At 73.2% G+C, this 56,507-nt stretch carries 52 protein-coding genes, 1 pseudogene and 1 riboswitch (1 of these 54 only partly in view); of the genes and pseudogenes, 25 read left to right on the top strand and 28 right to left on the bottom strand.

The genetic code is table 11. From position 1 onward, the window contains the following. The 3 genes from ABZ842_RS18390 to ABZ842_RS18380 all read right to left on the bottom strand — a co-directional run. A protein-coding gene (locus ABZ842_RS18390; RefSeq protein WP_361537821.1) for a response regulator transcription factor crosses the window boundary here: on the bottom strand, positions 1-51 show its 5' portion. The gene continues 597 nt to the left of window position 1, outside the view; the window shows 51 of its 648 coding nt (coding positions 1-51); the start codon lies at positions 49-51; its stop codon lies beyond the left edge, outside the window. Between the two features lie 5 nt (positions 52-56). Beyond that, complete coding sequence (locus ABZ842_RS18385; RefSeq protein WP_361537736.1) at positions 57-1,418, bottom strand: histidine kinase; 1,362 nt, start codon at positions 1,416-1,418, stop codon at positions 57-59. 126 nt (positions 1,419-1,544) lie between these two features. Then, a complete protein-coding gene (locus ABZ842_RS18380) occupies positions 1,545-2,324 on the bottom strand; it encodes an IclR family transcriptional regulator (RefSeq protein WP_361537735.1) in 780 nt (259 codons plus the stop codon). Positions 2,325-2,572: 248 nt separating this feature from the next. Between ABZ842_RS18380 and ABZ842_RS18375 the strand changes: the two genes are divergently transcribed. The 3 genes from ABZ842_RS18375 to ABZ842_RS18365 all read left to right on the top strand — a co-directional run bounded on the left by ABZ842_RS18375 (position 2,573) and on the right by ABZ842_RS18365 (position 6,175). Continuing rightward, positions 2,573-4,111, top strand: a complete 1,539-nt coding sequence (locus ABZ842_RS18375; RefSeq protein ID WP_361537734.1) for an aldehyde dehydrogenase (NADP(+)) — start codon at positions 2,573-2,575, stop codon at positions 4,109-4,111. Between the two features lie 139 nt (positions 4,112-4,250). Further along, positions 4,251-4,910 carry a DsbA family oxidoreductase gene (locus tag ABZ842_RS18370; RefSeq protein ID WP_361537820.1) on the top strand — a complete coding sequence of 220 codons (660 nt, stop codon included), beginning with the start codon at positions 4,251-4,253 and terminating at the stop codon, positions 4,908-4,910. Between the two features lie 227 nt (positions 4,911-5,137). Continuing rightward, positions 5,138-6,175, top strand: coding sequence for an aminotransferase class V-fold PLP-dependent enzyme (locus ABZ842_RS18365; protein ID WP_361537733.1), 1,038 nt, complete (start codon positions 5,138-5,140; stop codon positions 6,173-6,175). Positions 6,176-6,261: 86 nt separating this feature from the next. On the opposite strand, the gene ABZ842_RS18360 is transcribed toward ABZ842_RS18365, so the two are convergent. Further along, the gene (locus tag ABZ842_RS18360) at positions 6,262-6,798 is read right to left on the bottom strand and encodes a MarR family winged helix-turn-helix transcriptional regulator (RefSeq protein WP_361537732.1); all 537 of its coding nucleotides are present in this window, start codon (positions 6,796-6,798) and stop codon (positions 6,262-6,264) included. A 191-nt stretch (positions 6,799-6,989) separates the two neighbouring features. Here ABZ842_RS18360 and ABZ842_RS18355 point away from each other — a divergent pair, with 191 nt between their 5' ends. After that, the gene (locus ABZ842_RS18355; protein ID WP_361537731.1) at positions 6,990-8,069 is read left to right on the top strand and encodes an alkene reductase; all 1,080 of its coding nucleotides are present in this window, start codon (positions 6,990-6,992) and stop codon (positions 8,067-8,069) included. Between the two features lie 56 nt (positions 8,070-8,125). On the opposite strand, the gene thpD is transcribed toward ABZ842_RS18355, so the two are convergent. The 5 genes from thpD to ABZ842_RS18330 form a co-directional block, all read right to left on the bottom strand. Beyond that, positions 8,126-9,031, bottom strand: a complete 906-nt coding sequence (gene thpD / locus ABZ842_RS18350) for an ectoine hydroxylase (protein ID WP_361537730.1) — start codon at positions 9,029-9,031, stop codon at positions 8,126-8,128. A 4-nt stretch (positions 9,032-9,035) separates the two neighbouring features. Then, on the bottom strand, positions 9,036-9,434 hold the full coding sequence (locus ABZ842_RS18345) for an ectoine synthase (protein ID WP_361537729.1): 399 nt from the start codon (positions 9,432-9,434) through the stop codon (positions 9,036-9,038). A gap of 65 nt (positions 9,435-9,499) precedes the next feature. Further along, complete coding sequence (gene ectB, locus ABZ842_RS18340) at positions 9,500-10,768, bottom strand: diaminobutyrate--2-oxoglutarate transaminase (protein ID WP_361537728.1); 1,269 nt, start codon at positions 10,766-10,768, stop codon at positions 9,500-9,502. A gap of 175 nt (positions 10,769-10,943) precedes the next feature. Continuing rightward, positions 10,944-11,519: a diaminobutyrate acetyltransferase gene (gene ectA, locus ABZ842_RS18335; RefSeq protein WP_361537727.1), complete on the bottom strand. Its 576-nt coding sequence runs from the start codon at positions 11,517-11,519 to the stop codon at positions 10,944-10,946. A gap of 308 nt (positions 11,520-11,827) precedes the next feature. Then, positions 11,828-12,934: an aminotransferase class V-fold PLP-dependent enzyme gene (locus tag ABZ842_RS18330; protein WP_361537726.1), complete on the bottom strand. Its 1,107-nt coding sequence runs from the start codon at positions 12,932-12,934 to the stop codon at positions 11,828-11,830. 162 nt (positions 12,935-13,096) lie between these two features. Between ABZ842_RS18330 and ABZ842_RS18325 the strand changes: the two genes are divergently transcribed. After that, a complete protein-coding gene (locus ABZ842_RS18325) occupies positions 13,097-14,182 on the top strand; it encodes an amidohydrolase family protein (protein ID WP_361537725.1) in 1,086 nt (361 codons plus the stop codon). Positions 14,183-14,550: 368 nt separating this feature from the next. Further along, positions 14,551-15,489: an SCO1860 family LAETG-anchored protein gene (locus ABZ842_RS18320; protein WP_361537724.1), complete on the top strand. Its 939-nt coding sequence runs from the start codon at positions 14,551-14,553 to the stop codon at positions 15,487-15,489. 30 nt (positions 15,490-15,519) lie between these two features. Here the strand turns inward: ABZ842_RS18320 and ABZ842_RS18315 are convergent, their stop codons facing one another. After that, the gene (locus tag ABZ842_RS18315; protein WP_361537723.1) at positions 15,520-17,223 is read right to left on the bottom strand and encodes a hypothetical protein; all 1,704 of its coding nucleotides are present in this window, start codon (positions 17,221-17,223) and stop codon (positions 15,520-15,522) included. 399 nt (positions 17,224-17,622) lie between these two features. Between ABZ842_RS18315 and ABZ842_RS18310 the strand changes: the two genes are divergently transcribed. The 3 genes from ABZ842_RS18310 to ABZ842_RS18300 all read left to right on the top strand — a co-directional run bounded on the left by ABZ842_RS18310 (position 17,623) and on the right by ABZ842_RS18300 (position 20,209). Further along, positions 17,623-18,642, top strand: a complete 1,020-nt coding sequence (locus ABZ842_RS18310; protein WP_361537722.1) for an NAD-dependent epimerase/dehydratase family protein — start codon at positions 17,623-17,625, stop codon at positions 18,640-18,642. Between the two features lie 86 nt (positions 18,643-18,728). Next, complete coding sequence (locus ABZ842_RS18305; RefSeq protein ID WP_361537721.1) at positions 18,729-19,223, top strand: NUDIX domain-containing protein; 495 nt, start codon at positions 18,729-18,731, stop codon at positions 19,221-19,223. Beyond that, positions 19,220-20,209 (top strand): galactokinase, encoded by a 990-nt coding sequence (locus ABZ842_RS18300; RefSeq protein WP_361537720.1) that lies wholly within the window; start codon positions 19,220-19,222, stop codon positions 20,207-20,209. The genes ABZ842_RS18305 and ABZ842_RS18300 overlap by 4 nt, the downstream gene beginning before the upstream one ends. Before the next feature lie 92 nt (positions 20,210-20,301). On the opposite strand, the gene ABZ842_RS18295 is transcribed toward ABZ842_RS18300, so the two are convergent. From ABZ842_RS18295 to ABZ842_RS18280, 4 genes are all read right to left on the bottom strand, one after another. Continuing rightward, on the bottom strand, positions 20,302-21,399 hold the full coding sequence (locus tag ABZ842_RS18295) for a radical SAM protein (protein ID WP_361537719.1): 1,098 nt from the start codon (positions 21,397-21,399) through the stop codon (positions 20,302-20,304). A 341-nt stretch (positions 21,400-21,740) separates the two neighbouring features. Next, positions 21,741-22,508: a carbohydrate ABC transporter permease gene (locus ABZ842_RS18290; RefSeq protein WP_361537819.1), complete on the bottom strand. Its 768-nt coding sequence runs from the start codon at positions 22,506-22,508 to the stop codon at positions 21,741-21,743. Between the two features lie 74 nt (positions 22,509-22,582). Continuing rightward, a complete protein-coding gene (locus ABZ842_RS18285) occupies positions 22,583-23,581 on the bottom strand; it encodes a sugar ABC transporter permease (RefSeq protein WP_361537718.1) in 999 nt (332 codons plus the stop codon). 302 nt (positions 23,582-23,883) lie between these two features. Next, positions 23,884-25,188: an extracellular solute-binding protein gene (locus tag ABZ842_RS18280; protein WP_361537717.1), complete on the bottom strand. Its 1,305-nt coding sequence runs from the start codon at positions 25,186-25,188 to the stop codon at positions 23,884-23,886. A 332-nt stretch (positions 25,189-25,520) separates the two neighbouring features. On the opposite strand from ABZ842_RS18280, the gene ABZ842_RS18275 reads away from it, so the two are divergent. Both ABZ842_RS18275 and ABZ842_RS18270 read left to right on the top strand, forming a co-directional pair. After that, positions 25,521-26,684, top strand: a complete 1,164-nt coding sequence (locus ABZ842_RS18275; RefSeq protein ID WP_361537716.1) for a serine/threonine protein kinase — start codon at positions 25,521-25,523, stop codon at positions 26,682-26,684. Between the two features lie 4 nt (positions 26,685-26,688). After that, positions 26,689-27,438 carry an HAD family hydrolase gene (locus tag ABZ842_RS18270; protein ID WP_361537715.1) on the top strand — a complete coding sequence of 250 codons (750 nt, stop codon included), beginning with the start codon at positions 26,689-26,691 and terminating at the stop codon, positions 27,436-27,438. On the opposite strand, the gene ABZ842_RS18265 is transcribed toward ABZ842_RS18270, so the two are convergent. After that, complete coding sequence (locus ABZ842_RS18265) at positions 27,422-28,972, bottom strand: N,N-dimethylformamidase beta subunit family domain-containing protein (protein WP_361537714.1); 1,551 nt, start codon at positions 28,970-28,972, stop codon at positions 27,422-27,424. The two genes, ABZ842_RS18270 and ABZ842_RS18265, sit on opposite strands and share 17 nt — an antisense overlap. A gap of 205 nt (positions 28,973-29,177) precedes the next feature. Between ABZ842_RS18265 and ABZ842_RS18260 the strand changes: the two genes are divergently transcribed. Both ABZ842_RS18260 and ABZ842_RS18255 read left to right on the top strand, forming a co-directional pair. Beyond that, positions 29,178-30,059: a methyltransferase domain-containing protein gene (locus tag ABZ842_RS18260; RefSeq protein WP_361537713.1), complete on the top strand. Its 882-nt coding sequence runs from the start codon at positions 29,178-29,180 to the stop codon at positions 30,057-30,059. After that, a complete protein-coding gene (locus ABZ842_RS18255) occupies positions 30,056-30,829 on the top strand; it encodes a GNAT family N-acetyltransferase (protein WP_361537712.1) in 774 nt (257 codons plus the stop codon). The genes ABZ842_RS18260 and ABZ842_RS18255 overlap by 4 nt, the downstream gene beginning before the upstream one ends. A 484-nt stretch (positions 30,830-31,313) precedes the next feature. Here ABZ842_RS18255 and ABZ842_RS18250 read toward each other — a convergent pair whose 3' ends face one another. From ABZ842_RS18250 to ABZ842_RS18230, 5 genes and pseudogenes are all read right to left on the bottom strand, one after another. Further along, on the bottom strand, positions 31,314-32,426 hold the full coding sequence (locus tag ABZ842_RS18250) for a hypothetical protein (protein WP_361537711.1): 1,113 nt from the start codon (positions 32,424-32,426) through the stop codon (positions 31,314-31,316). Between the two features lie 169 nt (positions 32,427-32,595). Then, positions 32,596-32,877, bottom strand: a complete 282-nt coding sequence (locus ABZ842_RS18245) for a hypothetical protein (protein WP_361537710.1) — start codon at positions 32,875-32,877, stop codon at positions 32,596-32,598. A 426-nt stretch (positions 32,878-33,303) separates the two neighbouring features. Next, a complete protein-coding gene (cobC, locus tag ABZ842_RS18240) occupies positions 33,304-34,368 on the bottom strand; it encodes an Rv2231c family pyridoxal phosphate-dependent protein CobC (protein ID WP_361537709.1) in 1,065 nt (354 codons plus the stop codon). Continuing rightward, complete coding sequence (locus ABZ842_RS18235) at positions 34,352-34,813, bottom strand: hypothetical protein (protein WP_361537708.1); 462 nt, start codon at positions 34,811-34,813, stop codon at positions 34,352-34,354. The genes cobC and ABZ842_RS18235 overlap by 17 nt, the downstream gene beginning before the upstream one ends. 533 nt (positions 34,814-35,346) lie before the next feature. After that, positions 35,347-36,087, bottom strand: a pseudogene (locus tag ABZ842_RS18230) (cobalamin biosynthesis protein); the annotation flags it as partial. A gap of 197 nt (positions 36,088-36,284) precedes the next feature. On the opposite strand from ABZ842_RS18230, the gene ABZ842_RS18225 reads away from it, so the two are divergent. Continuing rightward, complete coding sequence (locus tag ABZ842_RS18225; protein ID WP_361537707.1) at positions 36,285-37,022, top strand: ZIP family metal transporter; 738 nt, start codon at positions 36,285-36,287, stop codon at positions 37,020-37,022. Between the two features lie 79 nt (positions 37,023-37,101). Here the strand turns inward: ABZ842_RS18225 and ABZ842_RS18220 are convergent, their stop codons facing one another. The 7 genes from ABZ842_RS18220 to ABZ842_RS18190 all read right to left on the bottom strand — a co-directional run bounded on the left by ABZ842_RS18220 (position 37,102) and on the right by ABZ842_RS18190 (position 46,024). After that, a complete protein-coding gene (locus ABZ842_RS18220; protein WP_361537706.1) occupies positions 37,102-38,592 on the bottom strand; it encodes a cobyrinate a,c-diamide synthase in 1,491 nt (496 codons plus the stop codon). Further along, positions 38,586-39,185, bottom strand: a complete 600-nt coding sequence (gene cobO, locus ABZ842_RS18215) for a cob(I)yrinic acid a,c-diamide adenosyltransferase (protein ID WP_361537818.1) — start codon at positions 39,183-39,185, stop codon at positions 38,586-38,588. The genes ABZ842_RS18220 and cobO overlap by 7 nt, the downstream gene beginning before the upstream one ends. Before the next feature lie 4 nt (positions 39,186-39,189). After that, on the bottom strand, positions 39,190-41,259 hold the full coding sequence (locus ABZ842_RS18210) for a putative cobaltochelatase (RefSeq protein WP_361537705.1): 2,070 nt from the start codon (positions 41,257-41,259) through the stop codon (positions 39,190-39,192). Positions 41,260-41,521: 262 nt separating this feature from the next. Beyond that, positions 41,522-43,084 (bottom strand): cobyric acid synthase, encoded by a 1,563-nt coding sequence (locus tag ABZ842_RS18205; protein ID WP_361537704.1) that lies wholly within the window; start codon positions 43,082-43,084, stop codon positions 41,522-41,524. Further along, a complete protein-coding gene (locus tag ABZ842_RS18200; RefSeq protein WP_361537703.1) occupies positions 43,081-44,061 on the bottom strand; it encodes a cobalamin biosynthesis protein in 981 nt (326 codons plus the stop codon). Before ABZ842_RS18200 ends, ABZ842_RS18205 begins: the two co-directional genes overlap by 4 nt. Positions 44,062-44,222: 161 nt before the next feature. Continuing rightward, a riboswitch (cobalamin riboswitch) is annotated at positions 44,223-44,354 on the bottom strand. Positions 44,355-44,482: 128 nt separating this feature from the next. Further along, positions 44,483-44,707: a hypothetical protein gene (locus ABZ842_RS18195; protein WP_361537702.1), complete on the bottom strand. Its 225-nt coding sequence runs from the start codon at positions 44,705-44,707 to the stop codon at positions 44,483-44,485. A gap of 12 nt (positions 44,708-44,719) precedes the next feature. Beyond that, complete coding sequence (locus ABZ842_RS18190; protein ID WP_361537701.1) at positions 44,720-46,024, bottom strand: inorganic phosphate transporter; 1,305 nt, start codon at positions 46,022-46,024, stop codon at positions 44,720-44,722. 304 nt (positions 46,025-46,328) lie between these two features. Here ABZ842_RS18190 and ABZ842_RS18185 point away from each other — a divergent pair, with 304 nt between their 5' ends. The 6 genes from ABZ842_RS18185 to ABZ842_RS18160 all read left to right on the top strand — a co-directional run bounded on the left by ABZ842_RS18185 (position 46,329) and on the right by ABZ842_RS18160 (position 53,148). After that, positions 46,329-46,991: a class II aldolase/adducin family protein gene (locus ABZ842_RS18185; protein ID WP_361537700.1), complete on the top strand. Its 663-nt coding sequence runs from the start codon at positions 46,329-46,331 to the stop codon at positions 46,989-46,991. Between the two features lie 81 nt (positions 46,992-47,072). Beyond that, positions 47,073-48,200: a hypothetical protein gene (locus tag ABZ842_RS18180; RefSeq protein ID WP_361537699.1), complete on the top strand. Its 1,128-nt coding sequence runs from the start codon at positions 47,073-47,075 to the stop codon at positions 48,198-48,200. Between the two features lie 252 nt (positions 48,201-48,452). Further along, on the top strand, positions 48,453-49,751 hold the full coding sequence (locus ABZ842_RS18175) for a hypothetical protein (RefSeq protein ID WP_361537698.1): 1,299 nt from the start codon (positions 48,453-48,455) through the stop codon (positions 49,749-49,751). Positions 49,752-49,981: 230 nt separating this feature from the next. Then, on the top strand, positions 49,982-51,580 hold the full coding sequence (locus ABZ842_RS18170; RefSeq protein WP_361537697.1) for an ABC-F family ATP-binding cassette domain-containing protein: 1,599 nt from the start codon (positions 49,982-49,984) through the stop codon (positions 51,578-51,580). Positions 51,581-51,966: 386 nt separating this feature from the next. Then, entirely contained in the window at positions 51,967-52,188 is a 222-nt protein-coding gene (locus ABZ842_RS18165; protein ID WP_006123601.1) for a helix-turn-helix domain-containing protein, read from the top strand. Positions 52,189-52,344: 156 nt separating this feature from the next. After that, positions 52,345-53,148 (top strand): enoyl-CoA hydratase/isomerase family protein, encoded by an 804-nt coding sequence (locus ABZ842_RS18160; protein ID WP_361537696.1) that lies wholly within the window; start codon positions 52,345-52,347, stop codon positions 53,146-53,148. On the opposite strand, the gene ABZ842_RS18155 is transcribed toward ABZ842_RS18160, so the two are convergent. Next, positions 53,145-53,837, bottom strand: a complete 693-nt coding sequence (locus tag ABZ842_RS18155) for a hypothetical protein (RefSeq protein ID WP_361537695.1) — start codon at positions 53,835-53,837, stop codon at positions 53,145-53,147. The genes ABZ842_RS18160 and ABZ842_RS18155 overlap by 4 nt on opposite strands. A 164-nt stretch (positions 53,838-54,001) precedes the next feature. Between ABZ842_RS18155 and ABZ842_RS18150 the strand changes: the two genes are divergently transcribed. The 5 genes from ABZ842_RS18150 to amaP are packed head-to-tail and all read left to right on the top strand — an operon-like array spanning position 54,002 to position 56,321. Beyond that, positions 54,002-54,472 carry an Asp23/Gls24 family envelope stress response protein gene (locus ABZ842_RS18150; protein ID WP_361537694.1) on the top strand — a complete coding sequence of 157 codons (471 nt, stop codon included), beginning with the start codon at positions 54,002-54,004 and terminating at the stop codon, positions 54,470-54,472. Positions 54,473-54,504: 32 nt separating this feature from the next. Continuing rightward, the gene (locus ABZ842_RS18145) at positions 54,505-54,696 is read left to right on the top strand and encodes a hypothetical protein (protein ID WP_361537693.1); all 192 of its coding nucleotides are present in this window, start codon (positions 54,505-54,507) and stop codon (positions 54,694-54,696) included. A gap of 5 nt (positions 54,697-54,701) precedes the next feature. Further along, on the top strand, positions 54,702-55,085 hold the full coding sequence (locus ABZ842_RS18140) for a hypothetical protein (protein WP_361537692.1): 384 nt from the start codon (positions 54,702-54,704) through the stop codon (positions 55,083-55,085). Further along, positions 55,082-55,735 (top strand): DUF6286 domain-containing protein, encoded by a 654-nt coding sequence (locus ABZ842_RS18135; protein WP_361537691.1) that lies wholly within the window; start codon positions 55,082-55,084, stop codon positions 55,733-55,735. The genes ABZ842_RS18140 and ABZ842_RS18135 overlap by 4 nt, the downstream gene beginning before the upstream one ends. A gap of 7 nt (positions 55,736-55,742) precedes the next feature. After that, positions 55,743-56,321, top strand: a complete 579-nt coding sequence (gene amaP, locus ABZ842_RS18130; RefSeq protein ID WP_361537690.1) for an alkaline shock response membrane anchor protein AmaP — start codon at positions 55,743-55,745, stop codon at positions 56,319-56,321. The last annotated feature ends 186 nt before the right edge of the window (positions 56,322-56,507 follow it).

The raw sequence follows: 56,507 nt of genomic DNA, 5'->3' as shown, positions 1-56,507 counted from the left end.
GCGCAGCGCAGTGCGCACCATCCGCTCGTCGTCGGCGATCACGACCCGCACCGCGCTCACCGATCGAATCCCAGCGTGCCACCCGAACGGTCGTTCAGGGGGAGTTTGGCGTACAGTCGCCACACCCCGTCCGCGGGGCCCGCCTCGACGACGCCCCCGAGGGCCGCCGCCCGCTCGACCATCCCCGCCACCCCGCGCCCGCCACCCGGGCGGACCACCGGCGCCCTGGCCGGCAGTGGGTTCTCCATCGTGATCTCCAATTCCTCGCCGCGCCGGGCGATTCCCTCGCCGTGCCGGCCGATCTTCTCGCCGCGACGGGCGACTTCCGCGCCGCGCCGGGCGATCCGCAAGGACACCGGGACCGCCCCGGCATGCCGCAGGGCGTTGCTCAGCCCCTCCTGGACGATGCGGTACGCCGCACGGGACACCGGCGCCGGCACCCCCTTCAGCTCCGAGCCCCCGGCCCCCTCCACCGCCGAGTCCACCACCGAATCCACCGGCACCCCGCTGCGCGCCAGGAGTCCGTCCAGCTCCGCCAGCGTGGGGCCGTCGGCCACCGCTTCGTCGGCCCCCGCCGCGCCGTCGTCCCGTAGCAGCCCGAGGACCGTGTCCAACTCGTCGACCGTGCGCCGGGCGGTCTCCTCGATCGCCTCCAGCGCCTGCCGCACGAACTCCGGGTCGCGGTCGACCACCCGGCGCGCGGCGCCCGCCTGGAGCGTGACCGCGCTCAGCGCGTGCCCCACCGAGTCGTGCAGCTCCCGGGCGAGCCGATTGCGCTCGGCCAGTTCGTTCGCGCGCCGCTCGGCCGCCGCCAGCCGATCCGCGGGCGTCGGCCCCAGCAGCGCCTGTGCCGCGCGTGCCAGCAGCGCCCCGGCCGCCGCCGAGACCCCCGCCAGCGCCAGCAGCATGGCGACGCCCGCGACGGGGAAGAGCGCGAGTACCCAGAACGGAAAGTCCGGCACCCGCAGCCACGTGCGCATCGGCGGGACGAACGGCACCAGGGCCGTACTCGCCGCGAACGGCGGCAGCGCCAACGACGCCCCGCTGACCAGCGCGCCCACCCCGGTGTGGAGCGTGAACCAGGCCGCGGCCCGCGTCCGGGTCGCCCGCGACCGCGCCGGCCCGTCGGCCAGCGCCCCGTCCGGCAGCGAGCACAGCGCCCGCGCCGCCGCCACCGACAACGGCCGCAACTGCGACACCAGCGCCGTCGCCGCGGCCAACGGAAGGGCGACCGCGTACGCCAGCAACTGGTCCCCGAGGTACGACGACACGAAGACGCGCGAGCGGGTGAACGGGCCGAGGACGACGCCGGCCAGGATCCAGAACGGCATCAACAGGGCGCCGCCCAGCACCAGGTGGAACCAGCGGCCCCGCGCCCGCCGGTCGAACAGCGCGCGCAGCGCCGCCCGGATCCTCACCCGTGCCGTGGAAGGTGCCCCCACCTGCCCCCGCTCCCGTCCCGTTCCCCCGTGGATCTCAGCCGCCGGCCCCCGGCGATGTCAGCGACATCGCCGACATCGCCGGCATCAGTCACACCGGCGACGTCACAGCCGCCGGGTGGCGAGGGTGAGCCGGTCCCGCGCGTCGAACAGGGCGTCCTTGATCAGCTGTTCGTGCCCCGGGGTCAGCCGCGCCACCGGCACCGAGCAGCTGATGGCGTCCCGCGCCGGCGTGCGGTACGGGATCGCCACGCCGAAGCAGCGCAGGCCCAGGGTGTTCTCCTCGCGGTCCACCGCGTACCCCTGCTCGCGCACCGCGTGCAGCTCCTCGATGAGCTTCTCCCGGTCCGTGATGGTGTGTTCCGTCAGCGACGAGAGCGTCTTCGGCAGCATTTTGCGCACCTGTTCGTCGCTGTACGTCGCGAGCAGGGCCTTGCCGAGCGAGGTGGAGTGCGCCGGCAGCCGGCGCCCGACCCGGGTGAAGGGCCGCAGGTAGTGCTGGGACTGGCGGGTCGCCAGGTACACCACGTTGGTGCCGTCGAGACGCGCCAGGTGAATCGTCTCGGTGGTGTCGTCGGAGAGCCGGTCGAGCGTGGGGCGGGCCGCGGCCACGACCTCGTCGCCGTCGATGTAGGAGGTGCCGACCAGCAGGGCGCGCACCCCGATCCCGTACCGGGTGCCGGTCGCGTCCGTCTCCACCCAACCGAGCTCGACCAGCGTCCGCAACAGCATGTACAGGCTGGACTTGGGGTAGCCGACCGCTTCTTGGACCGCGGCGAGCGAGTGCATGCCGGGGCGCCCGGCGAAGTACTCCAACAACTCCACCGTCCGCACCGCGGACTTGACCTGTGCCCCGCCCGAACCACCCGAATCGGCCGCCGCCATCGGCTCCACGCCCCTTCTTGACCGTGCGGAACAGCCGGAAATAGAGTCCGAAGACCCCCGTGCCATTCATCAACAGGAACATCGTTCACGATACCGAACAAACCCTGAAGAACGTCCGGCCCTGCGCGAGGCCGCGCATCCACGACGCGAGCCGTGAACGGCTCCGACGGGCCCGGCGACCCTGGCACTGGCGACACGACGCAGACGACGCGGGCGGCACGCCCACGACGACCGGAGAGGAAGCCGCGGTGACAGCAGCACCAGTCTGGAGTGTCGACCCCCGAACCGGGAAGCCGCGGGAGCAGGTCGCGGTGGAGTCCACGGCCGCGGAGGTCGACCGCGCGGTGCGCGCCGCGCACGCGTCCCGCGCCGCACTCGCCGACCGGGCCGCCCGCGCGGCCCTGTTGCGCGCCGCGGCCGACCTGCTCGACGAAGCCCGGGACCCGGTCATCGAGGCCGCCGACGCGGAGACCGCCCTCGGCCCCACCCGGCTGGCCGGCGAACTCGCCCGCACCACCGCCCAACTGCGCGCCTTCGCCGACGTCGTCGACGACGGCGGCTACCTGGACGTGCGCATCGACCACGCCGACGCCGACCGCACCCCGCCCTGGCCCGACCTGCGCCGCTACAAGATCCCGCTCGGGGTCGTCGCCGTGTACGCCGCCAGCAACTTCCCGCTCGCCTTCTCCGTACCCGGCGGCGACACCGCCAGCGCGCTCGCCGCCGGCTGCCCCGTCGTCGTCAAGGCCCACCCGGACCACCCCGCCACCTCCGAACTCTGCGCGACCCTGCTGCGCCGCGCGGCGGCCCGGGCCGGGCTGCCGGAGGACGTCGTCGCCGTCGTCCACGGCTTCGACGCCGGCGTGACGCTGGTGGCGCACCCGACGGTGGCCGCGGCCGGCTTCACCGGTTCCGTACGCGGCGGGCGCGCCCTCTTCGACGCGGCGGCGGCCCGCCCCGTCCCCATCCCCTTCCACGGCGAACTCGGCTCCCTGAACCCCGTCGTCGTCACCGAGGAGGCGGCGGCCGAGCGCGCCGCTCAGATCGGCGCCGGACTCGCCGGCTCCATGACCCTCGGCGAGGGCCAGTTCTGCACCAAGCCCGGCTTCGTCCTGGTCCCGCAGTCGGCGGCGGGCGACCAGGTCGTGACGGCCCTGACGAACGCGCTCGGCAACACCGAGCCAGGGGTGATGCTCGACCACCGGATGCGCTCCGCCTTCGTCGACGGCGTACGGGAACGGGCCGGGCTGCCGTCCGTCGAGACCCCGCTGACCCCCGGCGCCGGCGGCGAGCACACCGTCAGCGCCGGCTTCCTGACCGTCCCGGCGTCCCTGCTCACCGCCGACGGCCCGCACGACCTGCTGCTGGAGGAGTGCTTCGGCCCCGTCACGGTCGTCGCCCGGTACGCCAGCGACGACGACGTCACCGAGGTGCTCGGCCGGCTGCCCGGCAACCTCACCGCGACCGTGCACCTGTCCGGCGCCGAGGCGGAGGGGCGGGGGCGGGGCGCGGCACTGCTCGCCGCGCTGACGCCGCTCGCCGGCCGGATCCTCGTCGACGGCTGGCCCACCGGCGTGGCCGTCGCCCCGGCCCAGCACCACGGCGGGCCCTACCCGGCGACCACCTCCACCTCCACGTCCGTCGGCGCCACCGCCATCGAGCGCTGGCTGCGCCCGGTCACGTACCAGGGCACCCCGGCGGCGCTGCTGCCGCCGGAACTCGCGGAGGCCAACCCCCTCGGGCTGCCGCGCCGGGTGGACGGCCGGCTGGAGACCCCCCAGTCCTGACGTCGGCGCCCGGGGAGGAATGTCCCGATCACGACGCGCGTTGTCGCCCCCAAAGGGCGCGCCCTCAGGGCGCGCCCGCGCCGGCTTACCCGGCGACGACTGCGGAAGAGGACGACACATGGGGACGGGACGGGACGGCATGCGCGTCGAGATCTGGGGCGACATCGTCTGCCCCTGGTGCTACGTGGGCAAGGCACGCTTCGAGAAGGGCCTCGCCGCCTTCGACCACGCCGACCGGGTCGAGGTGGTGTACCGCTCCTACGAGCTGGACGCCGACCGCCCCCGGGGCGAGACGTCGTCCGTCATCGACGTGCTGACGAAGGTGTACGGCAGCACGCGCGAGGAGGCGCAGGCGATGGAGGAGCGCGTCGCGGAGGGCGCCCGTGGCGACGGCCTGCCGTACCTCACCGAGGGCCGGGACCACGGCAACACCTTCGACGTGCACCGACTGCTGCACCTGGCGAAGGCCCGCGGCCGACAGCGCGAACTCCTCGACGTCGTCTACCGGACCAACTTCGCCGAGGAGCGCTCCGTCTTCGACCACGAGGCCCTCGTCGCGCTCGCCGTCGAGGCCGGACTGGACGGCGAGCAGGCGCGCGCGGTGCTCGCGGACGGGGATGCGTACGCCGCGGACGTCCGCGCGGACGAGCGGGAGGCGGTCGAGCTGGGCGCGAAGGGCGTGCCGTTCTTCGTCGTCGACCGGCGCTACGGCCTCTCCGGCGCCCAGCCGCCCGAGCTCTTCACCGAGGTGCTGGAGAAGGCGTGGCAGAGCCGGGCGGCGGACGCGGCGGGTGCGTAGGTTGTGTCCGTAAAGTCGCGGGTGGCTCTTCCGCCCTGGTGCTGGTAGACGCGGTAGCGCCGTGGCACATGAGCGGTCATGGCGTCTGCGGCCCGTCTGTGGCTGTTCGCGCAGTTCCCCGCGCCCCTCATTCGCTTCCCCCGGCACTTGCCTGCGGGCTGGAGGCGGAGGGGTGCCCCTGCTGCGCTGGGGTTGACCCCTCCCCGGGGGCGACCCAGGATGATCGTATGGAGAGCCTGGGCGGGTCCGAGTTCGCGCTGACCTCGACGTACCTCAACACGGCGAGCTGCGGGGTGCTGCCGCGCCGGGCCGTCGCCGCGATCACGTCGCTGGTCGACGAGTTGGCCGCGGGCCGACCGGGGGGCGCCGGTGACTACGCCGCGCTGGGCGTCGCCCGCGCCTCCTTCGCCCGGCTGTGCGGGGTGGGGGAGGACCGGGTCGCCGCCGGCAGCTCGTTGGCCGGGCAGGTCGCGCTGGTGGCCGCGGCCCTGCCGCCCGGGGCCGAAGTGCTCTTCCCGGAGGGCGACTTCACCTCCCTCATCACCCCCTTCGCGATCCGCGGTGACCTCGTCCTGCGGTACGCGCCGCTCAAGGCCCTCGCGGACTCGGTGCGCCCCGGGACCGCGCTGGTCGCGTTCTCGGCGGTGCAGTCCGCCGACGGGCGCATCGCCGACTTCGCCGCCGTACGCGAGGCGGCGGCCGTCCACGGGGCGCGCACACTGGTCGACACGAGCCAGTCGGCGGGCTGGCTGCCGCTGGACGCCGGCACCTTCGACGCCACGGTGACCTGCGGTTACAAGTTCCTGATGGGCCTGCGCGGGGTGTGCTTCCTGACCGTCACCGAGGATGCGCAGCGCACCTTGCGGCCCCTGAACGCCGGAAACTTCGCCTCCGTCGACTGGCCCATGTACGGGCCCGTCGAGCACCTGGCACCCGACGCCCGGCGCTTCGACGAGTCACCGGCGTACGCCGCCTATCACGGCGCGGTCGCGTCGCTCGCGCTGCTGGAGGAGGTCGGGGTGGCGGCCGTGCACCGGCACGTGACCGGGCTGGCCCGGCGCTTCACGGCGGGGCTGGACGCGCTCGGCCTGCCGGCGGTGGCCACGGACTCGGCGATCGTGGCCGTGCCGGGGGCCGGCGACCGGGTGGAGCGGCTGGCGCGGGCCGGGGTCGTGGCCTCGGCCCGGGCGGGGAACCTGCGGTTCTCCTTCCACCTCTACAACACGCCCGAGCACGTGGACCGGGCGCTCGACGCGCTCGCCTGACAGCCCCCGTACCCCTGCCCGTACCCCGCACCTCTACGTGATCGTGTACGCGTACGCCTTCCGGCCGTCCGCGGGCCGGGCGGGGATCACTCCTGCTCTTCGCACTCGCCGGTCTGCGCGCACAGATTGCGCTCCGCCTTCTTCAGCAGCCGCAGCAGCTCGGTGCGCTCGTCCTCGTCGAGCCCGGTGAGCATCTGCTCCTCCAGGGTGTTCAGCGACTCCTCCACCGCGCGGCGCAGGGCACAGCTCTGCGCCGTGGCCTCGACGAGCACCGCCCGCCGGTCGGCCGGGTCGGGCCGGCGGCGTACGTGGCCGGCCTGCTCCAGGCGCTGGAGCATCTTCGTGACGGTGGACGGGTCCAGGTCCGCGAACTTGATCAGGTCCGACTGGCGCAGCGGGCCGGACTTCCACAGGTGGAGCATCACGAACTCCTGCCCGGGGTAGAGGCCGAGCCCGCGCAGCACCTTGCCCCCGGCCATCCGGTGCAGCCGGGCCACGTGCCCCACGGCGTAGCCCACGGGGCCGCCCGCCTTGCACGCCGGCTCCGCCTCCACGCACGCAGGTTCCGCGTCGTCCGGCGCGCTTCGGACAGCCACGCCCTCCGCCTCGACCTCGGTCGTCATCGGGACTCCTCCACTCCGCCAGTCACGCTCGCCGCCGGTCCTCCGGCTGTGGGATCCCAGTGTCTCGCGGACTTCTCCCCGAAATTTTACATTGGTCGACCAAGTTTTACTCTTGGCTGGCCAAGTAATGCGTTACGGTGGCTTCCGGCGCCAATGCTTGGTCGGCCACACATTCTTCTTTGGGAGCGTTCATGACCACCGCCTTCGACCCCCTCCACCTCGCCGGACGCACGCTGACGAACCGCATCGCCATGGCGCCCATGACCCGGTCCCGCGCGTACGGCCCCGGCCTGTCGCCCACCGACGCCATGGCCACGTACTACGCGCAGCGCGCCTCCGCCGGGCTGATCATCACCGAGGGCGTGCAGCCGTCCGCGGTCGGCCAGGGGTACCCCGACACCCCGGGGCTGCACAGCGAGGAGCAGGTCGCGGGGTGGCGCAAGGTCACCGACGCCGTGCACGCGGAGGGCGGCACGATCTTCGCCCAGCTGATGCACAGCGGTCGGATCGGCCACCCGGACCTGCTGCCGGGCGACCTCCACCCGGTCGGCCCCTCCGCCGTCGCCGCGGCCGGCCAGCTCTACACGCACGAGGGCATGAAGGACTTCCCGGTCCCGCACGAGCTGTCCGACGCGGCCGTACGCGCCACCATCGAGGACTTCGCCTCCGCCGCCCGCAACGCGGTGGCCGCCGGCTTCGACGGCGTCGAGCTGCACGGCGCCAACGGCTATCTGATCCACCAGTTCCTCGGCCAGAACACCAACGTCCGCACGGACGAGTGGGGCGCCGGCAGCGTCGAGGACCGCATCCGGTTCGCGGTGGAGGCCGTCCGCGCCGCGGTCGACGCGATCGGCGCGGACCGGGTGGGCCTGCGCATCTCGCCCTGCAACCCGATGACCGACGTCCACGAGCCGGAGCCGGACGAGGTGTACCTCGCGCTGGTCCGCGCGCTGGAGCCGCTGGGGCTCGCGTACCTGCACGTGCTGCAGTGCGGGCCGGAGCGGCGGGAGCTGGTGGAGGCGGTGCGCAAGGAGTTCTCCGGAACGCTGATCCTCAACGACGGCACCCCGACCCCCTCCGACCACAGCCAGCTCGCCGCGATCGAGGACGGCACCGCCGACATGATCTCCTTCGGCGCGCTCTTCCTCGCCAACCCCGACCTCCCGGAGCGGCTGCGGTCCGAGGGCCCGTACAACACCCCGGACTCCGCCACCTTCTTCGGCGGCGACGAGCGCGGCTACACGGACTACCCGACGCTCAGCCGCGTCTGACGCACACACGGCGAGGGGCCCCGCGCTTGCGGGGCCCCTCGCCGTTCCCGCCCGTCCTACCGCACCGGGGTGAAGTCCCGGGCCCCGATGAACTCCGGCCGGCGCACCGGCGCGGCGAACGGCTCCACCGCCGCGTTCTCCACGCTGTTGAAGACGACGAAGACGTTGCTGCGGGGATACGGGCTGATGTTGTCGCCCGAGCCGTGCATGCAGTTGCAGTCGAACCAGGTCGCCGAGCCGGCCCGGCCGGTGAACAGCCGGATGCCGTGCTCGTCGGCGAACCGGGTCAGCGCGCCGTCGGACGGCGTGCCCGCGTCCTGCATCTGCAGGGACTTCTTGTAGTTGTCGTCGGGCGTGGCACCCGCGCAGCCCAGGAACGTGCGGTGCGAGCCGGGCATGATCATCAGCCCGCCGTTGGTGTCCCGGTTCTCCGTCAGCGCGATGGAGACCGAGACCGCCCGCATGTTCGGCAGCCCGTCCTCGGCGTGCCAGGTCTCGAAGTCCGAGTGCCAGTAGAAGCCCGAAGCGCCGAACCCGGGCTTCACGTTGATCCGGGACTGGTGGACGTACACGTCCGAGCCGAGGATCTGCCGCGCCCGGCCCACCACGCGCTCGTCGCGCACCAGCGCCGCGAAGACCTCGCTGAGCCGGTGCACCTCGAAGATCGAGCGCACCTTCTGGGACCGCGGCTCCACGATGGCCCGCTCGTCGGCGCGCACGGCGGGATCGGCGATCAGCCGCTCCATCTCGGTGCGGTACAGGCGCACCTCGTCGTCGGTGATCTGGTCCTCGACGCCGAGGAAGCCGTCGCGCTCGTACGAGGCGAGGTCACCGGAGGTGATGGGACCGGGCGCGCCGGGCGCGGACCACACGACCGGGTCCTGACGCGGCGTCACCACCTCGGCGGGGCCGCGGCTCGGATAGAGGTCCTCGACGACGGGGGTGCGGGTGGCGGTGGTCATGCTTTCAGCCCTCCTCGGTGAGCAGCGGATAGACGCCGTTCTCGTCGTGGTCCTCACGGCCGGTGACCGGCGGGTTGAAGACGCAGACGCAACGGAAGTCGGTGACGGGGCGCAGGGTGTGGCGCTCGTGGCCGTCGAGCAGGTACATCGTGCCCGGCTCGATCCAGTGGACCTCGCCGGTCTCGTCGTCGGTCAGCTCGGCGGTGCCCTCCACGCAGAGCACGGCCTCGACGTGGTTCGCGTACCACATGGACGTCTCCGTACCGGCGTACAGCACGGTCTCGTGGAGCGAGAACCCGACCTTCTCCCGGGCGAGGATCAGGCGCTTGCTCTCCCAGGTCCCCGAGGCCGCTCTCACGTGGCGCTCGGTGTCCTGGATCTCCTTGAGCGAACGTACGATCACAGTGGTGGTGCCTTTCTGAACTCGGTGGTGACGAGGGGCGTCGGGTGGTTCGGGGGCGCCGGGCGTCAGGCGGTCTCGCGCACGGCCCGGGCGAGGATCCGCAGGCCCTCGTCCAACTCCGCGGCGGTGACGGTCAGCGCGGGCAGCAGCTTCACGACCTCGCCGCGCGGCCCGGAGGTCTCCAGCAGCAGCCCCAACTCGAAGGCGCGGGCGCAGATCGCCCCGGCGCGCTCGCCGTCGGCGAACTCCAGCCCCCACACCAGGCCCCGGCCGCGGAAGCTGAAGTCAGGCCGGGCGCTCTCCGCGGCGAGTGCGAGCAGCCCCTGCTCGACCTGCTCGCCGCGCACCCGGGTCTGCTTCTCCATCTCGCGGTCGGTCCAGTACGTCTCCAGCGCCGCCGTGGCCGTGACGAACGCCGGGTTGTTGCCGCGGAAGGTGCCGTTGTGCTCGCCCGGCTCCCACAGGTCGAGCTCCGGCAGGAACAGGCACAGCGACATGGGCAGTCCGTAGCCGCTGATCGACTTGGACAGGGTGACGATGTCCGGGGTGATGCCCGCTTCCTCGAAGGAGAAGAAGTCCCCGGTGCGCCCGCAGCCCATCTGGATGTCGTCGACGATCAGCAGCATGTCCTGCCGTTCGCACAGGGCCTTGAGGGAGCGCAGCCACTCGGGGCGGGCCACGTTCACGCCGCCCTCGCCCTGCACGGTCTCCACGATCACGGCCGCGGGCTTGTCCAGGCCGGAGCCCTGGTCCTGCAACAGCCGCTCGAACCAGAGGAAGTCCGGCACGGTGCCGTCGAAGTAGTTGTCGAACGGCATGGGGGTGCCGTGCACCAGCGGGATGCCGGCGCCGGCGCGCTTGAAGGCGTTGCCGGTGACCGCGAGGGACCCCAGCGACATGCCGTGGAAGGCGTTGGTGAACGAGACGACGGGCTCGCGGCCCTTCGCCTTGCGGGCCAGCTTGAGCGCCGCTTCCACCGCGTTGGTGCCGGTCGGTCCGGGGAACATGACCTTGTACGGCAGGTCGCGCGGGCTCAGCACGATGTTCTGGAAGGCTTCCAGGAAGGTCCGTTTCGCCGTGGTCGCCATGTCCAGGCCGTGGGTGATGCCGTCCCGTTCGAGGTAGTCGAGCAGGGCGCGCTTGAGGACCGGGTTGTTGTGGCCGTAGTTGAGCGAGCCGGCGCCGGCGAAGAAGTCGAGGTAGCTGTGGCCGTCCTCGTCGGTCAGTCGGCTGCCCTGCGCCCGGTCGAAGACGGCGGGCCACCCCCGGCAGTAGGAGCGGACTTCGGACTCCAGGGTTTCGAAGACGCTCAGGGCGGGCGGGGTGATGGTCATGGGGCTCTGCCTCCAACAGGGGGGTGGTCGCCGGACGGGGCGGTGGGCGGAGGTGAACGGCGGTCGACGTCTCTTGCACGTCGTGCACGTCTGCGTGTCATGCACTTCGTGTGCGTCTCGTGCGTCTTGTGCGTGCGGCGCCGTTCGTCGGTGCGCTTCGGTGTTCGGCTGCTGGTCAGGCGGCCAACGGACCGATGCGGTAGAGGATCTCGGGCTCGTGGTCCGCGGTCGGCGCACCCGTGCGGTCCGCCTCCCCGTGCGGGAAGACGGCCTCGGAGAACAGCACTTCGCGCTCCAGCCGGGCGCCCTGGCGTCGGGCGTACGCGGTGAACAGACGGTCCGACGCGGTGTTGCCGGGGGTGACGGTGGTCTCCACCTCGCGCACGCCCCGTCCCTGGGTGACGCGGGAGGTCAGCGCGTCCAGCAGGGTGCCCGCGAGCCCGCGCCCCCGGTGGTCCCGGTCCACCGCGACCTGCCAGACGACCAGCGCCTCGGGTCGGTCCGGGCGCAGATAGCCCGTGACGAAGGCGATCGGCTCACCGGTGCCGTCCCGGGCCACCAGCGAGGTGGCGGCGAAGTCACGACACCACAGCAGATAGCTGTACGGGGAGTTGAGGTCCAGGACCTCGGAGTCGCGGGCGATGCGCCAGATCGCGGCTCCGTCTTCGACCCGTGGGGTTTCGATGACGGTGAATTCGCTCGGGGTGGTGGAGGATGAGGCTCGTACAAGGTCGTCTTGCGCGGCGGTCATGTCCAGGCAATTTACCGATTGAATTCGATATATGCATGGCGGCTGAGGGTTGGGTGATTCGAAGTGATGTGTTATCGCGCGGGCGCGACCTGGCCGAAGAAGAGGCAGGATTATGTCCCACTTTGTCCGGTAAATAAGCCGCTAAACGGGCATGGTGTGGAGTCGGTCACATCTCAAAGTCGGCCGGATTTCCCTGTCGGAACTTTAGCGTTTAGGGCCGGGAAACCCGGGCAGAAGAAAACGGGGAGCTGCCTAGGTAAAGGCGGCTCCCCGTCATTTGGGATTTGTGCGGGATTCTCTTTGAATTATTAAGACCAGCTGTCGGAGACGGCGCGGCCGGCCCCCTCAAGGTCCACGGTGGTGCCCGGGGCGAGTTCGACCAGCGCCGCGCCGAGCGCCGCCAGCGAGGAGCGCACCGCGCCGCGGGTCGCGTCCACCCCGTAGTGGTTGACCCGGATCATCTCCTTGGCCAGCGCCCCGCCACCGGCGACCAGCGGCAGCGACGGATCGGCCGCCAGCGCCCGGGCGACCAGCTCGGCGGCGTTCACCCCGGGCGGGGTGCGCAGCGTGGTGGCCACCGGCGCCGCGTCCCGGGCGTCGTGCACGTACGGCGTCAGACCGCCCCCGAGCGCCACCACGCCCGCGCGCGTGGCCGCCGCCGCCGAGGCGTGCCGGGCCGTCACGGCGTCCAGCCCCGCCGACTCGACGCGCTCCACGCACGCCTCCAGCGCCAACATCTCCAGCTGCGCCGGCGCGTGCAGCAGTGCCCGCCGTCCGCCGTCGATCCAGCGCTCCTTCCAGTCCAGCAGCGAGAGGTACGAGCGGCGCGGCGCGGCCGGGTTCGCCGCGAAGCGCTCCCAGGCGCGCCCGCTCACGGACACCGCCGAGACCCCCGCCGGTCCGCCCATCGCCTTCTGCGCCCCGATCACGCACAGGTCCACGCCCCAGGCGTCCGGCAGCAGCGGCTCGGCGGCCACCGACGCCACCGCGTCCAGCATGAACAGCGCGCCGTGCGCCCGGACGACCTCGCCGATCTCGGCCACCGGGTTGGTGTTGCCGGTCGCCGCCTCCGCGTGCACCAGGGAGACGAAGTCGATCTCCGGGTGCGCGGCCAGCGCCTGCGCCACCTGCTCGGCGGTGACCGCGGTGTGGAACGGCACCTCCAGGTCCACGACCGCGGCGCCGCAGTCCCGCAGCCAGTTGCCGAAGGTCTGCCCGTACGGGCCGGTGACCACGTTCAGCGCGGTCGACCCCGGCCGGGCGCCGGAGCGGATGCAGCCCTCCAGCGGCAGCAGCGCCTCGCCCTGCGTGATCACGACGTCCTGCTCGGTGTCGAGCAGCGCGGCCACCCGACGCTCGATCGCCGCGAAGCGCTCGGCGGTCAACGGGGGCAGGTCCAGGAACGGATGGGTCACGGTGGGTGCCTTCTTCGGATCGTCGAGCGGATGGCGCCGAGCCGGTGCGGCCCTGGGGCGCTTTCGATGGGTTTCGGCCAGTGTGATCCGGCCGCTCAACGAGGGTACCCAGGCCGCGGCGGCCCCTCGTACGGTGCGGCGGTGCCCTCGTACAGTGCAGACATGAGCGATCACGCGGTGCTGCATGTGAAGGGGCGGGTGCTCGTCGGCCCGGAGGACGTCCGGGACGAGTTGTGGGTGGTCGACGGGCGCGTCACCTACGACCGGCCGGCCGCGGAGGCGGTGACCGTGACGGGCTGGGCGCTGCCCGGGCTGGTGGACGCCCACTGCCACGTCGGGCTCGACCGGCACGGCGCGGTGGACGACGCCACCAGCGAGAAGCAGGCGCTCACCGACCGGGACGCCGGCGCCCTGCTGATCAGGGACGCCGGCTCGGCCGCCGACACCCGCTGGATCGACGACCGCGAGGACCTGCCGAAGATCATCAGGGCGGGCCGGCACATCGCCCGCACCCGTCGCTACATCCGCAACTACGCCCATGAGATCGAGCCGGCCGATCTGGTCGCCTACGTCGCCCGGGAGGCGCGCCGCGGCGACGGCTGGGTGAAGCTGGTCGGCGACTGGATCGACCGCGACGCCGGCGACCTGACCGCCTGCTGGCCGCGCGCAGAGGTCGAAGCGGCCATCGCAGAGGCGCACCGACTGGGCGCGCGGGTCACCGCGCACTGCTTCGCCGAGGACTCGCTGCGCGACCTCGTCGAGGCCGGAATCGACTGCGTCGAGCACGCCACCGGGCTCACCGACGACACCATTCCGCTCTTCGCCGAACGCGGCGTCGCCATCGTGCCGACCCTGGTCAACATCGCCACCTTCCCCTCGCTCGCGGACGGCGGCGAGGCCAAGTTCCCCGACTGGGCGGCGCACATGCGACGCCTGCACGCGCGCCGGTACGACACGGTCCGCAACGCCTACGACGCCGGTATCCCCGTCTTCGTCGGCACCGACGCGGGCGGCTCGCTGCCGCACGGCCTGGTCGCCGCCGAAGTCGCCGAGTTGGCGAAGGCAGGCATCCCGCCGCTGGAGGCGCTGGCGGCCACCACCTGGAAGGCGCGGGCGTGGCTTGGCCGCCCGGCGCTGGAGGAGGGCGCACCGGCCGACCTGGTGGTGTACGGGAGCGATCCGCGCGCGGACGTCCGGGTGTTGGCCGATCCGCTGAGGGTGGTCCTGAACGGGCGGATCGTCGGCTGAACCACCACCGGCCCGCCGAAGCGAGCCGTTGGCGGGCGAGCTGTTGGCGGGCGAGTCGTTGACGGGCGCGCTGTTGACACGGCGTGACGTTTGACGACGGGCCGTCGTTGAGCCTTTTTCAGCCGAAGTCCCGATCGTCGTCACGGCAGTGGCGCACGTACCCCGTGGGGTGTGAAAACAGGGGTCAGAAGGAACGCACGTGCCTCAGGAATCGAAAGCACGGCCGGAAACCCCCCTTTGGAGTGAACTGACGCCCGGTAGCCGTCGGTTCACTCTCAGTGCGTAAAGATGAGGCGTCTCGGTCGTCACCGACCACGTGTCCCCGTGGTCGACGGACGACGTCATTCCTCTTGTGGGGGTTCCACACCTTGAACAGCAATGCCATGCGCGTGCCCGCCCGCCGCTGCGCCGCCGTCACCGCGGCCGTCGCCCTGGTCGCGGCACCCGTTGCGCTCGCCGGCCCGGCCCACGCCGCGGGGGGCGGCGAAGAGGGGCGGGCGAGCGCGGTCGTCCTGCGCACCGGGCTGGACGTCTCCCTGCTCAACAAGACCGTCCACCTTCCCCTCAGCGCGTCCCTGAACGAGGTGAAGGCGCCCGCCAGCGCCGAGAAGACCGGGCTCAGCGTGCGGTTGGACGGGGTCGACGAGGGCCGGCCCTTCGAGGTCCTGCGGGCCGACGTCGCCACCTCCCGGGCCACCGCGGACAAGAAGCGCGCCGAGGGGTACGTGAACCTGGCCCGCGCCAAGGTGCACGTGCCCGGCCTCCCTCTGCTCTCCCTGATCGAGGTCGAGCAGGTCACCTCCAAGGCCGTGTGCGAGGCCGGCAAGAAGCCGATCGCCGAGTCGAACCTCCTCGGTCACGTGAAGGTGCTCGGCCAGAAGGTCACCCTCACCGCGGGCGGTCGCACCCAGGTCACGGTGCCCGGCGTCGGCGAGGTCACGCTGGACCTGTCCAAGCGCGAGACCACCTCCCGCACGGCCGCCGCCACCGCGCTCGAACTCAACGTCAACGTCAACCCGCTCAAGCTGAACGTGGCCGAGGTGAACGGCAACGTCACCCTGGTCAAGGCGACGTGCGAGGCGCCGAAGGCCGCGCCGGCCCCCAAGCCCGAGCAGCCCGAGGAGCCGAAGACGGAGACGCCGCCCGCCCCGGGCCCGAAGGAGCAGGGCGGCTCGACCCCCTCGGACGAGAACCTCGCCGAGACCGGCGGCAGCGCCACCACGATGTACGTCGCCGGTGGCGCCGCCGTGCTGCTCGGCCTCGGCGGCGGCGCGCTGGTGCTGGCCCGGGCCCGCAAGCGCGCCTAGCGCAATCCGTGAGACAGGCCCGGACACGACCTAGTCGGGCGCGTGCCGGATTCCCTCGTACGCCAACCACTGCGCGAAGGTGTGCAGTCCGTGGCGCAGCTCCCGGGTCGGCTTCCACCCCTCAAGGGTCGGCAGGCCCGGCAGACCCAGCCCGTCCAGCCGGTCGCCGCGGTCCTGGCGACCACGTCGACCCTGCCGGTCCGCTGCGGCGACGGCCTCCAGCGGAACCGGACGTACGGCCTCCAGGACCGCGTCGGCCACCTCCCGCACCCCGAGCGGACTCCCGACGGGCAGCAGCACCGCACGCTCCCGGACGGGGGCGGTCACCGCGTGGGCGACGGCGTCGACGAGGTCGGCGGTGTGCAGCGGACGCAGGTCCGGGCCCGGCGGCTCGGTGACGACGACCGGTTGGTAGCGCAGCGCGCTCCACACCATCCGCCCGATCGCCGAGTCGCGCGAGCACCCGGGGCCGTACAGGTCGCCGGTGTGCAGCGTGTGCGTGCTGCGGACCGTGCCGTCGGCGCGGTCCAGCAACCGTACGACCACGCTCGCCGGGGCCCGTTCGCCGTGGTGGTGCAGCGGCCCGAGGTCGACCACCGCGTCGAGCCCCGGCGTCCGGCCTCCCGGCGCCGGGTGACCGCCCTCTGTCCCCAGGGCGGTCACCCGGCACCCGCGGTCGGCCAGACCGCGGGCCAGGTGTTCGCCCAGCGGACTCGCCCCGCCGACCAGTCCCACGGCGTGCGCGGGGCCGGTCCGCGCGGCCCGCGGTCCCCGGCCCGCCGGGGTGCGGCGCTCCCCGGCGGTCAACCCCGCCTCAAGTCCCGCCCGGGCGACGCGCGCGAGGCCGTCGCGCACCTCGGCGATCTGCTCCTCGCTCCTGCGGTGGCTGATCCCGCCCGGACCGATCGTCGCCAGCGCCTCGGCGAGCACCGGATCGGCGTCGGGGTCGAGCGCACCGCCCCGGCCGTCCCGCCGATGCACGAGCCCGAGGGCGAACGCGGTCAGCCACGTGCCGCGGACCGCCTCCCGGTCCCGCACTTCGGTCAATCCGAGCATGGCCGAATCCAGTCTCTGCACACGGATGCCGGATCCCTCCAGGAACGACTCGCACTCCAGGTGGAGCCAGCGTTCCGGACCCGGGCCGTCCTGTCGGACCGCGCACTGGGCCACCCCGTGCTTGAAGAACGGCACGACGCCCAGCCCCGTGAGCCGCGCCCCCTCGTTCCCGGGGCGGTCGTCGGGCAGGAAGCACACCGAGCGGCGCGGCCCGCGGAACGCGTTGCCGGAAATGCTTCCCCGGTCCTCGTGTTCGGCCAGGCTCGGCACCGAAACGTAGGACGGAATCCCGCGGTCGCGCAGGTACCGGTACATCAGGATGTCATCCGGCCAGGCGTCCAGGCGCTGCCGGCCGTATTCCACGAAACCCGTGGCGACCCGGCGCGGCAGCACGATCGCGACACAGGGAAAGTACTCGTTGACCGAACCCACCCAACGCGCCCCCGACATCGCCGCCAAACGCACCGCGGCGCCGTTGCGGGCGTCCCAGAGGGCGAACAGCGCGAGGGCCGCTTCGGGCATTTCCCGCACCGCGGCCCGGGCCCGTTCGAAGAAGGTCTCCGACAACAACATGTCGTCCTGCACCACCAGGTGGTGGGTGGCGTCCTCCTCGATCGCCGACCAGGCCGCCAGGGCCGTGCGCAGGACGGACGGCCGACCGCCCGGATCGGGGTCCATGACGACCCGTAAGGCCCCCGGGGGTGCCGATTCGGCCAGTGCCTCAGCCGCCGCCAATCGCTTTGGATGGGTCATCACCGCGCCACTCAGGCGATAACGCGTCACGCATTCCTCCGTGCTCCGATGTGCTTCACCCTGCTCTGAAGTGCTGTGCTGTGCAGAACCTCGATTTCTCGCCGTTGGCCGAATGTGGATAGTCAAAGAGCTTCGGCCCCATACGGATCCGGACAGTACGACGTGGCTTTCGGGGGCCGCAAGAGTGCCAAAAAGGCGCCCTGGTTAGGCCAGTTGAAGATCGTCATGCTTGCTTTGCACGATTCACCTGCCTATCGGTCAAGCGGAGGAGTTGTTATGGGTGTGACTGCTGGAACGGGTGAGGAAACGGGAGCGGGGAATTCCGTGACTGCCCGACTGGAGAAGCTGGCGGGCGCCAGGGTCGTGGTCACGGGCGGCGCCGGACTCGTCGGCAGCAGGCTCACCGCGCTGCTGCGCGGCGTCGAAGCGGACGTCACCGTACTGGACCGGATGGACGCGTACCCCGAGTCCACCCACGAGATGTTCGGCGCCCACCAGTCGGGCACGGACCTGGTCGTGGGCGACGTCCGGGACCGGGAAGCGGTGCGCCGGGTGCTGGCCGGGGCGGAGTACCTGGTGCACGCCGCCGCCTTCGCCGACGTCGCCGCCTGCACCCGACGCCCCGACATCGCCTTCGCGGCCAACGTCGAGGGCACCGAGGTCGTCCTGGAGGAGGCGGCCACGGCCGGCGTGCGCCGGATGGTCTTCGTCTCGTCGGCGGCCGTCTACGGAAACGGGACGTCTCCCACCGACGGGATCCAGTGCTTCAGCGAGGAGCAGGCGCCGCACCCGCTGTCGGTGTACGCCAACTCCAAGTTGTGGGCCGAGCACCAGACCCGGCTGCTGCTCGCCGGCACCGGCACCGACTACGCCATCCTGCGGTACTTCTCCGTCTACGGAGACCCCCAGGTCCCCAAGCCCGGCAGCCACTCCTGGATGGTCGCCTGGCTCGCCATGCACGCCCGGGTCGGCCTGCCCATGCACCTCAACGGCGGTGGCGTCCAGGTCCGCGACCTCGTCCACGTCGACGACATCGCCGCGGCCACCGCGCTCGCGCTCGTCGAGGACGGCGTCGTCGGCGAGACCGTGAACGTCGGCACCGGCATACCGACGTCCGTGCGCGAGGTCGGCGAACTGATCGCCCCCCACTTCCCCGGCTCGCGCTTCGTCACCACCCCGCGCCCCGCGGACGACCCGCTGGGCGGCTATGCGGCCACCGACCGGCTGCGCGAACTGCTGCGCTGGACCCCGGAGATCACCGTGCGGGAGGGCGTCGAGCGCTACGTGCGCTGGCTGAACGCCACACCGGCCGCCGTTCCCGGCTGGCTCACGGAGCAGGCGTGAGACTGGGCACACCGACGGCCGGGCACCGGCCGGGGCGTGAACCGACGGCCGGACACCGGCCGGGGCGTGGAAGGAGATCCGCACACGTGGGATACATCGGCTCCTACATCTGGTCACTGCGGCAGCACGTGGGCCACCGAAGGCTCCTCGTGCCGGGCGCACAGGTCCTGTTGGTCGACGACACCGGCCGCGCGCTGTTCCAACAGCGCGCCGACAACGGGCTCTGGGAGATCCCGGCCGGGGCGTGCGAGGAGGGCGGCGACTTCGCGGACGCCGCCGTGCGGGAGGTGAAGGAGGAGACCGGACTCGTGGTCCGCCGCGAGGACCTAGTCCCCTTCGCCGCCCTGTCCGACCCCGAGATCCACACCATCACCTACCCCAACGGGGACGTCACCCACTGCTTCGGCCTCTGCTTCACGGCCCGCACCTGGTCCGGCGAGCTCTCGCCGGGCCCCGACGAGGTGCGCCAGGCCGACTTCCGCCCCCTCGACCGGGCGCCGCAGCCGCTGCTGCCGTCCACGGCCGTCGTGCTGGAGATGTACCGCGAGTTCACCGCCACCGGAAGGTTCCAGGCCCGATGAACGACCAGGAACGCATACGCGTCAGCGTGCCCTGCCGGGCGTGCCTGTCCGGGGAGGACCTGGACTGGCTCGGAGGCCGCAGCGTCAGCCTCGCGCTGGCCCTGCCGACCACGGTGACCTGCGTACCGGGCGACGCACCCGCGCCCCGCGGCGACTGGGCCGACCAGGTCTGGGACTTCCTGCGCGCCCGCACGCCCGGGCTCGGCCCCCGCCCGCCCGCGGTCGCCGTGCACAGCGAGGCCCCGGCAGCCAGCGGACTGTCGTCCTCGACCGCGCTGATCGTCGCGCTGTTCCGGGCCTACACCGACCACACGGCCGCCGCCGACCCGGCCGGGACGCCACCGCCGTCGCCCGGCACCCTCGCCCGATGGGCGTACGAGTTCGAGTTCGCCCACTTCAACGGCGGCGGGATGGACCACCTCGCCGTCATCGAGGGGGACGCCCTGCTCCTGGACGGCCGGCCCACCGGGCTGCCCGCGGTCCTGGAGCGCACCGCCTTCCCCGCCGAGTGGTCCGTGGTCGTGGTGGACTCCGCGTCCCGCAAGGACACCAGCGACCACATCCGCGTCGTCCGCGCCCAACTCGCCCGCAAGGACACCGCACTCGCCGCCTATCTGAAGGAGGCGGACCAGGCGTCGGCCGACGCCTGGTGGGCGATCGGCGCCCGCGACCTGGAAGGGCTCGGGGCGGCGATGGACCGGGCGCACACCGCCATGCGGGACCACCAGGGCATGTCGACGCCGCTGTTGGAGGAGTTGCGCGAGACGGCCCGCGCCGCGACCGGGCTGCGGCTGAAACTCAGCGGTGCCGGCGGCGGGGGCGCCCTCGTCGGGGTGTGCCCGGCAACGGCGCTCGACGACGAGGTCGACGCGCTGCGCGAAGCCCTGCGCACCGTACGGCCGAAGGCCCGGGTGATCCCCACCCGGGCCTCGGCCGGACTCGCCGTCGGAGCGGGCGCACCCGCCCCGACAGCCGACGCCTCCTGAGCGGACGCGCCCCCTAGGCCGTGTCTGGCAAATCCCGTCTGGGCCGCGGCCCCCGCCCTCAGGGGCGGACGACGCTATTTGTCAGACACGACCTAGATAAAGGGGTCGTAGTCCACGGACGGCTCGGACGCCGTCGCTCCGGCCCCGATCTGGTGCAGTTCGAGGTTGGAGCGATGGCGGGCGCAGTGGAACCGGCAGTCCCGGCTGGGGTCGACGATCCCGCGGTCGGATGCGGCCCAGATGTCCGGGAGCGGTTCGGTCACCGCGTCACCTATCTTGGCCAGCGGATTGCCGCGGTGGTAGGAGCAGACGTACACCCCGGACGGGGTGACCAGGGTGCGCAACTCGGCCACCGGGCAGCGCTGGTAGTCCTTGGGCTGCACCGGTCCGACCCGGTTGCGCAGCGAGGTGAGCGTGGAGGAGTTCACGATCTCGAACGAGTCGTCCGTCAGCTCCCGCGCCCGGCGCAGCTGCTCGTCGACGGAGCCGAGGATGTCCTCGGGCACCTGGATGACGTGGTGCTCGTCGTCGAACATCGCCTTGGTCTCGAAGTAGTCGCAGCCGATGTCCCTCGCCAGCTCGGCGGCCGTGAGGACCTCGTGGTGGTTGCTCACCACGGTCCCGTCCGGCTGCCGCCTGGTCATGACCAGGAACGAGTAGCCGAGGGCGCCCTTCTTGGCCCCGGCCAGCAGCCGCATGTTGGCGATCACCTTGTCGAAGACGCTGCGGTTCTTGCGGTCCGGCCGGAAGATGCCGTACGTCTCGCTGGTGCCGGCGTCCATGGACACCCGCACCCAGGAGGCGTACTGCGCCAGCTCGTCGAGGTTCTGCCGGATCATGGTCCCGTTGGTGACCACGCCGATGGCTATGCCGGCCTCGCCGAGTATCTGGAGCACCTTGCGGGTGCCGCGGTGGGCCAGCGGCTCGCCGCCGCCGATGAGGACCACGCCGCGGACGGACATGTCGATGAGTTCGTGGGCCAGTTCAGCGAGTCGTTCGGGGGTGAAGCGGCCCTGGTTCAGCAGCTTGCCGCTGATGCACTCGGGGCAGGCGAGATCGCAGAACGTGGTGGGGTCGAGGTCCACCACGAGCGGTCCGGTGGAGCGTTGTCCCGCGGCCACCTCCAGGACGCGGGGCCAGCCGGACGGCTGGTAGAGCTTGGACACCAGGTCAAGACGGTCGAACGTCACAGGTGATCTCCTGCTGGGTGTCGTGCGGACCGCGGGCGATGCGCCCGGGTCCGGTGTTGGTCCGTCGGGGGCCGGCGATGCACGCCGGGGCGTACCCCCTCCGGGGTCGCGCGTCGGGTGGGTGGGCTGAGGGAGTGTCTTGTGGGTCTGGCCGGGCTCGCGTGCCCTGGTGCCGCGCCTCCCTGCGTTGTCGTCAGTCGCCGACGGCCCCCTGTGCCCTGCGGGCACGGTGGTACCCCCACCGCGTCGACTTCTTCCTCTGCCTTGCGATGCACGGCACCAGACCCCGCTCACTCATCCAGCCCGACCCACAAGACACTCCCTAGGCGGCCCCCGTGCGGTCATCCCTTGACGGCTCCCGCGGCGAGGCCCGCGGCCACCCGCCGCTGGACGATCAGGAAGAACACCACGACGGGCAGGGCGGTGAGGGTGGCGCCCGCCATCATCGCGCCGTAGTCGGTGCCGAAGCTGGTCTGGAAGGTCACCAGCCAGATGGACACGGTCTGCTTGTCGTTGCTGGACAGCAGCACGTAGGCGAGGACGTACTCGTTCCACGCCTGGACCAGGGAGTACAGGGAGGTGGCGACGAGGCCGGGGGCGAGCAGCGGCAGCAGCACCCGGCGGAAGGCGCCCGCCCGGGTGCAGCCGTCCACCATGGCCGCCTCCTCCAACTCCGCGGGGATGGAGACGATGAAGCCCCGCAGCAGCCAGACCGTGAAGGGCAGCATGAAGACCAGGTAGGTGAGGACCACCCCGACCAGGCTGTCGGTCAGCCCCGCCTCGCTCAGCAGCAGGTAGATCGGGATGATCAGCCCCGCCAGCGGGACCATCTGCACCGAGAGGATGGCGAGGACGAAGACCCGCCGGCCCAGGAAGGCGAAGCGGGCCACGGCGTACGCCGCCAGCACCCCGATGACCAGGGAGACCACCACGGTGCCCAAGCCGACCAGGGCGCTGGCGCGCACGCTGGACCAGAACGTCTCCGACTCCATGGCCCGTCGGAAGTGGTCCAGTGTCAGCCCGGTGGGCCAGAGCTTGGGCGGAGTGGCGCGGACGTCGGCCGGGGGCCGCAGCGCGGTGAGCAGCATCCAGTAGACGGGGAAGGCCATCACGGCGCAGAAGAGCAGCCCGAGCACGTCGGCCCGCAGCCTGCGGCCCCGCCCGGGGCCCCGACGAACGCGGCTCACTCGGCCTCTCCCATCTTGATCAGCTGGCGCACGTAGACCACCGCTCCGACGAGCAGCAGCAGCACGGTGACGACCGCGATGGCGGCCCCCGCGCTGTAGCGGTTGACCGCGAAGGACTCGATGAACGAGTGGACGCCGAGGAGGTAGTACTCCTTCTCCGGCGTCCCCGAGCGCATCAGCCAGATCTGGTTGAAGACGCCGAAGTTCCAGATCGCGGTCAGCGAGATCACCATCACGTACGCCGGTTTGATCACCGGGAAGGTGACGTGGCGAAAGAGCCGCAGCCCCTCGGCGCCGTCCACCCGGGCGGCCTCTTCAAGCTCCGGCGGCACCTGGGTGAGCGCGGCCTGGAGGGTGACGACGGCGAACGGCAGCGAGCCCCAGACGACGACCGCGGCGATCACGGCGAACCCCTGCCAGGGGTCCTCGAACCAGTTGTGCCCGTCCAGGGAGACCCCCGGCAGCAGGCCGAGGAGCCAGTTGGCGACGCCGAAGTCCGGGTCGGCCAGCCAGCGGAAGACGGCGGCGGCCACCATCACCGGCATGGCCCACACCATGATCAGGACCGTGCCCGTGGTGATCCGCACCCAGCGGGAGACCCGGCGCATCAGCAGCGCGACCAGCATCGAGACGGTCATGGTGACCGCGGTGCACACGAACGTGAAGAGCGCGGTGCGTGCGACGACCCGCCAGAAGAAGCCGTCGCTGAGGATCGTCTCGTACTGCCGCAGCCCGACCCAGGGCGGCTCGGTCCCGGCGAACAGCTCGCGCCTGGTCATGTCCTGGAACGACAGCAGCACCAACTCGACCAGGGGGTAGCCGAGGACGGCGACGAGCGCCAGCACCGTGGGGGCGATCAGGGCGTACGGGACGGCGGCGCGGCGCCGGCGGGCCGGGGCGCGGCTGCGGTCCCGACGCTTGCCGGTCCGGCCGGCACGCGGGGCCGACGGGAGCGGGGGCGCGCTCGTTTGGTGCGGCGGACCTACGGTCGCCATGGCGGGCCTCTCGGATGGGTGGGGGGTGGGCCGCACGACGCCCCGGGCTCGCACGGGCGCACGCGGTCGGACGCGGACGGACGGGGCCGCGCTCGGCGCGCACTCTCGGTCGGCGCGCACGGTCGGACGAGGGCGTGCGATCGGACGGGGGCGTTCGATCGGAGGGGGAGGCCGGTCCGGCACGGCGTCGGGCGGGACCGGTGTTCAGGTGCTACGGGCTCCCCGGCGCGGTGGCACCGGGGGCCCGGGACGGCGTGACACGTGTCGGGCGGGGGCCGGCGACCGCGCCGCCCCCGCCGGCGTCAGTTGTCGTTGATGACGGCGTCGATCTCCTTGTCGGCGTCGCGCGTCGCGTCCTCGATCGACTTCTTGCCGGTCGCGATGGACTGCAGCATCGCCGGCAGCACGTTGGACTTCTCGACGGCCACCCAGCCGGGGGCGAGCGGAGTGACCCAGCCGCGGGTGGCCGCCACGGCGGCGGCGCCGTTGATGCCGTCGGCGGGCACATCGCGCAGCTGCACGGTGTTGTTCGGCAGCGTCTCGGCCTTGATCAACTGGCGTTGGGACTCCCGGTCCGTGAAGAGCCGGATCCACTCGTTCGCCTGCTTCGCCTTCTTCGACTTGGCCGGTATCGCCAGCATCGAGCCGCCGAGGAACGGCGGCATCAGCTCGCCGGACGGGCCGGGGAAGGGGAACGTGGCGAACTTCCCGCGCATCGCCGGGTTGCCGCCGGCGCGCGGGTCGGCCGCCGCGTTCGCCTCCCAGGTGTTCCCGTAGAACATGCCGACGTTGCCCTGGCCGACCACCCCGGGCTCGTCGCTGTTGTCCTTGGAGCGGTCGCCGGTGTAGTAGTCGTCGATCAGCTTCTTCCAGGCGGTCAGGCCCTTGATCGACTCGGGGGAGGAGAGCGCGCCGCGCCAGCGCCCGTCCTCCTGGACCGCCATCTCGCCGCCGGCGTCCTTCACGTACGCCATGGCCGCGTTCCAGTACCGGCCCGGCATGTAGAAGGCTGAGAACTTCTTGTTCGAAGCCCCGAAACGGGCCTTCAACTTGTCCAGCACCTCGATCATTTCCGGATAGCTGGCGGGCGGCTTCACCACCCCCACCTGCTTCAACAGATCGGTGCGGTAGATCCCCACGCGCGCGCCCGCGTAGTAAGGCACACAGTAGGTCTTGCCGTCCAGACGACATGCGTCGGCCAGCGCCGGTAACCAGTCGCCGGAATGGTCGAAGTCCGCTTCGTCAACCGCGGCGAACGCGCCATTGATGATGTAATTCGTCGTCTCGCTATTGCCCATCTCCACCACGTCTGGTACGTCGCGGCCGGCCAAAGCGGCGTCGATCTTCTGGTTCTTGCTGGTCCACTGCTGGTACTGCACCTTCACCGTCACGTCCGGATATCGCTCGGCGAAGCGCTTGTTGGTCGCCGTGATCAGGTCGGGCCAGCTCTCCCGGGCATCGATGGTCAGCCAGACCGTGAGATCGCCGGATTCACCACCACCGCCCTCGGAGCCCGACGAACCGGAGGAATCACATCCGGACGCGAGCAGTGCGAGTGAAACCGCACCGGCAGCCCAAGCGGCGGTGCGTGACCTTGGCCTTCGCATGACTGTCCACCTTTCGAGTGCTGGCCGAACCGGGCTGCTATCTACCCAGCGCAGCGCCGCAAACTACCCGGGCAGCGCTTTTTGGCCAGGACGCCGAACCGGTTTATGAAATGTTCCTGCACCGCCGTGGCCTTTGCGTCTAAGGACACGGCTGTGAGTCATGGTGCGATACAACGACCTTGCGGCCCGTTCGAATTGGCGCGAATGATGAGGATGCGCCAAGGGGGCTCCTTGACGGCGTCACGTGCCCTGGCTCATTTTTCTCGTGATCTGCTGCGATCTTCCCGATCCACACGATCTTTCACGCGTCACCTATCGAAGGGTGTAGCTCGGTGACTGAGCACGGCACGACGACGGACGAATCCAGCGAGCGTCCCGTACGCGTCAACTCGTGGAACGGCTGGGACCCGTTGCGCCACGTCGTCGTCGGCAGGGCCGACGCAGCGGTGGTGCAGGCACCCGAACCCGCGGTCCGACGGGACTTCCCCGAAGACGGCTTCCCCCTCGGCACCTACGGGCCCATGCCCGAGGACATGACGGCCGAGGCCAACGAACAGCTCGACTCCTTCGCCGAGATGCTGCGCCGCCGCGGCGTCCGGGTCGACCGGCCGACCCCCGTCGACTTCAACCAGCAGGTGTCCACGCCGGACTGGACCCAGGAGACGATGTCGGGCTGCATGCCGCCCCGCGACCTGCTGCTGACCGTCGGCAACGAGGTCCTGGAAGCGACCATGTCGTACCGCAGCCGGTGGTACGAGTACCTCTGCTACCGGCCCCTGCTCCAGGACCTCTTCAAGGCCGACCCCCGGATGCGCTGGGAGGCCGCCCCCAAGCCGCGGCTGACCGACGCCAGCTACCACACCGACTTCTGGGACACCTACAACGACCTCCCGACGGACGTCCAGCTCGCCAAGGTCCGCGACTACGACCTGGTCCTGACCGAGGAGGAGCCCCTCTTCGACGCCGCGGACGTCGCCCGCTTCGGCAAGGACCTCTTCGTCCAGCTCTCCTTCGTCACCAACCGCAGCGGCTTCGACTGGCTCAAGCGGCACTTCCCCGACCACCGGGTGCACGCGGTGACCTCCACGAACACCCACCCCCTGCACATCGACGCCACCTGGGTGCCGCTGCGCCCCGGCCTGGTGCTGCACTGCGGCGAGCGGCTGGCCGACCCCGAGCTGATGGACTTCTTCAAGCTGAACGACTGGGAGATCGTCGAGGCGGTGCAGCCCGCGAGCTGGGACCACCCGCCCAAGCTGTCCTTCTGCAGCCCCTGGCTCGCCGGCAACATGCTCAACATCGACGAGAACACCCTCTGCATCGAGGAGAAGGAGGTCCGTCTCTCCGAGCAGTTGGCGGGGTACGGCTTCGAGATCGTGCCGGTGCCGTTCCGCGCGGTCGGCCCCTTCGGCGGCGGGCTGCACTGTGCGACCGTCGACATCGAACGCGAGGGCGACTGCCAGGACTACTTCCCCCGCCGCCACGGACGGTACTGACGGCATGGGCACCGTACGGACCGGGCGCCCGGCCGGACCGGGGCGGCCGGGCGCCGTCGAAGCGGTCGTCTTCGACTTCTACGGCACGCTCGTCCGTATGGTGCCGCCGCTGCCGCCCACCCACGCTTCGGTCTTCCTGCGCCGTGGGCTGCCCGGCCCGGCGGCGCGCTGGGGCGACCAGTGGTCGGCGGGGCCCGGGGACGGCGAGGAGCACCGCGCCCACTCGGCGACGCAGGAGACCTACGTGGCCTGGGAGCGGGACCGGCTGCGGCGCCGCGCGCTGGAGTGCGGAGTCCCCGCCGACCAGGCGGCGGACCTCGCGGTCGAGTTGGACCGGGCCACCAAGAGCCTGTCCCTGGAGGCGTTCGCCGACGCCCGGCCCGCGCTCGCCGCCCTGCGGGAGCGCGGCCTGACGGTGGCGCTCTGTTCCAACTGGTACTGGGACCTTGACCGGGCGGTCGAGCGGACCGGCCTCGCCGACCTGGTGGACGTCGTGGTGACCTCCGCCCGGGCGGGCGCGCGCAAGCCGCACCCGCTGATGTACGACACCGTCCTGGAGGAGTGCGGGACCGCGGCCGACCGGGCGCTGTTCGTGGGCGACATGTGGACGCCGGACGTGCTCGGGCCGCTGGCCCGGGGGATGCGGGCGGTGCACCTGCACCGGCCCGACCCGGCGGTGCGGGGCGCGGCCCCGCCCCTGCCGGACGGGGCCGCGCGGATCGAGGGCCTGTCCGCCCTCACGGACCTGCTGTAGGGCCCGGACCGGAGGGGCGGTCGGGGCCCGGATCGGAGGGGCGGTCGGGGCCCGGATCGGAGGGGCGGTCGGCGCGCCGCGCGAGCCGGTCGAGGACGTTGCGGGTCACCCGCACCACCCCGGCGTCCTCCTCCCGGCCGCACACCACCGGCCAGTCCGTGGTGCCGGCGGTGAAGACCGTGCCCCCGCCGTCGACCGTGTGCACGCCCATGGTCGCGGCGCGGGGCCCGGTCGCCCCCGGCTCCCGCTCGACGCAGTTCCAGTGACCCCACTTCGGGTGGTGGAAGTCCTCGTGAACGGGGGAGAGGACGTGGATCCCGAGGATCAGGAACGACGAGGGCGTGCCGTCCGCACCGGTCGCCCGCGCCACGCCCAGCTCGTCGTACGCGAACGCCGCGCCGTCGCACTCGTACCCGATCAGCGGCGTGCCCGCGCCCAGGGCGTCGACCGGGCCGCCGTCCGAGCCGTCGCGCAGCCCGGTGCCTGCGTACGCCCAGTGGTCGGCGTGCTGCACCCGGTAACCCTCGCGCGGCCGGTCGCCGGGCCACTCGGTGCTCGGCCACATCCCGCCGTTGCGGAAGCTGACCCCGGTGAGCGCGTTCTCGGGCTCGCCGACCCCCCGCGGCGGCGGGGCCCACCACTGGTCGGTGGCGGGCAGGTGCGGGAAGACGCCGGCGACGTGGTGGTCGGTGTCCGACACGAACGCCGTGTCGCCGTCCGTGAGGTGCACCCGCCACCAGCAGGTGTTGGCGCTGAGGAACGCCACGTTGCCGCCCGCGGCGAGGTGCGCCGCGGTGTGCTCGCGCATCGCGGCGCTCCAGTACTCGTCGTGGCCCACGCTCAGCAGCAGGTCGTACGGCGCCAGCAGCCCCGGATCCTCGTGCAGGTCGAGGTCGGTGCAGTACTCGACGGCGTAGCCGCACCGCTCCAGCCAGGCGATGAACGGGGCGTCCCAGTACGCCAGGTCGATCACCCCGCCCGGGCGCCGCATGCTCAGCCGGTGGCCCCGCCGCCCGCCGTCGGCGCCGCCCCCGTCGTACACCGGGTTGTCGTAGAGGCTGGCGGCGCGCTGGACGTCCGCGCCGTCCGAGCGGTTGTACGCGTGCCGGGTGAACGTGGACTTCTTGTACAGGATGCGGCCGTGCGCGCCCGGCCGCCGGGGGCGCAGCACGAAGAACTCCCGCTCGAAGCCCTCGACGTCGCCGTCCCCGAGCCGCGGCACCGATCGGGCGTGCGCCGCTTCGCCCGGCACCAGGTGCGCCAGGTAGATCCCCGGGGGCCAGTCGGCCGACGTGTCGAGGTGGTACGCGGGGAAGTCCCAGTCGACCGCGGGCGACGCCGAGCCCGCCACCCCGTCCGGATGCGGCGGCGGGGCCTTCAGGACGCCCGGGAAGACCTCGGACTCCGCGATGAACTCCAGCGACCTGCCCAGCCGGTAGAAGCGGACGCGGAACTCGCGCGCGTCGGTCGACACATGGAGCGCCAGCCGTTCGCCGGCCGTCACGCTCTCCCGGGCCACATAGCCCTCGATCATTGCCCCTCCCCTTCCGCGGCCCCTGTTTTCCGCCAGGGCGCGGCGGCCGATGCTAAGAGAAGGTTGATGGACACAACAACTGACCTGGGGATTACCGGACTTTCCGCAGTGGATTCCGGCCAAGTGGATCACCGGAAGGATGCGACGGGAAGCGGTTGGGTAGCGCGCAGACGTTGATGGGCCATCCTGTCGAGAGGATGTCAAAATGGGCTCCACATTCCGGGCCAGGGAACTCGTCCTCGGCATCGAGGGGTTGGCGCTGCTGCGCAGCGCCGTCGATGCCGACGACGATTTCATCGAGCAGCGCGTCGCCGAGATCAGGAAATTCGCCGACGGCGAGGGCGAAGGGCTGCCCGGCACCGGGGCGGCGGTGAACGAGCTGGACGCCGGCGCCGGCTACGCGGTCTGGTCGGGCGTGTACGACTCCCTCCCCAACTCCTTCATCGAGGTCGAGGAGCCGGTGGTGCACGGCCTGCTGGACGCCGGGCCGGTCGGCACCGCGCTGGACGCCGCCTGCGGCACCGGCCGGCAGACCGTCGCCCTGACCGCCCGCGGATACCGCACCATCGGGGTCGACCAGTCGCCCGACATGCTGGCGCACGCCCGCCGCAAGGCACCGGACGCCGAGTTCCGCGAGGGCCGGCTGGAGGCGCTGCCGCTCCCCGACGCCAGCGTCGACCTGGCCCTGAGCACCCTCGCCCTGACGCATCTCGCGGACCCGGGGCCCGGGGTCGCCGAGCTCGCCCGGGTCACCCGCCCCGGGGGCCGGGTCATCGTCTCGGACCTGCACCCCTTCGTCGTCACCCTCCAGGGCCAGTGCCATTTCGTCGCCGGTGACGACGCCCTGGCATTCGTACGGAACTACGTCCACCAGGCCAGCGATTACTTCCGCGCCTTCACCGATGCGGGCCTGACCGTGCGCGCCTGTTTCGAGCCGGTGTTCAACGGCCGGCTCGCCTCCGGAGGTTATGAGGAGTTCATAGCGGAAGCGGCCCGCGCCGCCTGGCGCGACATTCCCATCGTCATCGTCTGGGAGGCCGTCAAACCCGCCGGTAACTCCGGCGCGGAGGAAGGTGCCAAGGCATGAGCCGGCGATTCGTCTACCATTCCGAGCGTCCCGAACTGTGGGACCGGATACCGGAGGTCTTCGCCGGAGTCGTCCCCGAGTACAACCTCCACGGCGACATCAACGAAACGCACTGGAACCGCCTCTTCGAGGAATTCCGCGACCACCAGTTCCTGCTGTACGACGAGGAGCGCGACGAGATCCTGGGCGCGGGGCGCTCCCTGCCGCGGGTCTGGGACGGCACGCCCGAGGACCTCGGCTCCGGACTGGACGACTCGATCAGCGCGGCCTTCATCGCCCGGGACGCGGGCAAGAAGCCCACCGCGCTGTGCGCACTCGGCGTCGAGGTGCCCCCCGCCCACCAGGGCGGCGGCATCTCCCGGGCGCTGCTCACCCACCTGGTGGAGATGACCCGCGACCGCGGCTTCGCCCACCTCCTCGTCCCCGTGCGCCCCATCTGGAAGCACCGCTACCCATTGGCGCCCATCGAGCGGTACGCCCACTGGAAGCGTGAGGACGGCGAGCCCTTCGACCCCTGGATACGCGCCCAGGTGCGGCTCGGCGGCAAGGTCACCGCGGCGGTCGAGCGCTCGTCCAGGATCACCGGCACCGTCGCCGACTGGGAGGACTGGACCAAGATGGCCTTCCCCGGAGACGGCGACTACGTCTTCCCCGAGGGCCTGTCCACCCTCCGCGTGGACCGGGCGAGGGACCGGGCGGTGTACTGGGAGCCGGGGGTGTGGATCACCTTCGACGTCCGCGAGCCGCTCCCCGCGGACACCGACCAATAGCCCGCGCGCCCGAGCCCTGCGCCTTGCTGCGGCGGCAAGCGCGTTAGCGCCGTGCGGCGGGCTGTGTCGTTGCGTCCGCGGCCCGGTGGTGGGCTTGTCGCGCAGTTCCGCCCCCTACGCCCAGAGGGCATGGGGACCCCCAGCGCCCCTGATTCGCTTCCCCCGTCACCTGCCTGCGGGCCGGGGCAGAGGCTTCTAGGGGCGCGGGGAACCGTGCGTGCTGCTGCCTCGGCAGGCGCGGTAGCGCCGTGATGCGTGTGCGGTTCTGGCGTCTGCGGCCTGTCTGTGGCTGTTCGCGCAGTTCCGCGCGCCCCTGATTCGCTTCCCCCGCTCGCCTATCTGCGGGCGGGGGTGGAGGTTTTTAGGGGCGCTGGGGGTCCCCCCATGCTCTCTGGGCATAGGGGGCGGAACTGCGCGAACAGCCCACCACCGGCCGGTGGAGACCGATGGCCCCGCAGTGTTACGGCGGGTAGGTCGACGCACCTTAGGGCTTCAGCGACACCCCGCGGCTGACCGCGTCCGTCGCGTACGCGGTCAGGAGGTCCGTGTGGTGGCGGCCCGCCTCGGGGCGGTGCTCCGGGGAGAGACCCGCGAGGCCGACCGTGGACAGCGCGGCCGTCCGCAGCCGGTGGGCCGCCAACGACGGCTGCCGGCGCGGCGCCCCGTCCGGCGCGTGCCGCCGGGCGGTCTCCTCCGCCCGCAGCCCCAGCAGCAGGCAGTGGATCCACAACTCGTCCGCGAAGGACGCCCCGAACGCCTCGCGGACCGCACGCGCCTCCTCGGCCGGGCGTGCGGCCCGCACCACGTCCCACACGTCCTCCTCCGTGAGCCGCGCACCGGTGCGCGGCAGCGCCTCGCGCCAGGTGAAGTGGCGGCGCGCCGCCGGCGTCGCCTCCTGCCCCGGTAGCCGGACGAACCCCTCGCCGTAGCGCATGTACGGCAGCCAGCCCACGTCCTCCAGCACCCAGCCGTCGACGAGCGCCGGGCGGGCGTCGGCCGACTCGGTCGGGCACACCGCGCGCCGCACGCCCTGCGCCGCGTGGCCGTTGATGCTGCTCGTCCCGGTGTGCTCGGTGACGGTGGGCACCGCGAGCAGGGCGCTGCGCCTGCCCGGGCCGCTCAGGAAGGTCGCCATCGCCTCGTCGTCGTGGCGCTCGTCGACGCCCTGCGCGAAGCCGCGGAACTCCTCGACCAGCGCGACCGGGAGGCTGATCGCGAGCGTCGGGGTGAACTCCTCGGGGACGGCCCGCACCCAGCCGGCGCCGGCGAGGGCCGCGAGCCGGGCCGCGGCGCCGTTGCGCGCGTGCCAGTTGGTGTAGAAGGCGAGGGCATCGTCGGGGAAGCGGTCCGCGCAGTGCGCCACCAGGTCGAGCAGGTCCGCGGGCGCGGCCACGTCGTCCTGGATCATCAGGTGGTGCGTCGCGCCGTCGGCCACCCGCCCCCACGCCACCAGGGCCGTGCGCAGGGCGGAGGGGGCGCCGTCCGGGTCGGGGTCGAGCGCCAGCCCGCCGAGCCCCAGCCGGGCGCACAACTCCTCCGCCTGGGCCCGGCGCACGGGGTGGGTCATCACGGCCGAGCTGACACGTGCTCTGGGCATCTGGCGCACTCCTGAGGTCATGACCGCGGTGCTCTTCGGACCTTCCGAGCCGATCATGACCACTGCCCGGGCCGGTACGCCGCACGGTGTGCACGACGGCTGGAAACGGCCCCTCGCCGACCGATTCGAACACCGTGCCGTGTTCCGGCAGCGGTGTCGGGTGCGGTGGTCAGGGCATCCCGGAAGGCCGTCCGTAGCCGCGGGCCCGCCCGCCCCGGCCGCCGTCGCACCGCGCCGAGCCGCGCTCCCGCCCGTCGAGGACGTCCTTGCGCCGTCGGTCGTCCGCGGTCGCGGCGCGCGACCACGAGCCGACGGCGGCCCACATCCAGCAGCCGGTGGCCAGGACCAGACCGGCCGACACCGTCCAGCGGACCGTGGTCCGCACCGGTAACAGGAAGTGGACGGCGGACACCTCCAGCCCCAGGAACAGCAGTGCGGAGACGATGAGCACCCGATGCTGCCGCCGCGGCCGGCGCGCGCTGTGGGGGTGCGCGCGATGGTTCACGTCTTGCGGGCCGTTCACGCCGTGCGGGTCGTGCGGGTCGTGCGGGTCGTGCGGGTCGCGCGGGTCGCGCGAGGGCTGGGGGGCTTCCGGACCGTCTGGACTGGTCGGGTCGTTCGGGTCGTTCGGACACGGGGGGTGGGTGGGGCGGGTGGGGTTCACTCCGGGACCTCTCCGGCGAGGCGCACGCCACGGCGGCGGCTCCGCCGGGCGAACGTCGTATACCCAACGACGGTCCCGCTGACTCGACGTCAGCTCACCCGTCCCGCGCCGAGCGCATCGAGCGCATCGAGCGCGCCGCCGCCCGGCACCGGGCGGATGCCGGTGCCGGGCGGCGACGGTCAGCGGCCGGCGGGGTTCAGCCGGCGACGGAGCTCAACAGCCGACCACCGTCAGCGCCTGGTCCAGCGCCAGCAGGAAGCGGTTCGTCGTGGCGCGGTCGCGCACGGCGACCCGGATCCAATCGGGGCCCAGGCCCGGGAACGTGTCCCCGCGCCGGGTCGCGAACCCGAGGTCGCGCAGCCGGGCGCGCACCTGCTCGCCCCGCTGGACGTGCAGCAGCACGAACGACGCCTCGGCCGCGGCCACCACCCGCACCTCGTCGAACTCCGCCAGCCCCGCCAGCAGATGGGCGCGCTCGACCGCACAGCGCCGGGCGGCCTGCTCCGCCTCCTTCAGCGCCGCGGCGTCCATGCACGCCCGGGTCGCCGCCAGCGCCGGCGTGGACACCGGCCACAGCGGCTGCGCCGCCTGCAACGCCCGTACGACGTCGGGCTCGGCCAGCAGGTAGCCGACCCGCAGGCCCGCGAGGCCCCAGGTCTTCGTCAGGCTCCGCAGCACCACGAGCCCCGGCACGTCGGTGCGGTCGGCGAGCGTCTCCGCCTCGTCCGGCACGGCGTCCATGAACGCCTCGTCCACCACCACCAGCCGCCCGGGCCGGGCCAGCGCGGTGATCGAGGACGCCGGGTGGAGCACGGACGTCGGGTTCGTGGGGTTGCCCACGACCACCAGGTCCGCGTCCTCGGGCACCGCGGCGGGATCCAGCCGGAAGCCGTCCTCCTCGCGCAGCAGCAGCCGCGCCACCCGGTGCCCGGCGTCCCGCAGCGCCGACTCGGGCTCCGTGAACTGGGGGTGCACGACCAACGGCCGGCGTACGCCGAGGGCCGCCCGGGCGAGGAGCACGAACGCCTCCGCCGCGCCGGCCGTCAACAGGACCCGGTCCTGCGGGAGTCCGTGCCGCTCGGCGACGGCGGCCCGGGCGGCCCGCCCGTCGGGATAGGCCGCGAGGTCCGTCAGCGAGTCCGCGATCCGCTCGCGCAGCCACGGCGGGGGAGTGTTCGCACGCACGTTCACCGCGAGGTCGGTCAGGCCCGCGACGGCGTCCAACAGCTCCGCGTCACCGTGGTGGCGCAGGTCGAACGGGTCAGTGGGCGTGCGCATGGTCACCGAGGTGGCCGTTGCCGTGGTCGGGTCCCCCGTGCGCCCGCCCGAATCCGTGCCCGTGCCCGTGCTCGTATGCGTACTTGTGCTCGTGTGTACGTGCGTGTGCGTGTTCATGTTGCTTTCCATGGCCCTCGCGGCCCCCGTGGCCGTGGTGGTGGTGCGGCTGCCCCGGCGCCGGGCGCAGGCCCGACGGGCTGCCGCAGGTGTACGAGAAGTGCGAGCAGGCGGCGCGCGCCGTGGCGAAACGTCTCGCCCCGTGCTCCGACGGCTCCGTGCCGTCCGCGCCCGGCGGGGGCGGCGGCGAGGGGGCCACGAGCCCCGTGTGCGTGGACGGGCCGGCGCGGCGCGGCTCCGGGGTCGTCGCGGCGCCGCGGGGGGACGCGGCCCCCACGCCGTCGTGGGCGCCGTGGTCGGCTATCAGCAGTGCGGGCGGGGTCGTCACGCGTTCTCCTTGGTGTGGGGGTGGTACGGCAGGCTCCCGTGCCGCGCTCTGCGCCTGCGGGACGACTCCCGGTCGATGGGACGGACGGCACGCATCATGGGGCGGCTCCGGAGGTGAGGGTGAGGGTGGGGGGAGGAGCGGTTGGGGGCGGCGTACGCGGTGCGCGCGGCACGAACGCACACGACACGAGGCCGGAAGACGACGTTCCCACGACGACCCCCAAAAGCGGAACCCGGCTTGGCACTTCATCCGTGCGCCGCGCGCCGGCGGCGGCCCGGGCCCCGACGAGGGCGGGTGGCCCCGGTCGAGCCCGATGACCCGATCCGGCCTCGGCGGTGGACGCCCGCCGGGCGACGCCGCGCGGGCGGGTGACCTCCCGCGCCGGGCTCGTTTCCGTACGGGGTCGGGCCGTCCGGGGCGGGTCGTATGGAGCCGGGCTGTCCGGGTCCGCGCGCGCGGCGACGCGCCCCCGCGCCGCGAAAGCGCGAGGACGCTGGAAGAGCACCGCGTCACGACCGGAGGGGTGTCCGGGGTCATGACTGCCACCGGTGGCCGCGCGGGGTCTCCGCCCGGCTCGCGATCTCGCTGGTGGCCGTGTTACCGACCGTCACGACGGTCATCATGTCCACACTGGCGCGATCCACACGGCCCAATGTCGTCAGTCGGCTGGATCCGTCCGGCCGTGCGCCGTCGTGGCCGGCGTCCGCTGGCGCCGGCGCCGCGTCGTGCGTCCGGGCCGCGGTCCGGATCCGGCGCTCGGTCACCTCCCACGGAACGGGCTGCGCCCGGGCGTCCGCCCCCGCCCCGACGACGGCGATCCGCCCGCGCGGCGCACGGCGCACCACTGCGCAGGTCACCCCGGCCGGCCGGCCCTCCGGCGCCGACTTCCGCTTCGGTACGAGCAGTTCGCCGCCGCCCGCGAGGGCCGCCGCCTCCGCGACCGACGGAGTCCCGACCGCCGCGCGGGCGGCATCGGACGGATGCGGCACGCGGGCGGACACCTCGGCGAGGCGGTCGGCCGGGTACGCCACCAGCCGTACGCCGAGCTGGCGTGCCGCGCCCACCACGCCCGGCTCGTGCGCCTTCGCGTCCACGGTCGCGAGTTCGACCACGCTCAGCGGCGAGAGCCCCGCGTCGCGCAGGGCTTCCGTCACCAGGCCGTACACCTCGTCCAGCGGGGCACCGCGCACCGCACCGACGCCCACGACCAGCGACGGCGGCCGGAGCACCGCCTCGCGCGGACCGACCGTCACCAACCGGTCGGTGACGCTCAGGACGGCCTGGGCGGGCCCGGCGGCGTGGCGAGCCATGGGCGGGTCCTTTCGGGTGCGGGTGCGGGTGCGGGTGCGGGTGCCGGTGCGGTACGGAGTACGAGGGCGCGGCGGTGCGTGATCTCGTGTTCCGTGGCGAACGGGTGAATGGGGCGGGTGTGGCGGTGATACGACGGGGGTCAATCCGCTAGCAAGGGCGCATGGCGGTGTTCGTCGCGCTCGGCGCGTTCCTGATGACGCTGTTCGGCGGGTGGACGGCGCAGCGCGTCACCGACCGCCGCCACCTGGTGCTGGGCCTGGCCGGTGGGCTGATGCTCGGCGTCGTCGGGCTCGACCTGCTGCCGGAGGCGCTGGAGGCGGCCGGGCAGCCGCTCTTCGGCGTACCGCAGGCGCTGCTGCTGTTCGTCGCCGGCTTCCTCGTCGCGCACCTGGTGGAACGGCTGCTGGCGACGCGGCGCGTGGCGCACGGCGCGGAGGAGACCGACGGAGCTCCGCCGAGGGCCCCGCAGGTCGGTCTGACCGCGGCGGCGGCGATGGTCACCCACAGCATGATGGACGGCATCGCGATCGGCGCCGCGTTCCAGGTCGGCGAGGCGATGGGGCTGACCGTGGCGCTGGCCGTCGTCGCCCACGACTTCGCCGACGGCTTCAACACGTACACGATCACCAGCCTGTACGGGAACACCCGCGCCCGCGCCCTCGCGATGCTCTTCGCCGACGCCTGCGCGCCGGTCGTCGGGGCCGCGTCGACACTGCTGTTCACGATCCCCCTCGAAGCCCTCGGCAGCTACCTGGGCTTCTTCGGGGGCGCGTTGCTCTATCTCGCGGCGGCGGAGATCCTGCCCGAGGCGCACCACACCCACCCCGCCCGCTCCACCCTGCTGTGCACGGTCGGCGGCGTCGGGTTCATCTGGCTGGTGGTGGGCCTCGGCCACTGACGTGGTCACCGCGGGGCGCCCGGTGGCGCGCAGCGTGTGCAGTGCATGCAGTAACGATTCTTCAGCGCGGGCCCGCCGCTCATGGCGAGCACCCGTCCACCAGACGCCGGGCCACGCCCGGCTCGGCGGCCCAGTGCACGTGCAGATAGCTCGCGTGCACGCCCTGCTGCACGAACCCCTCGGTCCGTCGCACCGGCCGGTGCATTCCCCACGCCGGCGTCGTACCGGCGCCCGGCTCGACCACGGTCCGGTGGAACTCGTGGCCCCGCATCCGGGTGCCGACCGTGGCGAGCGAGCTGTCGCTGACGGCGACGGCGTCCCGGTACCCGAGGGTCAGCCGGTCCGACATCCGCGCCGTCGCGTCGATGACCCCGCACATCGGCTTCCCGTCCAACGACCGCGTGAGATAGAGCAGCCCGGCGCACTCGGCGACGACGGGTCCGCCGCGGCGGGCGAACGCGGCGACGGCCCGCCGCAGCGGCTCGTTCGCGGACAGTTCGTCCGCGTACACCTCCGGGAACCCGCCGCCGATGACGATGCCCGACGTGCCCTCGGGCAGCGCCCCGTCCCGCAACGGGTCGAAGGCGACGACCTCCGCGCCGTGCGCTCGCAGCAGCTCCGGATGCTCCGCGTACCCGAACGTGAACGCGGCGCCCCCGGCAACGGCGACAACCGCCTTCCGCCCACCCCCGGGCCGAGGGCCCTCGCTGGGCGCGGCGCCATCGGTGGGGGCATACCCCCGCCGCTCCACCTCGCCGGCGGCAGCACATCCAGCCCCGCCGGCGATTGAGGCGCGGGGGTGTGGGGGCAGCGCCCCCGCAGGAGGCGCCGCGCCCAGCGGGACGGCTGCATACGGGCTCCACGCACGCGTGCGTAGGCTCGGGGCCGAGCGGGCCAGAGCCAGCAGGCCCGGCAAGTCACAGTCGCGCCGCACCAGCGCAGCCATCGCGTCCACCGACGCCACCGCGTCCGCCGAGCGCTCCGCCACCGGCACCAGGCCCAGGTGCCGGGAGGGCGTCGTCACCGACGCGCCCCGGCGCAGCGCGCCGAGCACGGGGACGCCCACCGCCTCCAACGCCTCCCGCAACAGCTCCTCGTGGCGGTCGGAGCCCACCTTGTTCAAGATCACCCCGCCGATGCGGACCTCGGGGTCCCAGGTCACGAAGCCGTGCACCAGCGCGGCGACGGAGCGCGACTGCGACGACGCGTCCACCACCAGCACCACCGGCGCCCGCAGCAACTTCGCCACCTGCGCCGTCGACGCCAACTCGCCCTGCCCGGACGCACCGTCGTACAGGCCCATCACGCCCTCGACCACGGCCACGTCGCACCCCGCCGCCCCGTGCGCGAACAGCGGGGCGACCTGCTCGGGGCCGCACAGGTACGCGTCGAGGTTCCGCCCCGGCCGGCCGCAGGCCAGCGAGTGGTAGCCCGGGTCGATGTAGTCGGGCCCCACCTTGTGCGGGGACACGGCGAGCCCCGTCGCGGCGAAGGCCGCCATCAGACCCGTCGCAACGGTGGTCTTGCCGCTGCCCGACGCCGGCGCGGCGATCACGAGACGTGCTACCACTCGATGCCCCGCTGGCCCTTCTGACCGGCGTCCATCGGGTGCTTGACCTTGCTCATGTCGGTCACCAGATCGGCCAGCTCCAGCAGCTCCGCGGGGGCGTTGCGGCCGGTGACGACCACGTGCTGGGTGCCTGGGCGGTCCCGCAGCACCTCGACCACCTCCGCGACGTCGACCCAGCCCCAGTGCAGCGGGTAGGCGAACTCGTCGAGGACGTACAGCCGGTACCGCTCCGCGGCCAGGTCACGCTTGACCTGCTCCCAGCCCTCCCGGGCCGCCTCCTCGTTGCTGAACTGCCGGTCGCGCTGGACCCACGACCAGCCCTCGCCCATCTTGTGCCAGTCCACCGTGCCGCCCTCGCCGGACGCCCCGAGGACGGTGAGGGCGCGCTCCTCGCCCACCTTCCACTTCGCCGACTTCACGAACTGGAACACCCCGATCGGCCATCCCTGGTTCCAGGCGCGCAGCGCCAGCCCGAAGGCCGCCGTCGACTTGCCCTTGCCCACGCCCGTGTGGACGAGGACCAGCGGCCGGTTGCGGCGCTGGCGTGTGGTCAGTCCGTCGTCGGGGACGACGGACGGCTGTCCCTGTGGCATCTGCTCACGCGGCCCTTCTGCTGTCACCAGCGGTTCGTACGTCCTTCACCAGGCCCGCGATCGCATCCGCCCGCAACTCGTCGAGCGTGACCGCGGTGCCCCCCAACTCCCCGGCGAGCCGGCCCGCGAGCCCGAGCCGCACCGGGCCGGACTCGCAGTCCACGACGATCGAAGCCGTGCCCTGCGCCGCGTGCAGCCGCGCCGCCCGGGACGCCAGCGCCACCGGCTCGGGCCCGCCGGTCGCCCGGCCGTCGGTGACCACGACCAGCAGCGGACGGCGCGCGGGATCGCGCATCCGCTCCACCCGCAGCACGTCGTGCGCCGTGAGCAGCCCCGCGGCGAGCGGGGTGCGCCCGCCGGTGGACACCTGGTCGAGCCGGGCCGCCGCGGCGTCCACGGAGGACGTCGGCGGCAGCACCACCTCGGCGTCCCGCCCCCGGAAGGTGACCAGGCCGACCTTGTCGCGCCGCTGGTACGCGTCCAGCAGCAGCGACAGCACCGCGCCCTTGACCGCGCCCATCCGCCGACGGGCCGCCATCGAACCCGAGGCGTCCACCACGAACAGCACCAGGTTCGACTCGCGCCCCTCCCGCACCGCCTGCCGCAGATCGTCCCGGCGCACCACCAGGCCGGCGCCGCTGCGCCCGCGGGAGCGCTGGTGCGGAGCGGCGGCCCGGACCGTCGCCGCCAGGTGCAGCCGGCCGAGCGCGCCCCGGGGGCGGCGCGAGCCGGTGGTGCGGCCGTGCTCGGCACGGGCGCGGGACCTGCGGCCCGCCGCGCCGTCACCGGTGCCGGGCACGGTCAGCGCCTTCGTACGGAACGGCTCGCCGGCGGAGACCGCCTGCTGTTCGGCGCTGGCGCCGACGGACTCCGGCTGGTCGGAGGAGGGCGACTGGGCCGGGACGTCCGGGGCGGCCGGTGACTCCGGTGCCTCAGGTCCGTCCTGTGGCGGCTGACCGCCGCCGCCCCCGCCGCCGCCCCCGCCGCCGCCCCCGCCGCCGCCCCCGCCGCCGTCCGGGTCCGGCTCCGGGTCGTCGTCGGAGTCGGGAGCGGGGTCGTTCGGGGCGGACTGCTCCAGCGTCTCGTCCAGCTTGTCCTCGTCCAGACCGGGCGCGTCGAAGGGATTGCGCCGGCGTCGGTGCGGCAGCGCCAACAGCGCCGCCTGCCGTACGTCGTCGGCGAGCACGTCCTCGCGCCCCGCCCACGCCGCCAACGCCGTCGCCGTACGGGCCATCACGATGTCCGCGCGCATGCCGTCCACCTCGAACGCGGCACACGTCGCGGCGATCTGGCGCAGCGCCACGTCCCCGAGCCGCACCCGCGGCAACAGCGCACGCGCGGCCGTCACGCGCGCCCGCAGCGCGTCCTCCTCCGCGGCCCACTCGGCGGCGAACGCCACCGGGTCGTCGTCGTACGCGAGCCGGCGCCGCACCACCTCGACCCGCTGGTCGGGCTCGCGGGACGCCGCGACCTCCACGGTGAGCCCGAACCGGTCCAGCAACTGCGGGCGCAGCTCGCCCTCTTCCGGGTTCATCGTCCCGACCAGCAGGAACCGGGCCGCGTGCCGTACGGACACGCCCTCCCGCTCCACGTACGAGGCACCCATCGCGGCGGCGTCCAACAGCACGTCCACCAGGTGGTCGTGGAGCAGGTTCACCTCGTCGACGTAGAGGATGCCGCGGTGCGCGTCCGCGAGGAGCCCCGGCTCGAAGGACTTCACGCCCTCCGCGAGCGCGCGCTCGATGTCCAGCGCACCCACCAGCCGGTCCTCGGACGCGCCGACGGGCAACTCCACCATCCGCGCGGCCCGCACCGCGCCGGGGCCCGGCTCGTGCGGGCCGTCGGGGCAGTCGGCGTCCGGGGCGGCGGGGTCGCAGGAGAAGCGGCAGCCGGCGACGACGGCGATGCCGGGCAGCAGCGCGGAGAGCGCGCGCACGGCGGTGGACTTGGCGGTGCCCTTCTCACCCCGGACGAGGACGCCGCCGACGCGCGGCGACACCGCGTTCAGAAGCAGCGCGAGCCGGAGGTCGTCCTGCCCGACGAGGGCGGTGAACGGATACGGGGTGCGGCTCATGCGGGTGCCTCCGGCTCGCGGGGTGGGGTCCGTTGTGGTTGCGGTGGTCGCTCGGCTGCGGGCTGTCTGCGGTTGTTCGCGCAGTTCCGCCCCCCACGCCCTCTGGGCATAGGTGGGGGCACCCCCACGCCTTCAGGGCGTAGGGGGCGGAACTGCGCGACAAGCCCACCACCGGGCCGCGGACGCAAACGTTGAGTGTTTGCCACGGCGCGACCGCGACCGCGACCGGAGGTCGGAGGGAGGTGGGGATTCGGCCCGGCCTTCATGACGGCGTTCCCGGGGCGCCCGGGTGGCCCGGTGGGACGAAGGGGAGGTTCGGAGGGGCGCCGCCTTCGATCAGGCGCCACAGCGCGTCGGTGTCCGCGTGTTCCGCGATCAGGTCGCCCAGGCGGTCCAGCTGTTCCTCGCGCAGCGCCGCGAACGACGTGTCCGGCGCCGGCACGAAGCGCCGGCCCGCCGCCTGTGCGACCCGCCGCAAGAAGCCGCGGCGGAAGCCGTCGCTCTCCAGCGAGCCGTGCCAGTGCGTGCCCCACACCGCCCCCACCCGGCAGCCGTCCAAGAACGCCTCGCCGCCCAGCACCTCGGCGACGCCGTGGTGGATCTCGTACCCCTCCACCGGCTCCCCGAGCGCCGAACCGGTCGGCCGGGCCAGCGTCTTGTCCGTCGCGAACCGCACCCGCACCGGCAGCAGCCCGAGTCCGGCGACCTCGCCCGCGCGGGACTCCACGTCGTCCTCGACGTGCTCGCCCAGGAGCTGGAAGCCGCCGCAGATCCCGAGCACCGGGCGGCCCTCGGCGGCCCGCCGCACGAGCGCGTCGGCGAGGCCGCGCTCCCGTAGCCACGCCAGTGCCCGGACCGTGCCCCGGGTACCGGGGACGACGACCAGGTCCGCGTCCACCAGCTCCTCCGGCCGGTCCACGAACCGCACCACCACGCCCGGCTCGGCCGCGAGCGCGTCCACGTCGGTGAAGTTGGACATCAGGGGCACGGCGCACACCGCCACCCGCAGCACCTCGTCGCCGACCGGGGGAGCCACCACCGACTCGCGCACGGCGCCGCGCAGCGACACCCGCAGGCCGTCCTCCTCGTCGATGCCGAGCCCGTGCGCGTACGGCAGGACGCCGTACGAGCGGCGCCCGGTGATCCCTTCGAGCATGTCGAGGCCCGGCCGCAGCAGGCTCACGTCACCGCGGAACTTGTTGACCAGGTACCCGGCGACCAGGCGCTGGTCCGCCGCGTCGAGCAGCGCCGTGGTGCCGAAGAAGGACGCGAACACGCCGCCCCGGTCGATGTCGCCGACGACGAGCACCGGCAGCTCCGCGGCGCGCGCCACGCCCATGTTCACGATGTCCGTGCGCCGCAGGTTGATCTCCGCGGGGCTGCCGGCGCCCTCGCAGATCACGGCGTCGTACGTGCTCCGCAACTCCTCCAGGCACTCCACGACCGTGGACAGCAGCGCCGCTCGGCCGCCGCCGGCGGCCGGGGTCCCCGAGCCGAAGAAGCCGCGGGCGCTCATCTCCCCGACCGGGCGGCCCAGCAGGACCACCTGGCTGGTGCGGTCGCTGCCGGGCTTGAGCAGCACCGGGTTCATCAGCGCGGTCGGCTCCACCCGGGCGGCCTGCGCCTGCATGGCCTGGGCCCGCCCGATCTCGGCGCCGTCGCGCGTCACGTACGAGTTGAGGGACATGTTCTGGCCCTTGAAGGGGGCCACCTTCACGCCCTGGCGGGTCAGCCAGCGGCAGATCCCCGCGGTCACCACGCTCTTGCCCGCGTCGGACGTCGTACCTGCGACGAGCAGTCCGCCGCCGCGTCGCTGACCGCTCATATGGCCCGCCCCTTCCGAAGTCGTACCGGCACCTGCGTACGGGCCAGTCGGCCGGCCAGCAGCCGCGCGGCCACGCTCGTGCCCAGCGCCAGCACGCCGACGCGCCGCGACAGCCGCACCGCGCGCGCCACGTCGGTGACCGCGACCGGGCGGGCGGCGCCGTTGAGCACCGCCCGGTGCTCCGTCCGGCCGCCGTACGACAGCGTGCCGCCGAGCCGCACTCCGAGCGCGCCCGCGAACGACGCCTCCACGGGGCCCGCGTTCGGGCTCGGATGGCGGTGCGCATCGGCCCGCCAGGCACGTACCGCCGCGCGCGGGTCGTCCCCGGCGACCACCGCGAGGGCGGCCGTCAGCCGCGCCCCCGGCCAGCCGACGACGTCGTCCAGGCGCGCCGAGGCCCAGCCGAACCGGCGGTGCCGCGGCGATTTGTGGCCCACCATCGCGTCGAGGGTGTTCACCGCACGGAAGCCCACCAGACCGGGCACGCCGGCGAGCGCGCCCCACACCAGGGCCCCCACCACGGCGTCGGAGGTGTTCTCGGCGACCGACTCCACCACCGCGCGTGCGATCTGCTGCTCGGACAGGGAGTGCGGATCCCGGCCGCACAGGTGCGGCAGCCGCGCCCGGGCGGCGGCGAGGTCGCCGGCCGCCAGCGCGTCCCCGACGGTGCGCGCCTCCCGCCCCAGCGACGTGCCCCCGACCACGGCCCAGGTGGCGGCGGCGGTCAGGGCGAGGGACGCGGCGGAGTGACGGCGCGCCCCGTGCGCGACGAGCGCCGCGGCGCCGACGGCGCCCCCGGCGCACACGGCGGTGTGCAGCGCGCCCCACCCGCGGTGGTCACGCCACAAGGTGCGCTCCACGGCGCCTGCGGCCCGGCCGAAGGCGGCGACGGGGTGTCCCCGGCGCGGATCGCCGAACAGCAGGTCACCGAGGACGCCGGTGGCGGCGCCGTACGCGAAGACACGGTCGGGCCGCACGGTTCAGCCGGCCGTCGGGCCGCAGGGCCGCGGGTCGCGCCGTCCGCGGGGGAGCAGCGGGCGCGGGGCGCGCCCCGGTGCTCTTCCCGGTGCGTGCAGAGCAGGTACGAAGCCGCAGCCGCGCATGTCGCATGTCCTCACTCAGGGTGTCCGCGCCCTGGTTCGACGTGATCGGCGGCGAGAGTTCCTGGCTCCCGGGGAGGGCTCCCCGGTGACAGTGGCGGGACCGCGCCGGATTCGCACCGGACTTCCTCTGCTGCCGCCGTAATGGCCCCGGCAGTCCACCACGGGGTGAGAAGGGCCGTCAACTTGCCCTTGACCTGCGACGGAGCCGTACGCACCACGACGGGCCGGGTCGTACGTCCAGCGAGGACGTACGACCCGGCCCGTCGTGGCGCGGTGCTGCGGCCGGATCGGCCGGTCAGTCGACGATGAGATAGATGCCGTAGGCCACGGCCACCGCGCAGAGCGCGAAGCAGGCGTACGCACCGGTGCGCGTCAGCACTCCGGAGCCACCGCCCGAGGCGCTCGCGGTCTCCTGCTTGCTGAGCATCACCACGCCCAGCGAGAAGAGGCCGACGAGGGCGACGGTGGCGACGAGGCTCACGCCGAAGACGGAACCGAGGGCTTCCCAGTCGATTTTCATGTTGCTCTGTCCTTACACCGCAGCCGGGCTGGCCGGGCCGTTCTCCGACGTCGAGGACGTGGCGGAGGCGGCGGAGGCCGGGATGGTCTTCGTGAGGTCGGCGCCGTCCGTGGCGCCCATGCCGCCGGCCGGCGGCGGGGTGACGGCCGCGATGGCGTTGGTGACGACGCCGGCGGGCTCGTCGGCGCTCTGTGCAGCGGCGCCGTCGGCCTGCTCGTCGACGTCGTTGACGTTGGTGTGGTCGACGACCTGGCGGCGGGAGATCACCCAGATCGCGGCGCTGGAGGCGACCAGGAAGACCGCGACCACGGCCACGCCCCAGTCACCCTGCTTGGTCACGAACTCGGAGGCGGCGGCGACCAGCGCGGCGGCCGGCAGGGTCAGACCCCAGGCCACGAACATCCGGGTGGCGGTCGACCAGCGGACCACGCCGCCCTTGCGGCCCAGGCCCGCACCCATGACGGCGCCGGAGCAGGAGTGCGTGGTGGAGAGGGAGAAACCGAGGTTCGAGGAGGCCAGGATGACCGTCGCCGCGCTGGTCTGGGCGGCGAAGCCCTGCTGCGGCTGGAGGTCGGTCAGGCCCTTGCCCATGGTGCGGATGATGCGCCAGCCACCGAGGTACGTGCCGAGGGCGATGGCCACGCCCGCGGAGACGATGACCCACAGCGGGGGGTTCGAGCCGGGGTCGAGGACGTCGCTGGCGACCAGGGCCAGGGTGATGATGCCCATCGTCTTCTGGGCGTCGTTGGTGCCGTGGGCCAGGGAGACCAGGCCGGCCGAGGCGATCTGACCCGCCTTGTAGCCCTTCTCGGTGCCCTTGGCGTCCGTGTTGCGGCCGATCTTGTACGTCAGTCGGGTGGCCAGCATCGCGGCGATGCCGGCGACGAGCGGCGCCGCGACGGCCGGGATCAGGACCTTGGTGATGACCGTGCCGCTGTTGACGGCGTCGAAGCCGACGGACGCGACGGTCGCGCCCACCAGGCCGCCCATCAGGGCGTGCGACGAACTGGACGGCAGACCGACCAGCCAGGTCAGCAGGTTCCAGAGGATGGCGCCGACGAGCGCGGCGAAGATGACTTCTGGGGTGATGCCTGATTCGTCGACTATGCCGCTGGAGATGGTCTTGGCGACCTCCACCGACAGGAACGCGCCGACGAGGTTGAGCACGGCGGACATGGCCACCGCGGTCTTGGGCTTCATGGCGCCGGTCGAGATGGTGGTCGCCATCGCGTTGGCGGTGTCGTGGAAACCGTTCGTGAAATCGAACACGAGAGCTGTCACGATCACGATCGCGAGCAGCAGCGTGATGTGTTCCATTTACCCAGGCAATCTATGGACGTCAGTGGCTCGCCGAACGTAAGTAACCTGGGTGAACGGAAGGTGAACTGGGGCGGGACTCACGGTGTCTCCAAGCGGTTCTAATGATTCCGTTTGTGTGTCGTCCGGGGTGCGGACCCACCCCGCCGCCGCCCTCCCGGCCGTCCGCGGCCCCGCGCCGCTGGGCGGCCGACCCTGCGGCGTCGATCTCTCGTCGATCTCCCGCCGCTTTCCTCTGACTTTGTGGTGATATGCATCACGGGTCCCTCTGGGCGACCGCGGCAGCGGCTGACAGGATCGGCACATGACCGAACGGACGTCCTACGACGAGATCGAACACACCTGGCGCGCCCTCGTGGCCACCGCCTGCCGCAGCTCCGCCGACGGCCTGGTCGTCGGCACCTCCGGCAACGTGTCCGCCCGGGTCGGCCCGCTCGTGCTCGTCACCCCGAGCGGAGTGCCCTACGACCGGCTCACCGACCGCGACGTGGTCGCCGTCGACCTCGACGGCCGCCAGGTCATCGGCTCCCTCGCGCCCACCAGTGAACTCTCCCTGCACCTCGCGGTGCACCGGTCCGGCGCCGGCCGCGCCGTGGTCCACACCCACGCCGTGCACGCCACCGCCGTCTCCACCCTCGTCCCGGAGCTGCCGCCGATCCACTACATGGCCGCGGAGGTCGGCGGACCCGTCCGCGTCGCCCCGTACGCCCCCTACGGATCGGACGAACTCGCCGCGCACGCCCTGACCGCCCTCGACGGGCGCGCCGCCTGCCTGCTCCAGAACCACGGCACCGTGACCCTGGGCGACACCCTCGACCAGGCGTACGACCGCACCGCCCAGCTGGAGTGGATGTGCCAGCTGTGGCTGGCTGCGTCCGGCGTCCCCGGCCGCACCCCCTCCCTGCTCACCCCCGCCCAGCTCGCCGAGGCCGCCACCCGCTTCAAGGGCTACGGGCAGCGCCCCTGAACCTCCCCGCCGGTCGGTCGGCGCGACCCGGGCGGGTGGCGCCGGCTGGCAGGCCGCCGCCGGGGTGCCGACACTGGAACGGTGCGCCCGGCAACAGCGGCGGCGGCAGCCGTCACCCTCCTGACAGGCGTCGGCGTGGCCGTGGCGGCGGCTGCCCGGTACGCGAGCGACGCGACGCTCCGCGCCAGCCCCGGGCCGACCCCGCCCGGCGAACCCCGACTCACCGTGCACGCCACCGCCGCCGGCCAGGTGACGCTCACCCGCAGCCTCGCGTCCCGCCGCCCCGGCACGTACGGCCTCACCGGCGCGGACGTCGACGCGATCGCCGGCCCCGTGCTCGACGGCCTGTCGAACTCTCCCGACACCGTGGTGCGCCGGCTCGAACGGGTCGGCCGCGGCAGCCTCACCCCGGGCACCCGGGTTCGCATGACGCCCCGGCTGCACGTCGGCACCCCCGCCGAAGCCCTCGGCATCGACCACCGGGACGTCACCGTCCCCGGCGAACTCGGCCCGCTCCCGTCCTGGTTCGTCCCCGGCGTCCGGGACACCTGGGTGATCGCCGTGCACGGCCTCGGCGCCACCCGCGAGCACCCCATGAACCTGCTGCCGTTCCTGCACCGCAGGAGCCTGCCGGTGCTCGGCCTCGGCTACCGCGGCGACCCCGACGGGCCCCGGCCCCCCGACGGGCTCAACCACCTCGGGGACCGGGAGTGGCGCGACGTCGACGCCGCCCTGCGCTTCGCCGTCCGCGGCGGCGCCCGGCACGTCGTCCTGTACGGCTGGTCCACCGGCGCCGCCATGGTCCTGCGCGCGGCGGCCGACTCCGCCCTGCGCGGCCACGTCACCGGACTCGTCCTCGACTCCCCGGTCCTCGACCAGGAGGCCACCCTGCGCGCGCTGGCCCGGGCGCGGCACACCCCGGGACCCCTGGTGCCGCTGGTGGTGCGGACGGCCCGCGCCCGCGCCGGGCTGTACGCCGAGCCGCACCCGGTGGCCGCCGTGGCGCCCGTCATCACCGTCCCCACCCTGCTCTTCCACGGCCCCGACGACACCCTCGCCCCCTGGGGCCCCTCACGGGAACTCGCCGCCGCCCGCCCGGACCTGGTCACCCTCCAGACCGTCCTCAACGCACCACACGCAGCCATGTGGAACACCGACCCCGCCCGTTACGAGGAAGCACTCCGCCGCTTCCTCACCCCTTTGATGTGAGCCCCCGCGGCGAGCCCTGGGGCGAGCCCGCGCGACGGGTCCGCGGCGAGCGCCCGGCCCGCCCTTCCGCGTAACCCCCCGCGCCCCGCACCACCACGGCCGAAGGGCCGTCCATCCGGTTCCGTTTGGGCTTTCGGGCCGTCAACGGGAAGACTGCTCCCCGTGACGTCCCGAAAGCCTGATGAGCAATTGGCGCGCAACTCCAGACTCCGTCTTGTCCGCCCGCGACCGCTGGCCAGTGCACGCAGGGCCGTGACCACCCGGCGCACCCGGCCCGCGCCGCGTCCACCGGAGGGCACCCCGCCCCCCGCAGAACTCGCCCGACAGGCCCGGCGACTGCTCGTCGACGCCGTGCGCATCGCCCGCTGGGCGGCCGTCGACGGCGACGCGGGCACCGCCCCGCTCACCGCAGCCGCCGAGGAACGCGCCGCCGCCGCACTGGAGTTGACCCGCCTCCAGGTGCGCGCGGACTGGGACAGGGCCCGCCTCGCCGGGCTCGTCGAACTCCACGGCGACACCGTGCGCCCCGGCTGGCGGCTGCGCGCCTGGGACCGCGACGACATGGCCGTGCTGCGCGGCTGGGTCGCCCTCTTCGACGCCTGGTCGCTGGCGCACCCCGCCCCCGACGACGTGGCCACCACCGCGGTCGCCGAGGTCGTCGAGGCCATTCCCCAGCTGCTCTCCCTGCTCCAGCTCTCCGCCGGGCCGGTCTCCGTGACCACCCTGCTCGACATGCTGGAGCAGCGGGTCGCCGAGCTGCGCGAGGAGCGCTGCCTGCTGCCGGACGACCCCGCGGAGCGCACGGCGCCCCCGCCCGCCGAAGCCCTCCCCGTCGCCGGGCTGCTCGACTGGGCCCTGGACGGGATGGCCGCGGTCGGCGCGCTCACCCTCGACCGGGGCCGCTCCGCCACCCTCACCCCCCTCGGCAACTGGGCGGTCTGGGTCAAGCTGGAGCAGATCTGCGTCGCGGCCCAGAGCCCGGCCGGGAACATCGAGCAGCCGGCCGAGGACATGCTGCGCGGCTGCGCCCGCCTCACCCCCGGCCCCGCCCGCGCCGAGTACCGCGCGTGGCTCGCCGCCCGTACGGTCGCCAGCTCCGTCGCCGAGCTGCTGACCGTCGCCCGCGGCGAGGACGCCCTGCTGCGGGGGCTCGCCTTCGAGGCGCTGCGGGTCGTCGGCGCCCCCGCCGAGCCCGAGGTGCGCGCCGCGGCCACCGAACCGTCCCTGCGCCCGTACGCCCTGCTCTGGCTCGCCGAGTACGAGGGGATGGACGCCGAGGACGCCCAGGACGTCCTCACGCGCGCCGAGGCGACCTGGCTGTGGGTGGACACCGCCGCCGCCGTCGCCGACCACGGGGAGCCGCAACTGCTGCTGCGCCATCTGGACTCCGCGGTCCAAGGGACCGTCCCGGCGCTGCTGAGCGAGGTCCGCTCCGGCGGCCACCCGCGCACCGTGCAGGTCCTGGTCGCGCTGGCCGCCGCCCACCCGGACCCGGCGCTCGCCAAGGCGCTGCGACGCGCGGCCTTCCAGGTCCACACCGGCGGAGCCTGAGGCGTGCCGCGGGGCCCCGGTCCCGCGGCACCGACCCCGTGCCGGGCCCCGCACCAGGTGACGCGCGGGGAACAAAACCACTTGCACGCCCCCGTTAGACTGGCCTCCATGGCCATTCTCCTTGCGCAATAGACGGCGTCGAAGCCTTAGGGCGCGTCCCGGAGACGCGCCCCCGCGGCCCCTCCCGCCCACCCTTCCGCCGTTCGACACAGCTGTCCTGGAGTCTGTCCGTGATCACCGCTTCCGGCATCGAGTTGCGCGCCGGCGCACGCGTCCTCATCGAGTCCGCCACCTTCCGCGTCGCCAAGGGCGACCGCATCGGCCTGGTCGGCCGCAACGGCGCCGGCAAGACCACCCTCACCAAGTGCCTCGCCGGCGAGGGCATGCCCGCCGGCGGCGCCATCGCCCGCTCCGGCGAGGTCGGCTACCTCCCGCAGGACCCGCGCACCGGCGACCTCGACACCCTCGCCCGCGACCGCATCCTCTCCGCCCGCGGCCTGGACTCCGTGCTGCGCAAGATGCGGGAGAACGAGGACCGGATGGCGAACGGCAAGGGCGCCACCCGCGAGAAGGCGATGAAGCGGTACGAGCGCCTGGAGACGGAGTTCCTCACCAAGGGCGGATACGCCGCCGAGGCCGAGGCCGCCACCATCGCCGCCGCCCTCGGACTGCCCGACCGCGTCCTCGGCCAGCCGCTGCACACCCTCTCCGGCGGCCAGCGCCGCCGCGTGGAGTTGGCGCGGATCCTCTTCTCGGACGCCGACACCCTGCTCCTGGACGAGCCGACCAACCACCTCGACGCCGACTCGATCGTCTGGCTGCGCGACTACCTCAAGACCTACCGCGGCGGCTTCATCGTGATCTCCCACGACGTCGACCTGGTCGAGACGGTCGTCAACAAGGTCTTCTACCTCGACGCCAACCGCGCCACCATCGACATCTACAACATGGGCTGGAAGCTCTACCAGCAGCAGCGCGAGGCCGACGAGAAGCGCCGCAAGCGCGAGCGCCAGAACGCCGAGAAGAAGGCCGCCGCGCTCAACGCGCAGGCCGACAAGATGCGCGCCAAGGCCACCAAGACCGTCGCCGCGCAGAACATGGCCCGCCGCGCCGATCGGCTGCTCGCCGGCCTGGAGGCGGCGCGCGTCTCCGACAAGGTCGCCAAGCTGCGCTTCCCCGAGCCCGCGCCCTGCGGCAAGACCCCGCTCACCGCGGAGGGGCTGTCCAAGTCGTACGGCTCCCTGGAGATCTTCACCGACGTGAGCCTGGCCATCGACAAGGGCTCCCGGGTCGTCATCCTCGGCCTCAACGGCGCCGGCAAGACGACCCTGCTGCGGCTGCTCGCCAGCGTCGAGCGGCCCGACACCGGCACGGTCACCCCCGGTCACGGCCTCAAGCTCGGCTATTACGCCCAGGAGCACGAGACCCTGGACCCCGACCGCACCGTCCTTGAGAACATGCGCACCTCCGCGCCCGACCTGGATCTGGTCGAGGTGCGCAAGACGCTGGGCTCCTTCCTCTTCACCGGCGACGACGTCGACAAGCCGGCCGGAGTGCTCTCCGGCGGTGAGAAGACCCGACTGGCCCTGGCCACCCTGGTCGTCTCGTCGGCGAACGTGCTCCTGCTCGACGAGCCCACCAACAACCTGGACCCGGCCAGCCGCGAGGAGATCCTGGGCGCCCTGCGCACCTACAAGGGCGCGGTGATCCTGGTGACCCACGACGAGGGCGCGGTCCAGGCGCTGGAGCCGGAGCGGATCATCCTGCTGCCCGACGGCGTCGAGGACCTGTGGGGCGCGGACTACGCGGACCTGGTCGCCCTCGCCTGACCCCGCCGACCTCGCCACCCCGGCCGACGACGCCGATCCATACGGAATGATCCACTCCGTATGGATCATTCGGCTCACAGGTGATCCGTCATCTGAGTGAGGCGATCTCGTACCTCGGTGTGGGTCCTGGCGGATCTTCGACGAGCGCCCTAGTGCACCCCCCGCTTCGCCGCGCCCTTCCCCCACCCGCCCCTGACCTGGCAACTCTCTCCGGAGACGGTCCGGACAAGCCGTCCGAGGGGCGGGGAGCCGGGCGTCGCGGCGGCTTGGACGGCCCTCGACGCCGGGCAAAGCTCGTCCACGGACCTTGCCGAATGGGTGGCCAGGAAGCCCATGAGGGGTGATCATGAGAAGTCCAAGAGCGCACTTCCCATGAGGAGGCACGGGTGGCCGAGACTCTGAAGAAGGGCAGCCGGGTGACCGGTGCCGCGCGCGACAAGCTCGCGGCTGACCTGAAGAAGAAGTACGACTCCGGTGCGAGTATCCGGGCGCTGGCCGAAGAGACCGGCCGTTCCTACGGATTCGTCCACCGGATGCTCAGCGAGTCCGGAGTCACGCTGCGCGGACGCGGCGGAGCGACACGGGGCAAGAAGGCCGCTTCGGCCTGACGGCCCGTCCTCGCGACGCCGTCCGGACGGACTCGGCGGGCCAGGACCCATCGGCGTTCGTAGGTGCGCACCCGGCCGGATCACACGGTCGGCCGGGTGGTTACTGTGCAGTTGCTTAGCTAGTCTGCACGGACTGCACCCGAACCGGAGGCGCCCATGACCACGTCCGACGCCGTACGCGACCCCGTGCTGGACCAGGACGGGGTACGCCTCATCGTGGACGGCGAGACGGCCACGGTGACGCTGACCAACCCGGCGAAGCGCAACGCCCAGTCACCCGCGCTGTGGCGGGCGTTGGTGCAGGCCGGCCGGTCCCTGCCGGGCAGCGTACGGGTCGTGGTGCTGCGCGCCGAAGGCAAGTCCTTCTCCGCGGGCCTCGACCGACAGGCGTTCACGCCCGAGGGCTTCGACGGCGAGCCGTCCTTCCTCGACCTGGCACGCGGCAGCGACGAGGCGCTGGACGCCGCCATCGCCAAGTACCAGGACGCCTTCACCTGGTGGCGGCGGAGCGACCTCGTCACCATCGCCGCGGTCCAGGGCCATGCGATAGGCGCCGGCTTCCAACTCGCCCTCGCCTGCGACCTGCGGGTCGTCGCGCGCGACGTCCAGTTCGCCATGCGCGAGACCAGCCTCGGCCTCGTCCCCGACCTCACGGGCACCCACCCCCTGGTGTCCCTCGTCGGCTACGCCCGCGCGCTGGAGATCTGCGCCACCGGGCGCTTCGTCCACGCCGATGAGGCCGAGCGCACCGGACTCGCCAACCTCGTCGTCGACCGCGAAGAGTTGGACGCCGCCGTCACCGACCTGACCGCGGCGCTGCTCACCGCGCCGCGCGACGCGGTCATCGAGACGAAGGCGCTGCTCCAGGGCGCCGCTGACCGCTCGCCGAGCGAACAGCACGTCGCCGAACGCGCGGCCCAGGCCCGCCGACTGCGCGACCTCGCCGGCGTCGGCGACTAAGGAGCCTGCTCTCCGTCCACGGCGGTGACCAGCACGGTCACCGGGCGGCCGTCGGCCAGTGCGCCGCCCACGGCCGTGCGCACCGCGCGGACGACGTCCAACGGGCGGTGGCCCCGCGCCACCGCCACCTCCACGCGCACGTGAGCCGACGCCAGGTGCACGGGCGTACCCAGGACGGCGGTGAGCCGGGACACCCCCGGCGCCGTCGCCGCGGCCGTGCCCGCCGGCCCTTCGACGGCCGCCGTTCCCTCCACCGGCGCAGCGCCCCGGCCCCGATCGGAACCCGGGGCACCCGCCTCGTCTTCGTGGACCCCCGCCACGTGCAGGTCCACCGCGCTGACCACCAGGTCCACCGCGTCAGCCGCCGCGAACAGGGCCTCCCGCAGTGCGGACGCCAGCGCGGGCAGCGGTCGTACGGCCCCGGCCCCCACGGTGCACTCGCCCGAGATCCGCAGCGGGCCCGGCGGCAGCGCGCTCGGCGGCGGCGGTACGGCGAAGGGGGCGGCGCCCTCCGGGTCGGCCAGCCCGATCCGTACGCGCTCCAGCCGGATCCCCGGCACCCCGGCCGCCGCGCGCAGCAGCACCGCCCGCGCCGCCTCCTCCGTCACCCAAGCGCCGTCCCGCGCCGCGCCCAGCGGAAGCAACCTGCCGGGGCGCAGTCTGCCCCGTACCGCATCAGCAGTGGTCATTGCCCCAGCCTGCCGCATTCCCGGCGCGGGGCGGGGCAGACGCACTTAGTGTGGAGCAGAGGGCGCCGTGTGGATCACCCGGAGTTCCCGGGCGTCCGACCCGGCCCCGCGGGCAGCCGCACCAGGGCCCGCCACCGTCGTTGCGGGCTTGGAAGGGACACGCGATGAGCGACACCGCCAGCAGTGAATCCGGCTCGGGCGACGAGCCGAGGAGGACGTCCGTCACCAAGCGCGGCGGCGGGGACCCCGGGTCCCGGGGCCGCACCACCATCGCCGACGGAGTCGTCGAGAAGATCGCCGGTCTGGCGGCGCGCGACGTGGTCGGCGTCCACACGATGGGCAGCGGCCTGTCCCGCACCTTCGGCGCGGTGCGCGACCGGGTGCCCGGCGGCAGCCGGTCCAGTGCGACGCGCGGGGTGAAGGCCGAGGTCGGCGAGGTGCAGACCGCGCTCGACCTGGAGATCGTCGTGGACTACGGAGTGTCGATCTCGGATGTGGCGCGCGCGGTGCGGGAGAACGTGATCTCGGCAGTGGAGCGCATGACTGGCCTGGAGGTCGTCGAGGTCAACATCGCGGTGAGCGACGTGAAGCTGCCCGACGAGGAAGAGGACGAGCCGGAGCCACGACTTCAGTAGCACTCCCGTAGTCCCGTAGTAAGGAGCTCACGATGAGCATGGCTGTGGTCGGCCTGTTGGCCGGCATGGGGCTCGGCTTCGCCGGGTACTTCGGTGGCTTCGGCGCGTTCCTGCTGGTCGCCGCGCTTGGCGCGGTCGGGTTCGTGGTGGGCCGCTTCCTGGAAGGCGACTTCGAAGTCGGTGACTTCTTCCGCTCCCGCGAGCGCGGCGACCGGCCGCGGTGAGGCGGGTGGCGGGCGGAACCGGTGACGGGTCCGCGGCGGCCGTCGACGGCACGCGGATCGCGCCGGGGGAGCGCGGCGCCACCGTCATCGCCGACCGGGTCGTCGCCAAGATCGCCGCGCAGGCGGCGCGGGAGGCGCTGGGGCGCGTGCCCCGGGACGGCGCTCCGCCGCACGCGAGCGTCGTCGTGCACCAGGACTCCGCCCGGGTGCGGATCAGCCTCGACCTGGACTACCCGTCCGACATCGGAGGGCAGTGCGGCGCCGTGCGTCATCGGGTCGCCGAGCGGGTAAGGGCGTTGGCGGGAATGGACGTGCCCGAGGTGGACGTGTCCGTCGAACGGCTGCACTCGGCACACACGCGCGGCGCCGCGGAGGGCAGGATCCGATGACCGAACCCACACCGTCCACACCGTCCACCCCTGGGCCGGCGACCGCCGTCGCACTGGACCAGTCCGCTTCCGGCGCGTCGTACGACCCCCCGCCCGGCGGGGGTGCGGCCCGGCGCTTCTGGTCCGTGCGGCGCGTGCCGACCGCGCTGGTGGCACTGGTCGTCCTCGGCGGCGCCGGGGTCCTGCTGTACGACGTCGCGGCGGTGCGCGCCGGCCGGCCCTCGATGAGCTGGCGCCGGGCCGCCGCGCAGGACCTCGCGGGGTGGCGACTGGACGAGCCGTGGGTGCTGGCGGTCGCCGCCGCGGTCACCGCGCTGGGCCTCTGCCTCGTCGCGATGGCCCTCACCCCGGGGCTGCGGTGGCTGCTGCCGATGCGCCGCGACGAGCCGTCCGTACGAGCCGGGCTCGCCCGCGACGCGGCGGCGCTGGTGCTGCGGGACCGGGCCATGGAGGTCCCCGGCGTCCAGTCCGTACGCGTCAGCATGGGGCGCTCCAAGGTGGCGGTGCGGGCCCGCTCCCACTTCCGCGAACTCGACGACGTCCGCACCGACGTGGACGCCGCGCTGGCCGCGGCGATCGTGGACCTCGGGCTGGCGAAGCCGCCCGCACTCAACGTCCGGGTGTCCCGCACGCCCGCGAAGAAGAGGTGAGCCGACGATGCTGCGGACCGTGAACCGCGTCGCGCTCGGCCTGTCCGGACTGGCCCTGATCGCCGTCGGCGGCGCGGCGCTGGCCGCGGGCGCGGGGCTCCACGTGCCGTCCTGGTGGCCCTGGCACGGCCCCGACGACGCGCTGCTGAGCACGGCGGACCGGGAGCGCTGGCGCGACGAGGGCTGGTGGTGGCCGGCAGTCATCGCGACCCTCGCGGTCCTCGTCGTGCTCGCCCTGTGGCTCTTCCTGGCCCAACTGCGCCGCGCCCGCCTCACGGAGGTGCTGGTCGACAGCGGCGACGGCGAGGGCGCGCTGCTGAGGGGGCGAGCGCTGGAGGGCGTCATCGAACGCGAGGCGGAGTCCTTGGACGGGGTCGCCCGTGCGGCGATCACCTTGCGGGGCCGGCGCGGTGCGCCGCGGGCGCGGGTGCGGTTGATGTTGGAGCCGCACGCTTCGCCGGCGGGGACGTTGCACCGCCTGACGTCGGAGGCGGTTGCGCATGCGCGGGACTCGGCGGGCCTGGCGTCGCTCCCCACGGAATCCCACCTCCGCGCCTCCAAACACGCCCCCCGCCGCGTGACATAGCCGCTGCCCCCTTGCGGGTGCGTTGGCTCCTGCGGCTCGGTGGGTGGCTTGTCGCGCAGTTCCCCGCGCCGCTAAACCTCTCGCCGTTTCCTTGCGGGTGCGTTGGCTCCTGCGGCTCGGTGGGTGGCTTGTCGCGCAGTTCCCCGCGCCGCTAAACCTCTCGCCGTTTCCTTGCGGGTGCGTTGG

It is taken from the genome of Streptomyces sp. NPDC047315 (genome assembly GCF_040643215.1).
Taxonomy (GTDB): Bacteria; Actinomycetota; Actinomycetes; order Streptomycetales; family Streptomycetaceae; genus Streptomyces.
Note: the sequence above shows the minus strand (reverse complement) of the source record. Positions and strands in the feature narration are given on the sequence as shown.

Coding starts and splice junctions, on each gene's coding strand:
- ABZ842_RS18270 (WP_361537715.1), top strand. CDS start 26,689: ATGGGCACCGTACGGACCGGGCGCCCGGCCGGACCGGGGCGGCCGGGC.
- ABZ842_RS18355 (WP_361537731.1), top strand. CDS start 6,990: ATGACCACCGCCTTCGACCCCCTCCACCTCGCCGGACGCACGCTGACG.
- ABZ842_RS18370 (WP_361537820.1), top strand. CDS start 4,251: ATGCGCGTCGAGATCTGGGGCGACATCGTCTGCCCCTGGTGCTACGTG.
- cobC (WP_361537709.1), bottom strand. CDS start 34,368: ATGCGCACGCCCACTGACCCGTTCGACCTGCGCCACCACGGTGACGCG.
- ABZ842_RS18280 (WP_361537717.1), bottom strand. CDS start 25,188: ATGCGAAGGCCAAGGTCACGCACCGCCGCTTGGGCTGCCGGTGCGGTT.
- ABZ842_RS18195 (WP_361537702.1), bottom strand. CDS start 44,707: ATGAAAATCGACTGGGAAGCCCTCGGTTCCGTCTTCGGCGTGAGCCTC.
- ABZ842_RS18185 (WP_361537700.1), top strand. CDS start 46,329: ATGACCGAACGGACGTCCTACGACGAGATCGAACACACCTGGCGCGCC.
- ABZ842_RS18135 (WP_361537691.1), top strand. CDS start 55,082: ATGACCGAACCCACACCGTCCACACCGTCCACCCCTGGGCCGGCGACC.
- ABZ842_RS18285 (WP_361537718.1), bottom strand. CDS start 23,581: ATGGCGACCGTAGGTCCGCCGCACCAAACGAGCGCGCCCCCGCTCCCG.
- ABZ842_RS18190 (WP_361537701.1), bottom strand. CDS start 46,024: ATGGAACACATCACGCTGCTGCTCGCGATCGTGATCGTGACAGCTCTC.
- ABZ842_RS18205 (WP_361537704.1), bottom strand. CDS start 43,084: ATGAGCGGTCAGCGACGCGGCGGCGGACTGCTCGTCGCAGGTACGACG.
- ABZ842_RS18265 (WP_361537714.1), bottom strand. CDS start 28,972: ATGATCGAGGGCTATGTGGCCCGGGAGAGCGTGACGGCCGGCGAACGG.
- ABZ842_RS18225 (WP_361537707.1), top strand. CDS start 36,285: ATGGCGGTGTTCGTCGCGCTCGGCGCGTTCCTGATGACGCTGTTCGGC.
- ABZ842_RS18290 (WP_361537819.1), bottom strand. CDS start 22,508: ATGGCCTTCCCCGTCTACTGGATGCTGCTCACCGCGCTGCGGCCCCCG.
- ABZ842_RS18210 (WP_361537705.1), bottom strand. CDS start 41,259: ATGAGCCGCACCCCGTATCCGTTCACCGCCCTCGTCGGGCAGGACGAC.
- ABZ842_RS18155 (WP_361537695.1), bottom strand. CDS start 53,837: ATGACCACTGCTGATGCGGTACGGGGCAGACTGCGCCCCGGCAGGTTG.
- ABZ842_RS18380 (WP_361537735.1), bottom strand. CDS start 2,324: ATGGCGGCGGCCGATTCGGGTGGTTCGGGCGGGGCACAGGTCAAGTCC.
- ectA (WP_361537727.1), bottom strand. CDS start 11,519: ATGACCGCCGCGCAAGACGACCTTGTACGAGCCTCATCCTCCACCACC.
- ectB (WP_361537728.1), bottom strand. CDS start 10,768: ATGACCATCACCCCGCCCGCCCTGAGCGTCTTCGAAACCCTGGAGTCC.
- ABZ842_RS18325 (WP_361537725.1), top strand. CDS start 13,097: ATGAGCGATCACGCGGTGCTGCATGTGAAGGGGCGGGTGCTCGTCGGC.
- amaP (WP_361537690.1), top strand. CDS start 55,743: ATGCTGCGGACCGTGAACCGCGTCGCGCTCGGCCTGTCCGGACTGGCC.
- ABZ842_RS18145 (WP_361537693.1), top strand. CDS start 54,505: ATGAGCATGGCTGTGGTCGGCCTGTTGGCCGGCATGGGGCTCGGCTTC.
- cobO (WP_361537818.1), bottom strand. CDS start 39,185: ATGCCACAGGGACAGCCGTCCGTCGTCCCCGACGACGGACTGACCACA.
- ABZ842_RS18360 (WP_361537732.1), bottom strand. CDS start 6,798: ATGACGACCGAGGTCGAGGCGGAGGGCGTGGCTGTCCGAAGCGCGCCG.
- ABZ842_RS18260 (WP_361537713.1), top strand. CDS start 29,178: ATGGGCTCCACATTCCGGGCCAGGGAACTCGTCCTCGGCATCGAGGGG.
- ABZ842_RS18255 (WP_361537712.1), top strand. CDS start 30,056: ATGAGCCGGCGATTCGTCTACCATTCCGAGCGTCCCGAACTGTGGGAC.
- ABZ842_RS18160 (WP_361537696.1), top strand. CDS start 52,345: ATGACCACGTCCGACGCCGTACGCGACCCCGTGCTGGACCAGGACGGG.
- ABZ842_RS18365 (WP_361537733.1), top strand. CDS start 5,138: ATGGAGAGCCTGGGCGGGTCCGAGTTCGCGCTGACCTCGACGTACCTC.
- thpD (WP_361537730.1), bottom strand. CDS start 9,031: ATGACCACCGCCACCCGCACCCCCGTCGTCGAGGACCTCTATCCGAGC.
- ABZ842_RS18150 (WP_361537694.1), top strand. CDS start 54,002: ATGAGCGACACCGCCAGCAGTGAATCCGGCTCGGGCGACGAGCCGAGG.
- ABZ842_RS18300 (WP_361537720.1), top strand. CDS start 19,220: ATGAACGACCAGGAACGCATACGCGTCAGCGTGCCCTGCCGGGCGTGC.
- ABZ842_RS18250 (WP_361537711.1), bottom strand. CDS start 32,426: ATGCCCAGAGCACGTGTCAGCTCGGCCGTGATGACCCACCCCGTGCGC.
- ABZ842_RS18315 (WP_361537723.1), bottom strand. CDS start 17,223: ATGGACCCCGATCCGGGCGGTCGGCCGTCCGTCCTGCGCACGGCCCTG.